General features: G+C 71.3%; 41 protein-coding genes and 5 pseudogenes (1 of these 46 only partly in view). 22 read left to right on the top strand and 24 right to left on the bottom strand.

Translation table 11 applies throughout. The features are described 5' to 3' along the window. Positions 1 to 425: 425 nt before the first annotated feature. The 3 genes and pseudogenes from ACWCPM_RS16790 to ACWCPM_RS16780 form a co-directional block, all read right to left on the bottom strand. Positions 426 to 686, bottom strand: a pseudogene (locus ACWCPM_RS16790) (DNA-3-methyladenine glycosylase); the annotation flags it as partial. An 18-nt stretch (positions 687 to 704) separates the two neighbouring features. Next, a complete protein-coding gene (locus ACWCPM_RS16785; RefSeq protein WP_450976918.1) occupies positions 705 to 1316 on the bottom strand; it encodes a DNA-3-methyladenine glycosylase in 612 nt (203 codons plus the stop codon). 14 nt (positions 1317 to 1330) lie between these two features. Beyond that, a pseudogene (locus tag ACWCPM_RS16780) lies at positions 1331 to 1588 on the bottom strand (DNA-3-methyladenine glycosylase); the annotation flags it as partial. Between the two features lie 141 nt (positions 1589 to 1729). Between ACWCPM_RS16780 and ACWCPM_RS16775 the strand changes: the two are divergent. The 3 genes from ACWCPM_RS16775 to ACWCPM_RS16765 all read left to right on the top strand — a co-directional run bounded on the left by ACWCPM_RS16775 (position 1730) and on the right by ACWCPM_RS16765 (position 3785). Further along, positions 1730 to 2512, top strand: coding sequence for a sporulation protein (locus ACWCPM_RS16775; RefSeq protein WP_450976917.1), 783 nt, complete (start codon positions 1730 to 1732; stop codon positions 2510 to 2512). A gap of 40 nt (positions 2513 to 2552) precedes the next feature. After that, complete coding sequence (locus ACWCPM_RS16770) at positions 2553 to 3092, top strand: YbhB/YbcL family Raf kinase inhibitor-like protein (protein ID WP_450976916.1); 540 nt, start codon at positions 2553 to 2555, stop codon at positions 3090 to 3092. A 186-nt stretch (positions 3093 to 3278) separates the two neighbouring features. Beyond that, positions 3279 to 3785, top strand: a complete 507-nt coding sequence (locus tag ACWCPM_RS16765) for an HNH endonuclease (RefSeq protein WP_450976915.1) — start codon at positions 3279 to 3281, stop codon at positions 3783 to 3785. A 55-nt stretch (positions 3786 to 3840) separates the two neighbouring features. Here ACWCPM_RS16765 and ACWCPM_RS16760 read toward each other — a convergent pair whose 3' ends face one another. The 3 genes from ACWCPM_RS16760 to ACWCPM_RS16750 all read right to left on the bottom strand — a co-directional run bounded on the left by ACWCPM_RS16760 (position 3841) and on the right by ACWCPM_RS16750 (position 6342). After that, positions 3841 to 4800 (bottom strand): SPFH domain-containing protein, encoded by a 960-nt coding sequence (locus tag ACWCPM_RS16760; protein WP_450976914.1) that lies wholly within the window; start codon positions 4798 to 4800, stop codon positions 3841 to 3843. A 205-nt stretch (positions 4801 to 5005) separates the two neighbouring features. After that, positions 5006 to 5437, bottom strand: coding sequence for an NfeD family protein (locus ACWCPM_RS16755; RefSeq protein WP_450976913.1), 432 nt, complete (start codon positions 5435 to 5437; stop codon positions 5006 to 5008). 107 nt (positions 5438 to 5544) lie between these two features. Next, positions 5545 to 6342, bottom strand: a complete 798-nt coding sequence (locus ACWCPM_RS16750; protein WP_450976912.1) for an ABC transporter ATP-binding protein — start codon at positions 6340 to 6342, stop codon at positions 5545 to 5547. Positions 6343 to 6492: 150 nt separating this feature from the next. Between ACWCPM_RS16750 and ACWCPM_RS16745 the strand changes: the two genes are divergently transcribed. After that, positions 6493 to 7275 carry a hypothetical protein gene (locus ACWCPM_RS16745; RefSeq protein ID WP_450976911.1) on the top strand — a complete coding sequence of 261 codons (783 nt, stop codon included), beginning with the start codon at positions 6493 to 6495 and terminating at the stop codon, positions 7273 to 7275. 438 nt (positions 7276 to 7713) lie between these two features. Here ACWCPM_RS16745 and chpE read toward each other — a convergent pair whose 3' ends face one another. From chpE to ACWCPM_RS16730, 3 genes are all read right to left on the bottom strand, one after another. Further along, a complete protein-coding gene (chpE, locus tag ACWCPM_RS16740) occupies positions 7714 to 7959 on the bottom strand; it encodes a chaplin ChpE (protein ID WP_450976910.1) in 246 nt (81 codons plus the stop codon). 170 nt (positions 7960 to 8129) lie between these two features. Continuing rightward, positions 8130 to 8771, bottom strand: coding sequence for a response regulator (locus tag ACWCPM_RS16735; protein WP_450976909.1), 642 nt, complete (start codon positions 8769 to 8771; stop codon positions 8130 to 8132). After that, complete coding sequence (locus tag ACWCPM_RS16730) at positions 8764 to 9909, bottom strand: GAF domain-containing sensor histidine kinase (protein WP_450976908.1); 1146 nt, start codon at positions 9907 to 9909, stop codon at positions 8764 to 8766. The genes ACWCPM_RS16735 and ACWCPM_RS16730 overlap by 8 nt, the downstream gene beginning before the upstream one ends. 214 nt (positions 9910 to 10123) lie before the next feature. Between ACWCPM_RS16730 and ACWCPM_RS16725 the strand changes: the two are divergent. The 3 genes and pseudogenes from ACWCPM_RS16725 to ACWCPM_RS16715 all read left to right on the top strand — a co-directional run bounded on the left by ACWCPM_RS16725 (position 10124) and on the right by ACWCPM_RS16715 (position 12895). Next, positions 10124 to 10808: pseudogene (locus ACWCPM_RS16725) on the top strand (SDR family NAD(P)-dependent oxidoreductase). Beyond that, positions 10805 to 11918 (top strand): annotated as a pseudogene (locus ACWCPM_RS16720) (S-adenosylmethionine:tRNA ribosyltransferase-isomerase). Before ACWCPM_RS16725 ends, ACWCPM_RS16720 begins: the two co-directional pseudogenes overlap by 4 nt. 296 nt (positions 11919 to 12214) lie before the next feature. Further along, a complete protein-coding gene (locus tag ACWCPM_RS16715) occupies positions 12215 to 12895 on the top strand; it encodes a transglycosylase SLT domain-containing protein (RefSeq protein WP_450976907.1) in 681 nt (226 codons plus the stop codon). 151 nt (positions 12896 to 13046) lie between these two features. Here the strand turns inward: ACWCPM_RS16715 and ACWCPM_RS16710 are convergent, their stop codons facing one another. Beyond that, positions 13047 to 15539, bottom strand: coding sequence for an FHA domain-containing protein (locus ACWCPM_RS16710; protein WP_450976906.1), 2493 nt, complete (start codon positions 15537 to 15539; stop codon positions 13047 to 13049). A gap of 200 nt (positions 15540 to 15739) precedes the next feature. Between ACWCPM_RS16710 and ACWCPM_RS16705 the strand changes: the two genes are divergently transcribed. Continuing rightward, positions 15740 to 17776, top strand: coding sequence for a streptophobe family protein (locus ACWCPM_RS16705; protein WP_450976905.1), 2037 nt, complete (start codon positions 15740 to 15742; stop codon positions 17774 to 17776). A gap of 140 nt (positions 17777 to 17916) precedes the next feature. Further along, on the top strand, positions 17917 to 19125 hold the full coding sequence (serB, locus tag ACWCPM_RS16700; RefSeq protein WP_450976904.1) for a phosphoserine phosphatase SerB: 1209 nt from the start codon (positions 17917 to 17919) through the stop codon (positions 19123 to 19125). 91 nt (positions 19126 to 19216) lie between these two features. On the opposite strand, the gene ACWCPM_RS16695 is transcribed toward serB, so the two are convergent. The 4 genes from ACWCPM_RS16695 to ACWCPM_RS16680 form a co-directional block, all read right to left on the bottom strand. Then, complete coding sequence (locus tag ACWCPM_RS16695; RefSeq protein ID WP_450976903.1) at positions 19217 to 19735, bottom strand: SixA phosphatase family protein; 519 nt, start codon at positions 19733 to 19735, stop codon at positions 19217 to 19219. Positions 19736 to 19800: 65 nt separating this feature from the next. Continuing rightward, the gene (locus ACWCPM_RS16690; RefSeq protein ID WP_450976902.1) at positions 19801 to 20007 is read right to left on the bottom strand and encodes a hypothetical protein; all 207 of its coding nucleotides are present in this window, start codon (positions 20005 to 20007) and stop codon (positions 19801 to 19803) included. Positions 20008 to 20324: 317 nt separating this feature from the next. Further along, entirely contained in the window at positions 20325 to 20441 is a 117-nt protein-coding gene (locus tag ACWCPM_RS16685; RefSeq protein ID WP_269066719.1) for an SGM_5486 family transporter-associated protein, read from the bottom strand. 43 nt (positions 20442 to 20484) lie between these two features. Then, positions 20485 to 21846, bottom strand: coding sequence for a CynX/NimT family MFS transporter (locus ACWCPM_RS16680; protein WP_450976901.1), 1362 nt, complete (start codon positions 21844 to 21846; stop codon positions 20485 to 20487). Between the two features lie 70 nt (positions 21847 to 21916). Between ACWCPM_RS16680 and ACWCPM_RS16675 the strand changes: the two genes are divergently transcribed. Next, positions 21917 to 22612: a FadR/GntR family transcriptional regulator gene (locus ACWCPM_RS16675; RefSeq protein ID WP_450976900.1), complete on the top strand. Its 696-nt coding sequence runs from the start codon at positions 21917 to 21919 to the stop codon at positions 22610 to 22612. Here ACWCPM_RS16675 and ACWCPM_RS16670 read toward each other — a convergent pair. From ACWCPM_RS16670 to fabG, 3 genes are all read right to left on the bottom strand, one after another. Continuing rightward, on the bottom strand, positions 22587 to 22940 hold the full coding sequence (locus ACWCPM_RS16670; RefSeq protein ID WP_450976899.1) for a hypothetical protein: 354 nt from the start codon (positions 22938 to 22940) through the stop codon (positions 22587 to 22589). The two genes, ACWCPM_RS16675 and ACWCPM_RS16670, sit on opposite strands and share 26 nt — an antisense overlap. A 193-nt stretch (positions 22941 to 23133) precedes the next feature. Next, the gene (gene fabI / locus ACWCPM_RS16665; RefSeq protein WP_450976898.1) at positions 23134 to 23901 is read right to left on the bottom strand and encodes an enoyl-ACP reductase FabI; all 768 of its coding nucleotides are present in this window, start codon (positions 23899 to 23901) and stop codon (positions 23134 to 23136) included. A 5-nt stretch (positions 23902 to 23906) separates the two neighbouring features. After that, entirely contained in the window at positions 23907 to 24611 is a 705-nt protein-coding gene (fabG, locus tag ACWCPM_RS16660) for a 3-oxoacyl-[acyl-carrier-protein] reductase (protein ID WP_450976897.1), read from the bottom strand. A 428-nt stretch (positions 24612 to 25039) separates the two neighbouring features. Here fabG and ACWCPM_RS16655 point away from each other — a divergent pair, with 428 nt between their 5' ends. The 3 genes from ACWCPM_RS16655 to tyrS all read left to right on the top strand — a co-directional run bounded on the left by ACWCPM_RS16655 (position 25040) and on the right by tyrS (position 29366). Then, complete coding sequence (locus tag ACWCPM_RS16655; protein ID WP_450976896.1) at positions 25040 to 26563, top strand: TldD/PmbA family protein; 1524 nt, start codon at positions 25040 to 25042, stop codon at positions 26561 to 26563. Positions 26564 to 26645: 82 nt separating this feature from the next. Next, positions 26646 to 28040, top strand: coding sequence for a metallopeptidase TldD-related protein (locus ACWCPM_RS16650; protein ID WP_450976895.1), 1395 nt, complete (start codon positions 26646 to 26648; stop codon positions 28038 to 28040). 57 nt (positions 28041 to 28097) lie between these two features. Next, on the top strand, positions 28098 to 29366 hold the full coding sequence (tyrS, locus tag ACWCPM_RS16645) for a tyrosine--tRNA ligase (protein ID WP_450976894.1): 1269 nt from the start codon (positions 28098 to 28100) through the stop codon (positions 29364 to 29366). A 67-nt stretch (positions 29367 to 29433) separates the two neighbouring features. On the opposite strand, the gene ACWCPM_RS16640 is transcribed toward tyrS, so the two are convergent. Beyond that, positions 29434 to 29709, bottom strand: a complete 276-nt coding sequence (locus ACWCPM_RS16640) for a GlsB/YeaQ/YmgE family stress response membrane protein (protein ID WP_450976893.1) — start codon at positions 29707 to 29709, stop codon at positions 29434 to 29436. A 244-nt stretch (positions 29710 to 29953) separates the two neighbouring features. Between ACWCPM_RS16640 and ACWCPM_RS16635 the strand changes: the two genes are divergently transcribed. Both ACWCPM_RS16635 and ACWCPM_RS16630 read left to right on the top strand, forming a co-directional pair. After that, positions 29954 to 30340, top strand: coding sequence for a DUF3099 domain-containing protein (locus ACWCPM_RS16635; protein ID WP_450976892.1), 387 nt, complete (start codon positions 29954 to 29956; stop codon positions 30338 to 30340). Positions 30341 to 30544: 204 nt separating this feature from the next. Beyond that, a complete protein-coding gene (locus ACWCPM_RS16630) occupies positions 30545 to 30760 on the top strand; it encodes a hypothetical protein (protein ID WP_450976891.1) in 216 nt (71 codons plus the stop codon). A 49-nt stretch (positions 30761 to 30809) separates the two neighbouring features. On the opposite strand, the gene moaA is transcribed toward ACWCPM_RS16630, so the two are convergent. The 3 genes from moaA to ACWCPM_RS16615 all read right to left on the bottom strand — a co-directional run bounded on the left by moaA (position 30810) and on the right by ACWCPM_RS16615 (position 33980). Further along, on the bottom strand, positions 30810 to 31799 hold the full coding sequence (gene moaA / locus ACWCPM_RS16625; RefSeq protein WP_450976890.1) for a GTP 3',8-cyclase MoaA: 990 nt from the start codon (positions 31797 to 31799) through the stop codon (positions 30810 to 30812). 175 nt (positions 31800 to 31974) lie between these two features. Then, positions 31975 to 33600, bottom strand: a complete 1626-nt coding sequence (locus tag ACWCPM_RS16620) for a solute symporter family protein (protein ID WP_450976889.1) — start codon at positions 33598 to 33600, stop codon at positions 31975 to 31977. Then, positions 33597 to 33980 (bottom strand): DUF485 domain-containing protein, encoded by a 384-nt coding sequence (locus ACWCPM_RS16615; protein ID WP_450976888.1) that lies wholly within the window; start codon positions 33978 to 33980, stop codon positions 33597 to 33599. The genes ACWCPM_RS16620 and ACWCPM_RS16615 overlap by 4 nt, the downstream gene beginning before the upstream one ends. A 336-nt stretch (positions 33981 to 34316) precedes the next feature. Between ACWCPM_RS16615 and ACWCPM_RS16610 the strand changes: the two genes are divergently transcribed. After that, a complete protein-coding gene (locus ACWCPM_RS16610) occupies positions 34317 to 35840 on the top strand; it encodes a S8 family serine peptidase (protein WP_450976887.1) in 1524 nt (507 codons plus the stop codon). A 112-nt stretch (positions 35841 to 35952) separates the two neighbouring features. Next, positions 35953 to 37467, top strand: a complete 1515-nt coding sequence (locus ACWCPM_RS16605) for a S8 family peptidase (protein ID WP_450976886.1) — start codon at positions 35953 to 35955, stop codon at positions 37465 to 37467. A 234-nt stretch (positions 37468 to 37701) separates the two neighbouring features. On the opposite strand, the gene ACWCPM_RS16600 is transcribed toward ACWCPM_RS16605, so the two are convergent. Next, on the bottom strand, positions 37702 to 38592 hold the full coding sequence (locus tag ACWCPM_RS16600; RefSeq protein ID WP_450976885.1) for a sterol desaturase family protein: 891 nt from the start codon (positions 38590 to 38592) through the stop codon (positions 37702 to 37704). Positions 38593 to 38802: 210 nt separating this feature from the next. On the opposite strand from ACWCPM_RS16600, the gene ACWCPM_RS16595 reads away from it, so the two are divergent. The 5 genes and pseudogenes from ACWCPM_RS16595 to ACWCPM_RS16575 all read left to right on the top strand — a co-directional run bounded on the left by ACWCPM_RS16595 (position 38803) and on the right by ACWCPM_RS16575 (position 43802). Beyond that, positions 38803 to 39801 carry a DEDDh family exonuclease gene (locus ACWCPM_RS16595; protein ID WP_450976884.1) on the top strand — a complete coding sequence of 333 codons (999 nt, stop codon included), beginning with the start codon at positions 38803 to 38805 and terminating at the stop codon, positions 39799 to 39801. A gap of 79 nt (positions 39802 to 39880) precedes the next feature. Next, positions 39881 to 40114 (top strand): hypothetical protein, encoded by a 234-nt coding sequence (locus ACWCPM_RS16590; RefSeq protein WP_365452796.1) that lies wholly within the window; start codon positions 39881 to 39883, stop codon positions 40112 to 40114. Between the two features lie 65 nt (positions 40115 to 40179). Next, on the top strand, positions 40180 to 40974 hold the full coding sequence (locus ACWCPM_RS16585; RefSeq protein WP_450976883.1) for an SURF1 family cytochrome oxidase biogenesis protein: 795 nt from the start codon (positions 40180 to 40182) through the stop codon (positions 40972 to 40974). Between the two features lie 166 nt (positions 40975 to 41140). Beyond that, a pseudogene (locus ACWCPM_RS16580) lies at positions 41141 to 43041 on the top strand (glycoside hydrolase family 15 protein). A gap of 5 nt (positions 43042 to 43046) precedes the next feature. Further along, positions 43047 to 43802 (top strand): SDR family oxidoreductase, encoded by a 756-nt coding sequence (locus tag ACWCPM_RS16575; protein WP_450976882.1) that lies wholly within the window; start codon positions 43047 to 43049, stop codon positions 43800 to 43802. An 82-nt stretch (positions 43803 to 43884) separates the two neighbouring features. On the opposite strand, the gene amaP is transcribed toward ACWCPM_RS16575, so the two are convergent. Both amaP and ACWCPM_RS16565 read right to left on the bottom strand, forming a co-directional pair. Beyond that, positions 43885 to 44472: an alkaline shock response membrane anchor protein AmaP gene (gene amaP, locus ACWCPM_RS16570; protein ID WP_450976881.1), complete on the bottom strand. Its 588-nt coding sequence runs from the start codon at positions 44470 to 44472 to the stop codon at positions 43885 to 43887. After that, on the bottom strand, positions 44469 to 45046 hold the 3' portion of the coding sequence (locus ACWCPM_RS16565) for a DUF6286 domain-containing protein (RefSeq protein ID WP_450976880.1). It continues 97 nt past the right edge of the window; only the last 578 of its 675 coding nucleotides appear in the window; its start codon lies off the right edge, out of view; it ends in the stop codon at positions 44469 to 44471. The genes amaP and ACWCPM_RS16565 overlap by 4 nt, the downstream gene beginning before the upstream one ends.

The following is a 45046-nucleotide window of genomic DNA, read 5'->3' as shown; positions in this document are numbered from 1 at the left end:
TCTCGCGGCTTTCCTCCGGGCGCTTCCCTTCGGTCTTGCGTTTCCGACTCTATCAGATCTTTTCTCGACCCGATTTCCTCGGTGCTTTCCAGGTCCGCGCTTCCGCACTTTCCTTTCCGGCGGTTCCGACTTTATCAGATCTTTTTCGGCCTGATCCCCAGTCAGCGGGGTTTGTCTTTCGGCCTCGCGGCCTTTCGACATTCACTACGTTAACCGATTCCCCCGCCCGATTCATAATCGGGGGTCGCGGTTTCGAATTCAGGCATGCGGATACGCCGGAAGGGACCCCGCTGAGGGTGCTCGTTAAGTAGTGGGTTGGCCGCTCCGGCTGCTGACGAACGCAGTACCCGGTTCAGCGGCTCGGGCTACATTACGCACCTTGCGAGGGCGCGTCAACTTGGGCGGCGCCTCGGTACAGGGGCCCGCTACGGGCCGACCGTCGGATCGTCGGCGATCCGGAAGCGCCGGCGGTGGACGTCGCCGCCGTCGCCGGCCGCCCCGGTGCGCGGGCCGTTGAGTACCTGGTCAGTGACCAGGTAGCCGGTCAGCAGGCGCAGGGACGTGGCGCCCGAAGCACAGGCGTCGGTGCAGTCCAAGGCGCGGTCCACCTCCGGTGCCGTGGCCGGACGAGCCGGTCCTTTGGCCAGTTCCTTGTCGTTCCGGGCCAAGAATCGACGCACCCGTGCCGGTGCGGCTACGGCGGCTCAGGCTCCGGCGGACGGATTGGCTCTCGGGCTCAGTCGGTACGCCGAGACCGTCGGATCACCGGCGAGGTAGAAGCGGTGTTGCCAGTCGTGGGCCTTGCTCACGCCCACGCGAGGGCCGACCTGGATGATCGCGGCAGGTACGGGCTCACCCTCGGACAACATGACCGAGGTACCTGTCAGGAGGTCTGCGCCGTTGTGCTCCGCCGTGATGCCGAGTGCCTGGCAGAAGTTCCCCGGACCTCGGGCGAGGCGTGGGCTCTCGACCTTCTCCCCTCGTCGCTCGTGTGCCAGGTCTTCCCCCTCGATGACCCTGCCTGCCCGGATGAGGACGGCCGAGGCGATGCCGTCGGTCCCGGTGACGACGTTGGCGCACCAGTGCAGACCGTGGGAACGGTAGACGTACAGGTGTCCCGCGGGTCCGAACATGACGGCGTTACGGGGAGTCCGGCCTCGGTAGGCATGGGAAGCCGGGTCAGCCGTACCGGAGTACGCCTCGGTCTCCGTGATGGCGATGCTCACGGTTCCCTCGGGGGTCTTGCAGGTGAGGACACTCCCGAGGAGTTTGGGGGCGACGTCTTCAGCAGGATGGGCGAGGAGGTCGACGTTCATGCTGTCTGCCTTGACATGCCGTAGGTGAAGTACACGTACACATGTCCGGGCGGACCGAACATCACGTCGTTGCGGGGGGTGCGGCCCAGGGAGGCACGGGAGCCGAAGTCGTTCGGGCCGTTGTAGGCCTTCACCTCTGCCAGGCGCAGCGCGACCGGGCCGTCCCGCGTCTTGCGTACGAGGACGCGGCCGAGGAGGTCGGGGGCTGCCTGCGGTACGGGCCGGTCGACGAACATTCGGGGCAGGGGCGTACGGTCGGAGGTCGCGATCACGCCGTCCGAGGGTAACGGAGACGGTGGGAGCGGGCGGGGTGGTCACCGGGCGTTCGTCTTGCCAGGGTGGGTCCCGGAACCGGCTGCGGCCGGATGGCGTTTGTAGTGATCAGAGACGTAGTGAACGAGGGAGAGAGCGATATGGCGTTCAAGAAGCTGCTCGCGAGTCTGGGGGCCGGTGGGGCCTCGGTCGAGACCGTACTGACCGAGGTCAACGTCGTTCCGGGCGGTGTCGTCCAGGGCGAGGTGCGCATCCAGGGCGGGTCGGTGAACCAGCAGATCGAGGCGCTCTCCGTGGGGCTGCAGGCCAAGGTCGAGGTCGAGGGCCAGGACACCGAGTACAAGCAGGACATCGAGTTCACGAAGGTGCGCCTCGGCGGTGCCTTCGAGCTTCAGGCGAACGCCGTGCACGCGGTGCCGTTCGGGCTGGACATCCCGTGGGAGACGCCGATCACGACGATCGACGGTCAGGCGCTGCGCGGGATGCACATCGGCGTGACCACCGAGCTGGCGATCGCGCGCGCCGTGGACTCCGGGGACCTGGACCCGATCAACGTGCACCCGCTGCCGGCGCAGAAGGCGATCCTGGACGCCTTCATCCAGCTGGGCTTCCGCTTCAAGAACGCGGACATGGAGCGTGGGCACATCCGGGGCACGCGGCAGAAGCTGCCGTTCTACCAGGAGATCGAGTTCCTGCCGCCGCAGCAGTACCGAGGGCTGAACCAGGTCGAGTTGAGCTTCGTGGCCGACGCGCAGGCGATGGACGTCGTGCTGGAGATGGACAAGAAGCCGGGTCTGTTCAGCGAGGGCAGCGACACGTTCCGCTCCTTCCAGGTCGGCCTGCACGACTACCAGGGCACCGACTGGGTGGCCTATCTCAACCAGTGGCTGTCCGAGGTCGGCAGCAAGCGCAACTGGTTCTAGGCTCGGAGCCCACTGAACCATCCGATCAGGAGGTACCGAGGTGACCGAGCTCAAGAGGCGGCCGCTCCCCCACGACTTCCATCCGCCCGTGCCGGAGTTCACGGTCACGAGCGAGGACGTGCTGGAGGGTGCGGCCCTCAAGGACGCTCAGGTCCACGCGGCCGGCAACATCTCACCGCAGCTGCGGTGGGCGGGCTTCCCGGCCGAGACCAGGAGTTTCGCCGTGACCTGCTACGACCCGGACGCTCCCACCGGGAGCGGGTTCTGGCACTGGGTCCTGTTCGACATCCCGGTCTCGGTGACGGAGTTGCCGGCCGGCGCGGGCAGCGGCAAGTTCGAGGGCCTGCCGGAGGGTGCCGTGCACGCGCGCAACGACTACGGCACGAAGGACTTCGGCGGTGCCGCGCCGCCGCCCGGGGACGGGCCGCACCGGTACGTGTTCACTGTGTACGCGGTGGACCAGGACAGGCTCGGTCCCGACGCGGACGCCAGCCCGGCGGTCGTGGGGTTCAATCTGCGGTTCCACACGCTGGGCCGCGCCCAGCTGATCGGTGAGTACGAGGTGCCCGCCGAAGCCTGACATTCACCGAACGTTCGCCCGCCTCTGGTTCTGAAGTGATCGGAGGCGGGCATTTTTGTGGCCAGGGGCCACGGGTTCACACCTCGTGGGCGCAGCGGATATTGCGTTGTCCATCTCGCCGTGCACGGCCAGAGTTGATCCCAGCCCGCCATGCGGTGGGCCGGTGCACACAGGAGGTGGGCTGGTATGCGGGACACGCTGGTACTGAACGCGAGCTTCGAGCCGCTGTCGACGGTGACGTTGAACCGCGCCGTCGTTCTGGTGCTCCAGGACAAGGCCGTCGTCGAGCAGGCCCACCCCGAACTGCGGATGCGTGGAGCCGCCGTCGACATACCGGCGCCCCGGGTCATCAGGTTGTGCAGATATGTACGGGTGCCGTTCCGAAGACAGGCTCCGTGGTCGCGGCGGGGTGTGCTGGTGCGGGACCGGCACAGATGCGCGTACTGCGGTCGTCGTGCGACGACCGTGGACCACGTGCAGCCGAGGTCCCAGGGGGGTCAGGACACCTGGTTGAACACGGTGGCCTCGTGTGCGGAGGACAACCACCGGAAGGCGAACCGGACGCCGCAGGAGGCGGGGATGCCGCTGCTCCGCGATCCGTTCGAGCCGACGCCGGCGAACGCGATGCTTCTGACTCTCGCGCCCGACGACTACGAGGCGTTGCCCGAGTGGCTGGCGTCCGCCGCGGCCTAGTGCACCACTCGCTGCCGGCGGGGGCGCGGGGTCGGCCCGCGCCCTTCCGGCGCCGTCAGTCGATCGACGGCTTCTCCCGGCGGTCCGGACCCGGGCCCGTGGCGTTGCCCGAACCGCCGCCGTTGCCCGAACCGCCCAGGCCCGCGCCGAAGTTGCCCATGGCGCCGGACAGGCCCTTGAGGGCGTCGCCGATCTCGCTGGGGACGATCCAGAGCTTGTTGGCGTTGCCCTCGGCGATCTTCGGCAGCATCTGGAGGTACTGGTAGCTGAGGAGTTTCTGGTCCGGGTCGCCGGCGTGGATGGCCTCGAAGACGGTGCGGACGGCCTGGGCCTCGCCCTCGGCGCGCAGGGCGGCGGCCTTGGCCTCACCTTCGGCGCGCAGGATCTGGGACTGCTTCTCACCCTCGGCGCGCAGGATCTCGGACTGCCGGACACCTTCGGCCTGGAGGATCGCGGCGCGCTTGTCGCGGTCGGCGCGCATCTGCTTCTCCATCGAGTCCTGGATGGAGGTGGGCGGTTCGATCGCCTTGAGCTCGACGCGGTTGACGCGGATGCCCCACTTGCCGGTGGCCTCGTCGAGGACGCCGCGCAGGGCCGCGTTGATCTCCTCGCGGGAGGTGAGGGTGCGCTCCAGGTCCATGCCACCGATGATGTTGCGCAGGGTGGTGACCGTCAGTTGCTCGATGGCCTGGATGTAGCTGGCGACTTCGTAGGTCGCGGCCCTGGCGTCGGTGACCTGGTAGTAGATGACCGTGTCGATGTTGACGACCAGGTTGTCCTGGGTGATCACCGGTTGGGGCGGAAACGGGACGACCTGTTCGCGCAGGTCGATGCGGTTGCGGATGGTGTCTATGAACGGGACGACGATGTTGAGGCCCGCGTTCAGCGTCCGTGTGTAGCGGCCGAAGCGCTCGACGATGGCGGCGCTGGCCTGTGGGATGACCTGGATCGTCTTGATCAGGGCGATGAAGACCAACACCACCAGAATGATCAGGACGATGATGACCGGTTCCACGTCGCTCCCCGTACCCTTCTCCGCCTCGGCGCGTTCGGTGGATCCGCGTTCCGCGGATCCTACTGGTGCAGATCTTATGGTTGTTGAAGATCTTGCTGGTCGAGTCTGACAGAACGTCGCACGGCAGGTGCGGTGTTCGGCCACCTTGGGGCCCTCGTTGAGGCCGTGGGGGCCGGCCGGCGGCCCGACTCGGGGGCGGGCGGGGTCACATGACGATCGCCGTGGCTCCTTCGATGTCCACGACGTCGACCTGCTGGCCCACTTCGAAGGCGTGGGTGGTGTCGAGTGCGCGGGCCGACCAGACCTCTCCGGCCAGTTTGATGCGGCCCCCGGATCCGTCGACGCGTTCCAGTACGACGGCCTGTCTGCCCTTCAAGGCGTCGACCCCGGTGGCGAGTCGGGGGCGCTGGGCGCGGTGCCGGTTGGCGATGGGGCGTACCACCGCGATGAGGGCGGTGGAGACGACGGTGAAGACCACGACCTGGTAGACGGCGTCACCGCCGAAGATGCCGGTGGTCGCCGCGGCCGCGACGGCTCCCACTCCGAGCATGCCGAGTTCGGGCATCACGGTGATGACGAGCCCGATGCCGAGCCCGGCCGCCGCGATCAACCACCACACCCACGCGTCGATTTCCACACGGTCATCGTAGGACCGCGGGACGTGCGCGGACAGGGCGCGATCCGGTTCGCGCGGGCTCCTTGTCCTCGACCTCGCGGGTGGTACGGGTACTTCTCGGCTCAGGCTCAGGCCATCGGCAGGCCCTGCGCGGTCCAGCGGTCGCCGACCTGCTCGACGACGAGCGGGAGGCCGAAGCAGAGGGAGAGGTTGCGGGAGGTGAGTTCGAGCTCCAGCGGTCCCGCGGCGAGCACCTTGCCCTGGCGGATCATGAGCACATGGGTGAAGCCGGGGGCGATCTCCTCGACATGGTGGGTGACCATGATCATCGAGGGGGCGATCGGGTCGCGGGCGAGGCGGCCGAGGCGTCGCACGAGGTCCTCGCGGCCGCCGAGGTCCAGGCCGGCGGCGGGCTCGTCGAGCAGGAGCAGCTCGGGGTCGGTCATCAGCGCGCGGGCGATCAGGGTGCGCTTGCGCTCGCCCTCGGAGAGGGTGCCGAACCTGCGGTCCAGGTAGTCGGACATGCCGAGGCGGTCGAGGAAGGCGCGGGCGCGCTGCTCGTCGATCTCCTCGTACTCCTCCTGCCAGCCCGCCGTCATGCCGTACGCGGCGGTCAGCACGGTCTCCAGTACCGTCTGGCGCTTGGGGAGCTTGTCGGCCATGGCGATGCCGGCGATGCCGATGCGGGGGCGCAGCTCGAAGACGTCGGTGCCGGGGGTGCCGAGGGTCTCGCCGAGGATGGTGGCGATGCCCTTGCTGGGGTAGAGGTAGCTGGACGCGACATTGAGGAGGGTGGTCTTGCCGGCGCCGTTGGGGCCGAGGATGACCCAGCGCTCCCCCTCCTTCACCGACCAGGAGACCTGGTCCACGAGAGCCCGGCCCTCACGGACCACGGATACGTCCTGAAGCTCCAGAACATCGCTCATGAGCGCGTTGTCTCCCCTTGCAGTTTCGCCGGTCTCGGCTGTCGCTTACGCCTGTGGCTCGGTCCGCCACGCCGGTGGGCGAGCCTTCAAGGAAATCTACGCCACCGGTCGGCCGGTCCATTCCCTCGGCCCGGTACTTAGGGTGAGAGCATGCTCTTGGAACCGCGCTGTGGACGCCTCGCCGCTTGGGGAAATGCCCTTCTCGCCGGACTTGTCTCGCCGGACGACGCCGTGCTCGCGATCGTCGGCGAGGACGCCGTGCACCGGGTGGAGGGGCTCCCTGGTGAGTCGGCGCCCGTCGGGCTCACGCTCGCGCTGGGGCGGCTACGGGCTCTCGGGGTGACCGGCCTGCGGGTCGCGCTGCCGGCGCCTGGGCATCCGCTGGGGCTGAGCGGACCGCCGGAGTTCAACGCGCGGGCGCTGGAGGCCGAGGAGGCGGTGGTCTGCCACGGGGGTGCGCTGGGGCTGGTCCCGGAGGTGCGCGAGGCCGGGCCCGACGGAGACGTCCATGTCGAGGTGGTGTGGCACTGCCTGCCGGTGCGGGAGGCGCCGCCGGCCGACGTGCCCTCGCTCGGTGAGGCCGAGCGGGAGCTGGCCGAGGCGCTCCGGGAGGCGACCGCGGTGCTGACGCGGCTGGACGTCGCCGCGTCGGGGCCGGTGGCCGAGGCGGCGATCGACGCGTACCGGGCACGGGCCGAGCGGGGGCGGGAGGTGCTCGCGCCGGGCTATCCGGGACGGGCGGTGCGGGTGCTGGAGCTGGCCCAGCGGATCGGGGTGCTGGTCTCCGTCGCGTACGAGAACGGGCACGGCGGTGCGGTGAGCGCCTCGGAGATGGCGGCACGGGCGGAGGTACTGCGCCCGGTGGAGCGGACGGCCCGGCGAGCGCAGGTCGCGGCGTACAACGCGGTGGTGGAGGAGCGCGAGCGAGGCTGAGGCGGGGCGAACGGCGGCGTCACCCGCGGCGACCGGGGGCGCGGCGACCGCCGTCGGGGAGGACACGGCTACCGAGGGCGCGCCGACCACCGCCGGGAAGGGCGCGGCGACCGGGCATGGTCAACCGGCGTCGCGGAAAGCGCGGCGCACCGGCGCCCGGGCAGGCGACGCCACTACGCACCGGGGCCGGCTCACCGGAACGAGCCGGGACGCGCGGCCTGGACCTGAGCCGAGGACCGGGGGCGGGCACGGGCGACGCTGATGTGACGTCCGGCGCGCGTATCGGCCGCCGCGGACGCCGCGCTGCTGCCGACGAAGGGCTCCGCGAGTTGTTGCCGGCTCGCGGAGCCCTCGGTGCCCGGTCGGCGTCAGGGGATGGGGACATGAGGTGGGAGCTTGCCCACGCCCTCGGGGCCCGACGGCCGAATCGGCACAAGCTCAGCGGTTGATGCCGAGGTTGCCGAAGGCGGGGTTCAGCACGCCGACGACGTTCACGCTGTTACCGACGGCGTTCACCGGGATGTGCACCGGGGCCTGGACGAGGTTGCCCGAGACGACGCCCGGCGAGCCCTCGGCCTTGCCGGTGGCCAGCGATCCGTCGGTGGCGGAGGCCATACCGGCGCCGGCGGCCACCAGACCCCCGGCCACCATCGTCACGGCCGCTGCCTTCTTCAGGTTCTTCACTTCGTAAGCCCTTCTGATGCGATTGCCACGGCCAGTCGCCGTTGCACGCACTGAAGAACGCCCGCACCCCGCGGAGGATGCGCCATCCGGGGGACATTCCCACGACGGTATGAATCTCAGCCCGGACGGCGACCTTCCGTATTGCCGTACCGAGTGCTTTTCTGCCTGTTTCAGCCCGTCACGCCATGGCGTACGGCCCACAGCGCGGCCTGGGTGCGGTCCGCGAGATCGAGTTTCATCAGGATGTTCGACACATGGGTCTTGACGGTCTTCTCGGAGAGCACCAGCGCGCGGGCGATCTCGCGGTTGGAGCGGCCGTCCGCTATCAGGCAGAGCACCTCGCGCTCCCGGTCGGTGAGCGCCCCGGCCCGCGCCTGGCCCGGACCGGTCTCCTCCTGGGACAGCAGGGCACCCGCCACCTCGGGCTGGAGCAGGATGTGCCCGGCGTGCACCGAGCGGATGGCGCCGGCCAGGGCCTCGGGATCGACGTCCTTGTAGACATATCCGGCGGCGCCGGCGCGCAGGGCCGGGACGACCGTGCGCTGCTCGGTGAAGCTGGTGACGATGAGCACGCGCGCGGGGTTGCCCAGCTCACGCAGTTTGCGCAACGCCTCGACGCCGTCCATGCCGGGCATCTTGATGTCCATCAGGACGACGTCCGGTCTGAGTTCCTCGGTCCGGGCGACGCCCTCGGCGCCGTCGGCGGCCTCGCCCACGACCTCGATGTCGTCCTGTACCTCGAGGAACGTGCGCAGTCCGCGGCGGACCACCTGGTGGTCGTCGACGAGCAGCACCCTGATTGCGTCAGCCACCGGGGACCTCCATCTCGATCATGGTGCCCTTGCCGGGCGCCGACTCCACGGTGAGCGTGCCGCCGACGCCGCCCGCGCGGTCCCGCATGGAGACCAGGCCGAGGTGGCGTCCGGCGCGGCGGATCGCGAGCGGGTCGAAGCCGCCGCCGTCGTCCGTGACGCGCAGGACCGCTCCGCCGCCGCGCTTGGACAGCGTCACGCCGACCCGGTCGGCACCGGAGTGCCGCAGCGCGTTGTGCAGGGCCTCCTGGGCGACGCGCAGCAGGGCCTCCTCCTGGGCGGCGGGCAGGGCGCGCACGCCCTGGGCGGTGAACGTCACCCGCGCGGTGTGGGCCCGGTCGAGCACCTGCACCTGGGTGCGCAGGGTGGCCGCGAGACCGTCCTCGTCGAGGGCCGCGGGACGCAGTTCCACGACGGCGGCGCGCAGCTCGTCGGCGGCCTCGGCGGCGAGTGCGGCCACCTGCTGCAGTTCGCCCTTGGCGCGGACCGGGTCCCGGTCGACCAGGGCGGCGGCGGCCTGGGCGGTCAGGCGCAAGGAGAACAGCTTCTGGCTGACGGCGTCGTGCAGCTCGTGCGCCAGCCGGGAGCGCTCCTCGGCGATGGTGAGCTCGCGGCTGCGTTCGTAGAGCCGGGCGTTGGTGAGGGCGATCGCGGCGTGCTGGGCGAGGATGGCCAGCAGTTCCTCGTCGTCGGCGTCGAAACCGCAGGTGCCCTCCGGTTTGGGGCAGTTCTTGTTCGCGAGGAAGAGGGCGCCGATCACCTCGTCGCCGTCGCGGATGGGCAGGCCGAGGAAGTCGGCGAGGTCGGGATGGGCGGAGGGCCAGCCTCCGAAGCGGGGGTCCGTGCGCACGTCGGCCAGGCGCTGCGGCTTCGCGTCGCTGAGCATCGCGGCGAGGACGCCGTGCTGGCGGGGCAGCGGGCCGATCCGCTTCCACTCGTCGTCGCTCACTCCGTCGACGACGAACTGGGCGAAGCCGCCGTGGTCGTCCGGAACGCCCAGTGCGGCGTACTGCGCGTCGAGCAGTTCGCGGGCCGAGGCGACGATCGTCTTGAGGACGTCGCGCACTTCGAGATGCCTGCTCATGGCCAGCAGCGCGGAACTCACCGCGGCGAGGCCGGACCGGGGACCTTGACTCATGCCTTCCACGCTACCGGCGGGCTGTGACAGCGCGGATCGGACCGGTGGCGGCGGCCGCCTGGGCCGCTGGGCCTAGTCCGGAGGTCCCGGCCGGGCGGCTCAGGCCGAAGGGCCCCGGCGTTCCGCGGCCCGCGTCCGAGGCGGTGCCCGGCCCCCCGTTCCTCCGTTGGGGGCACGCCGATCGAGCGGCGTCCAGGACGAGGGGAACGACGTCATGCCGGTAGCGATCATCACGGGGGCGTCGAAAGGGCTGGGGCGCGCGCTCGCCGAGGCCCTGGCCACGCGCGGCTGGGATCTCGTGCTGGACGCCAGGGGTGAGCGGACGCTGAAGGAGACGGCGGCGGTGCTCGCGACGTACGGGACGCGGGTGGAGGCGCTCGCCGGGGACGTCACGGGCCGGGCTCGTCGCGGCGGCCTGGAGACTGGGCGGCGTCGACCTGGTGGTGAGCAACGCGAGCGCGCTGGGCGCCGAGCCGCTGGTCCGGCTGGACCGGCTGCCCCTGGAGGGGCTGCGGCGGGCGCTGGAGGTGAACGTGGTGGCCGTGCTGGGCCTGGTCCAGGAGGCGATGCCCCTGCTGCGGGTCTCCCGGCAGGCCGCGGTCGTCACGGTCAGCTCGGACGCCGCGGCCGAGGCCCATGAGACATGGGGTGGCTACGGGGCGTCGAAGGCGGCGCTGGACCGGCTCGCGGCGGTGCTCGCCGTGGAGGAGCCCGGACTGCGGGTCTGGGCGGTGGACCCCGGGGACATGGCGACGGAGCTGTACACGGCGGCCGTCCCGGAGGACGACGGTCCGCGTCCGGAGCCGGCGAGGGTGGTGCCGGCGTTCCTGCGGCTGCTGGAGGAACGGCCGGCGAGCGGCCGCTACGGGGCGCCGGCGCTGCTGGAGGGGACGCGATGACGTCGGCGCCCTGGGTGGCACAGGCCGGACCCGCCCGCCGGTGGGGGCACGTGCCGCCGGAGCCGTCGGCGCGGGTGCCGGCGGAACAGCGCGGGCCGGGGAGGCAGCGGGATGCCGTACGGCTGCTGGTGTCTCGGGGCACGGAGGTGTCGCACCACGCGTTCGCGGAGCTTCCGCGGCTGCTGCGGGCGATCTGCTGGTCGTGAACACCTCATCGACGCCGGCCGCCGCGGTGGACGGGTGGACCGGGCGCGCGCGTGTGGTGGTGCACTTCTCGACGCTCGGCGACGACGGGCGGTGGGCCGTGGAGCTGCGGGATCCGGACGGGAGGGGCACCACGCGCGCGCGTGCGGGCGGTCCGGTGGGGACGCGGGGCGGCTGCCCGGGGTGCGCGGCTGGTGCTGGAGGAGCCGTCGAGTGCCCGGGGCGAGCGGTTGTGGTGGGCGCGGACGGCCGGAGCGGAGGTGTGCGCGCTGCTGCGTGAGCACGGGCGGCCCATCCGCTACTCCTACACGGACCGGGACCAGCCGTTGTCGGTGTACCGGACGGTGTTCGCGCTGCCCGATCCGTCGGCCCGCGGGTGGGGCAGCGCGGAGATGCCCAGCGCGGCGCGTCCCTTCACCGAGCGGAAGGTGACCGGTGAGCCGGGGTGTGCAGTTCGCGCCGGTCACGCTGCACACGGGGGTGGCCTCGGCGGAGGCGCACGAACCGCCGTGTCCGGAGCGGTTCGCGGTGCCGGAGTCGTCGGCGCGGCTGATCGACGCCGTGCGGGCCGGGGGCGGCCGGGTGGTGGCGGTCGGCACGACCGCGGTGCGCGCGGTGGAGTCGGCCGCGGGGCCGGACGGGGTGGTCCGGGCGGCCGAGGGGTGGACGGATCTCGTGGTGACGCCGGAGCGCGGGGTGCGGGTGGTGGACGGGCTGCTGACCGGGCTGCACGAGCCGGAGGCCTCGCATCTGCTGATGCCGGCGGCGGTGGCCGGAGCGGGGCGATCGAGCGCGGGTATGAAGAGGCGCTGCGCCGTCGTTACCTGTGGCACGAGTTCGGGGACGTGCATCTCCTGCTCCCGGAGAGACCGTGACGGTGGGCATTGCTCAAGCAACTCCCGGTGAGACCGTTTCCCCGCCGGTGTGAGGCCGCGCATAGGGCGCAAGTCACGTACGAAGGGCAATAGGAGATAAATGCACCCAGAGCGAGCGGGAAGGACGCTCTGGTCTGTCCGGATTTGCCCCTGCCTGATCCACTACTCGGCATCGTAGGTCACACCTTTGCCAGCGGTTTTTGCGGCCGCTAAGAATGGCTGCCATCGCTCAGCGCCGTGGGTTCTGCCCGCGGCCTTCACGCGGGAACCACCTGGCCCCGCACCGAAGTGAGCGACCTCCGCGCTATTCGAAGAGGTCCACCTGCCATGCCCAAGAACACCCTTCGCGACCGCAGTCGCGCCCTGACGAAGACGAACAAGATCGCCCTCGCCGGTGTCACCACCCTCGGAGCCGCTGCCCTCGCGCTCTCCGCGGTGCCCTCGGGCGGGCAGACCACCACCACCGCCGTCGCCACGCAGGCGAACGTCGCCTACAGCACCGAGCCGGTGAAGGGCGTCAAGATCGGCGTCACCGACGGGTTCTCCGACACCGGCGCCAAGGTCCAGGCCGCCGCCGCGAAGAAGGCGGAGCGTCAGCGCGTGGCGACGGCCGCGGCGAGCCGGTCCGTGGAGCGCGTCGCGCTCCGGACCGTCGCGTTCCAGACCGTCACCCCGAAGAAGGCCTACGCGAACAACCTCGACGGATGGATCCGCGAGGCCCTGTCGATCATGAAGGCCAAGGGCATCCCGGGCTCGTACCACGGCCTGCACAAGAACATCATGCGGGAGTCCTCGGGCAACCCGAACGCGATCAACAACTGGGACATCAACGCCAAGAACGGCATCCCGTCCAAGGGCCTGCTCCAGGTGATCCCGCCGACGTTCAAGACGTACCACGTACCCGGCACCTCCTGGAACATCTACGACCCGGTCGCCAACATCACCGCCGCCGCCAACTACGCGGCCGACCGTTACGGCTCGATCGACAACGTCAACAGCGCGTACTGACCGACGCACGGCGCGTGCAGAGGCAAGCGCGGGCCTCCCGCCCGCCGTACGACGCCGGCCATACGACGCGAAGGGCGGCACCCTCCTGACGGGGTGCCGCCCTTCGGCGTGTCCACGGGCCGGTCAGCCCTTCCACGTGCTCACGGACCGGCTACTTGCGCATGACCTCGGGCTCGTGGCGGCGCAGGAAGCGGGCCACGAAGAAGCCGCAGATCACGCCGATCGCGATCAGGGCGAGCATGTCCAGGGTCCAGGCGCCGACCGTGTGCTCCCACAGCGGATCGTCGCCGACGCCCTCCTCCGGCGGACTGATCTTGTTGAAGTCCAGGGTGGCACCCGCCGCCGCGACCGCCCAGCGGGACGGCATCAGATACGAGAACTGGTTGACGCCCACCGCGCCGTTCAGGGCGAACAGGCAGCCCGTGAAGACGACCTGGATGATCGCGAACATGACCAGCAGCGGCATGGTCTTCTCGGACGTCTTGACCAGCGACGAGATGATCAGGCCGAACATCATCGAGCTGAAGCCCAGCGCCATGATCGGCAGGGAGAGCTCGATCATCGTCGCGCTGCCCAGGACCAGGCCCTCCTCCGGCAGCTCCCGGCTGGAGAAGCCGATCACACCGACGAGCAGCCCCTGGAACACGGTGATCATGCCGAGCACGAACACCTTGGACATCAGATACGCCGACCGGGACAGGCCGGTCGCGCGCTCCCGCTCGTAGATCACCCGTTCCTTGATCAGCTCACGGACCGAGTTGGCGGCACCGGCGAAGCAGGCACCGACCGCGAGGATCAGCAGAACGGTGGTGGCCGTGCCGTTGGGGATGATCCGGCCGGTCTGGTTGGGCTCGTTGGGCAGCAGGCCGTTCTCCGGCTCGATGAGCAGGCTGACCGCGCCGAGGACGGCCGGCAGGATCACCATCAGGGCGAGGAAGCCCTTGTCGGAGACGATCACCGACACATAGCGGCGGACCAGGGTGACGAACTGCGACATCCAGCCCTGCGGCTTGGGCGGCTTCATCGCCTGCATGGCCGGCATCGCTACGGCCTGCGGGGCGACGGCGTCGATGTCCGCGGCGTACATCTGGTAGTGCTGCGAGCCCTTCCAGCGGCCCGCCCAGTCGTAGTCGCGGTAGTTCTCGAAGGCGGAGAAGACATCGGCCCAGGTGTCGTAGCCGAAGAAGTTCAGCGCCTCCTCGGGCGGGCCGAAGTAGGCGACCGAGCCGCCCGGGGCCATCACCAGGAGCTTGTCGCACAGTGCCAGCTCGGCCACGGAGTGGGTGACCACGAGGACCGTGCGGCCGTCGTCGGCGAGGCCGCGCAGCAGCTGCATGACGTCGCGGTCCATGCCCGGGTCGAGGCCGGAGGTCGGCTCGTCCAGGAAGATCAGCGACGGCTTGGTCAGCAGCTCCAGGGCGACGGACACGCGCTTGCGCTGGCCGCCGGACAGGGAGGTGACCTTCTTGTCCTTGTGGATGTCGAGCTTGAGCTCGCGCAGCACCTCGTCGATGCGGGCCTCGCGCTCGGCGGCCGTGGTGTCGGCCGGGAAGCGCAGCTTGGCCGCGTACTTGAGGGCCTTCTTGACGGTCAGCTCCTTGTGCAGGATGTCGTCCTGCGGGACCAGACCGATGCGCTGGCGCAGCTCGGCGAACTGCTTGTAGAGGTTGCGGTTGTCGTAGAGCACGTCGCCCTGGTTGGCGGGCCGGTAGCCGGTCAGCGCCTTCAGCAGCGTCGACTTGCCGGAGCCGGAGGGGCCGATCACCGCGATCAGCGACTTCTCCGGGACACCGAAGGAGACGTCCTTCAGGATCTGCTTGCCGCCGTCGACCGTGACGGTGAGGTGGCGGGCGGAGAAGGACACCTCGCCGGTGTCGACGAACTCCTCCAGCCGGTCGCCGACGATGCGGAACGTCGAGTGGCCGACGCCCACGATGTCGGTCGGGCCCAGCAGTTGGGAGCCGCCCTTGGCGATCGGCTGGCCGTTGACGTACGTGCCGTTGTGCGAGCCGAGGTCGCGGATCTCCATGCGACCGTCGGGCGTGGAGTGGAACTCGGCGTGGTTGCGCGAGACCTGGAGGTCGGAGACGACCAGGTCGTTCTCCAGGGCACGGCCGATGCGCATCACGCGGCCGAGCGAGAACTGGTGGAACGTGGTCGGACTGCGGTCGCCGTAGACCGGTGGTGCCCCCGCCGCACCGCCGGTGCCCTGCTGCTGCGGAATCTGCGGCGCCTGCTGCTGCGGCTGCTGCCAGCCGGCCTGCTGCTGAGGCGGCTGCTGCTGCGACCAGCCCGGGTTCGCGCCCTGCGCGGCGAACGGCTGTTGCTGCGGCTGGGCCTGCGGCGCGACGGCGGCGCCGGACAGGCTCAGCTGCGGTCCGTCGGTCGCGTTGCCGAGGTTGACGGCCGAACCGGGGCCGATGTCCACCTGGTGGACCCGATGGCCCTGCACGAACGTGCCGTTGGTGCTGCCGTGGTCCTCGATGACCCAACTACGCCCGTTGAAGCTGACCGTGGCGTGCCGCCAGGAGACCCTGGCGTCGTCGAACACGATGTCACCCTGAGGATCGCGTCCGAGTGTGTAAGCCCTGGACGGGTCGAGCGTCCAGGTCCGTCCATTGGTTTGCAGTACGAGTTCCGGCACTCCATGCCCCACTGAGTTGTCCCCCGAGTTTGCCCCCGTCGCGGGGAGTCTAGGGATGTCGAACATCGGGGGGAACTATTTCAGTAGCGGCCCTCGGACCGAAAGTCGGGCCTTGTGAAGACCGCGTACGCGCGTGTCACCGTGCGCCGTTGACGGGGTGGAAACCGGCCCGGAGAGTGGTAATCCCCCGCGAGGGGGGCATGAGCGGCGGTGACGCCGTGCCGCGGATCGGGGGGTCTGCCGTGAGTGTCGACAAGGCCGGGTACGGCGCGAGGCTGCCGTGGGCCGACATCCTGCTGTCCGCGATCGCCTCCGTGAGCTGGGCGCTGATCGGTATGGCCGGCACGGCGGCGCTCGGACTGCGGTTGTTGGAGGCGGACTCGGCCGGTTCGCTGGGACCGATGACCGCGGCGGTGGTGGCCCTCGGGGCAGGTGGTTCGGTGACACCCTCCGGTGACGTGTCCGCGTTCGGGCTGAGCGGCGCGGAGGCCACGACGGCCATCGAGATCACGCCGTTGGGCGTGAGCCTGGTGGGGGCGCTGCTCCTGTCCTGGTTCTTCCTACGGTCCCTGCGCGCGGCCGGAGTTGTGATCGCCCCGTCCGAACTCCTGGCGCGCGCCGGTGCGGTGGTCGCGCTGTTCGTCGCGACGATGGGCGGGCTGGCCTGGGCCGGGCACGACGTCATCACGATCGACGGGGGCTCCCTCGGCCTGGAGGACCTGCCCGGCGGCGCGGGATCCGGGGGCCTGGAGATTCCCGGGCTCGGTGACGTCGGGGACATCGGCGGACTGCTGCCGGACCGGGTGGGCGACCTGGTCGACGCGGAGGCCGCGGTGGGGTTCCGCGTCGACACGGCGCCGACCCTGCTCGGCGGGCTGTGCTGGGCCGCCGGCGTACTGCTGATCGCGCTGCTGGCCTCCCGCCGCACTCCCCTGCCGCGCGGCTGGGACGTGGTGCACCGGGTCGTGCGGCCGGCGGTGTCCGCGCTGGTCACGGTGGCGCTGCTGGCGGTCGCGGCGGGGCTCGCGGCGGCGGCGTACGCGGCGATCGGCGACGACCGTCCGCGGCGGATCGCCGGCGCGGCGCTGCTGGGCGCGCCGAACGGGGTGTGGCTGGGCATCCCGCTCGGCTTGTTCGTCCCGTGGCACGGGGAGGCGTCGGGCGCGCTCACCCGCTTCCTGCCCCATCCGCTGGACGACCTGCTCGTCGACTCGGACCGGCAGGTGACCCTGGCGCGACTGGCGGAGCTGGACGGACGGGTGTGGCTGCTGGGCGTGGCGGCGGCGGTCGTGATGCTGCTCGCGGGGGTCCTGCTGGCCGCGCGGACACCGCTGGGGCCAGGTGCCGGGGGTGTACGGGGCCCGGGTGTCGCCGGTCTCGCCGGGCGGTGTGCGCTGCGGCTCGGGTGTGTGACGGCGGTGGCGCTGCCCTTGCTGGGGTGGCTGACCGAGCTGTCGGTGGACGCCTCGCTGTCCGTGCTCGGCTTCGACGCGTTCGGGGCGGGAGCGGAGTTGCGCGGGAGTCCGGGCATGGCGCTGCTGCTCGGGGCGCTGTGGGGGGCCGGCGCGGGAGCTGCCGGGGCGCTGCTGGCGTACGCGAGCGGAGCCGCGGGGCGGCGGGCCGCGCCGCTGGCACTGGGTGACACGGCAGGGCGGGCAGCGGGGGACGGGGCGGCCTCGGGACCGTACGCGGTCAGTGCGCCGTACCGGCCGCCGAACCCTGACACGAACCCGTATCTGCGGCTTCCGGAGGGGTTGCGGGAACGGGAACGAGAAGGGCTGCGGGAACAGGAAGGGCCGTGGGTACAGGAGCGGCCGCGAGGACGGGAACGGCCGCGGGGACGGGAAGCGTTGCCGGAACCGGAGCAGCGGGAACTGGAAGACGCACGGCCGCCCGAACCGGAGCCGCTGGAACTGGAAGACGCACGGCCGCCGGGTGCGGTGGCGGGGGGCGACGGCGACCGGGGGTCAGGGAAGGGTGGCGACAGCGCCGTCGACGACCGGGTGGGCGAGGGCGTCCACGCGTACGAGGAGGACGTGTCCGGGGCGCCGACCGTGGCCCGGCCGTTCGATCCGCCGCCTCCTCGCCCGCCTCGGGGTGCGGCGGGAACGCCCTGGCCGGACGGCCCCCCGCCACCCGGCCCCCCGCCACCCGGCCCTCCGCCGGACGGTCCACCACCGCCCGGCCGCCCGTCCCCGGGTCCGCCCCCGCCGGGGCGGCCCGAGCGTGGCCGGTGAGGCGGGTCGTCGGGCCGGGCCGTGGGCGGCCCGTCAGGCGGGCGCCACCGGGACGCCATCCAGGGTTATCGAGTGTTCCGTGTCCGGCAGGCGGACCACGCGGGCGATCGGCACTCCGTGCCGGTTACGGTGGGAACACCATGAGCGCTTCGCAGACCTCTGACGTCCCGACCCTCCTCGTCAAGATCTTCGGCAAGGACAGGCCGGGCATCACGGCCGGACTCTTCGACACCCTCGCCGCCTTCTCCGTCGACGTGGTCGACATCGAGCAGGTCGTGACGCGAGGCCGGATCGTGCTGTGCGCACTCGTGACCGAGCCGCCCCAGGGCCTGGAGGGCGAGCTGCGGTCGACGGTCCACAGCTGGGCCGACTCGATGAGGATGCAGGCCGAGATCATCTCCGGCCTCGGCGACAACCGGCCGCGCGGCCACGGACGCTCCCTGGTGACGGTGCTCGGGCATCCCCTGACCGCCGAGGCCACGGCAGCGATCGCCGCGCGGATCACCGAGGCCGGCGGCAACATCGACCGCATCTTCCGGCTCGCCAAGTACCCGGTGACGGCGGTCGAGTTCGCGGTGTCCGGCGTGGAGACCGCACCGCTGCGCACCGCCCTGGCGATCGAGGCGGCGGCGCTCGGCGTGGACGTGGCCGTGGTGGCGGCGGGCCTGCACCGGCGCGCCCAGCGGCTGGTCGTGATGGACGTGGACTCGACCCTGATCCAGGACGAGGTGATCGAACTCTTCGCCGCGCACGCCGGCTGCGAGGCCGAGGTCGCCGAGGTGACGGCGGCCGCGATGCGCGGGGAGCTGGACTTCGAGCAGTCGCTGCACGCGCGCGTGGCGCTCCTGAAGGGGCTGGACGCGTCGGTCGTGGACAAGGTGCGCAGCGAGGTGCGGCTGACGCCGGGCGCGCGCACGCTGATCCGGACCCTGAAGCGGCTCGGCTACCAAGTGGGCGTCGTCTCCGGCGGCTTCACCCAGGTCACCGACGACCTCAAGGAGCGCCTCGGCCTCGACTTCGCGCAGGCCAACACGCTGGAGATCGTCGACGGCAGGCTGACCGGACGGGTCACCGGCGAGATCGTGGACCGGGCGGGCAAGGCGCGGCTGCTGCGCCGGTTCGCCGCGGAGGCGGGCGTGCCGCTGTCGCAGACGGTGGCGATCGGGGACGGCGCCAACGACCTCGACATGCTGAACTCGGCCGGCCTCGGGGTCGCCTTCAACGCCAAGCCGGTGGTGCGCGAGGCGGCGCACACCGCGGTGAACGTGCCTTTCCTGGACACGGTCCTCTATCTGCTCGGGGTCACCCGCGAGGAGGTCGAGGCGGCGGACGCGCACGAGGAGGACTGAGGCCCCCCGCAGGGGAGGGCCTGGCCCCCTCGACGTCCTCGTCCGAGAGGCCCGGCACCGGGGGTGCCGGGCCTGTGCCGTGCCCGGTGGGTCACTCGGACGGGGCCCAGTAGTCCTCGAGCGTGGCCACGCCCGGCTCCAGCGACTTCCAGGAGCCCGTGAAGGAGAGCACGGCGAAGGCGGCGGCCGGGAACCCGCGGTGGCTCATTCGCTCGCGCGCCTCGGTATCGGCCGCGCCGGAGAGCACCTCGGCAAGTCCCTGGACGCCGGGGTTGTGGCCGATCAGGACGACGTTCTGCGCGTCGTCGGGGGTCTCGTTGAGGACCGCGATCAGCTCGCCGGGCGAGGCGTCGTAGATGCGCTCCTCGTAGACCGTCTTAGGGCGGTGCGGGAACTCGTGGACGGCGAGCTTCCAGGTCTCGCGGGTCCGGGTCGCCGTGGAGCAGAGGGCCAGGTCGAAGGAGATGCCGGAGTCGGCCAGCTTGCGTCCGGCGACAGGGGCGTCCTTGCGGCCGCGCTCCGCGAGCGGCCGCTCGTGATCGTTCACCTGTGGCCAGTCGGCTTTCGCATGCCGGAAGAGGACAATCCTGCGGGGTTCAGCGACGCTCATGAGATCCAGCTTCGCATGAAACAGGCCATGGGGCGCCAGGAGTTGACGGGCGACTCGGGGCGTGCTCAGCGCGATATGAGCTGATGGGCGCGTTCCAGGAGATGGCTGATCGCCGGCTCGCCGCTCGCCGCATGGGCCTCGGAGGGGTTCAGGAGCAGCGTCAGGAGGGCGACGAAGGCGAGTGTCGGCAGGGCCAGCGCCCACCAGGGCAGCCGGGTGTCGGCACGCCCCGTGGTCGCCGGGCGGGGCCGGGTGCGCGTGCTGGCCGACATGCTGCCTCCGTGGTCCGTCCTCGACGCGAGGTGGCACGGGTCCCCCGGCCACACTTCCAAGCTACGGAATGAAGAGCCGCCGACCCATCCGGTGATCCACCCACTTGACCCTGAGCCTTGCCCCCTAGGGGATGGGGGGTTACCCCCATCCCTCCCCTTCGGGGAGATGCGACGACCGTCGCTGTCGGTCGACCGCCGTCACAGAGAGCCGAGCGCCGTCACACGGAGACAAGCCCGTCACTGTCGGTCGACCGCCGTCACAGTGAGACGACCGCCGTCACGGAGAGCCGAGCCCCATCACTGTCGGACGACCGCCGTCACGGAGAGGCGATCGACGCGATCACGGCGATGATCACGAAGATGGCGAGGAACGAGCCGAAGACGAGCAGCATCTTCTTCTGGCCGTTACGGGGATTCGGGTCGAGGACTGGCATGCGGCCAGTCTCGCACCCCGCTGCCGGGCCGGACCCTCGGGGGTCAGCGAGCCGCCTCGTCCTCGACCGTGCGGTCGCGGCCCGCCAGGACACCCACCGCCATCTGCGGGATCATCAGCGCGGCCATGAGCGCGAGCGGCACGCCCCAGCCCCCGCTGTGCTGATAGAGGACGCCCACCAGCAGCGGCCCGGGGATGGAGATCAGATAGCCGGTGCTCTGCGCGAAGGCCGACAGCTGGGCGACGCCCGCGCCCGTACGGGCCCGCATCCCGACCATGGTGAGGGCCAGCGGGAAGGCGCAGTTGGAGACGCCGAGCAGCAGCGCCCAGGCCCAGGCGCCCTCGGCGGGCGCGAGGTAGAGCCCGGTGTACCCGGCGAGTCCGCAGACGCCCAGCGCCAGTACGATCGGGCCCTGCTGGGGCATCCGGGTGGCGAGGCGCGGGATGACGAAGGCCAGCGGCACGCCCATCACCATCGTGACGGCAAGAAGCAGTCCGGCGGTCCCGGCGGCGACACCCGCGTCGCGGAAGATCTGCGCCATCCAGCCCATCGTGATGTACGCGGCGGTGGCCTGGAGTCCGAAGAAGGCCGCGAGCGCCCAGGCGGTACGGCTCCGGGTGATCCGCAGGGCGGGGGCCGGGGCGGCCTCCACGCGCGCGTGCGTCGCACGTCCGGGTGCCCGGGCGGCGGACGCCGTCCCCCCGGTCCGTTCGCCCTCCCGGTTCCGTACGAACGGAATCCACGGCAGCACGGCCGCGGCGGCGAGCGCCGCCCACACGGCGAGCCCCGTCTGCCAGCCGCCTCCCAGGGCCTCCGTCACCGGCACGGTCACCGCGGCCGCGAGGGAGGTCCCGAGGGCCAGCGCCATCGAGTACAGGCCGGTCATGGAGCCGACCCGTTCCGGGAACCAGCGCTTGACGATGACCGGCATCAGGACGTTGCTGACCGCGATGCCCATCAGGGCGAGCGCGCTGCCGGCGAGGAACCCGGCCGTGCCGCCCGCGTACGGCCGGAGGAGCAGCCCCGCGGTGATGGCCGCCATGCCGGCGCACACGACCGCGCCCAGCCCGAACCGGCGGGCAAGCCTGGGCGCCATGACACCGAAGACGGCGAAGCAGAGCGGCGGCACGGAGGTGAGCAGACCGGCCACGCTGCCGCTCATGCCCAGCCCGTCGCGGACCTCCTCGAGGAGCGCGCCGAGGCTGGTGATGGCGGGGCGGAGGTTCAGGGCGGACAGCACGATGGCGACGACGACCAGCCGCATGGCCCACGCACGTGGTCCGGGCGGTACGACGGCAGGGACGTCACCCGCCGAAGTACATATCTCGGGAGTACGTATCTCGGGAGTACGTATCTCGGGGTGGTCCTGCGTCCGGGTCTCCTCGCTCGCCATGCGACCCATCATAGAATCATGGGATGATTGGTTGTCCATCCCGGTGCGGTCCGCAACCGTCGTTCCCGTGCGAAGGTGTGCCATGCCCCTGAGCCATCCCCGCCGTTCGGCGCTGTCCGAGCAGGTCATCGCCGAACTGCGCAACCAGATCACGTCGGGCGAGTGGCCGGTCGGCTCACGCATCCCGACGGAGCCCGAGCTGGTGGAACAGCTCGGGGTCGCCCGCAACACGGTCCGCGAGGCCGTCCGGGCGCTGGCGCACAACGGCCTGCTGGACATCCGCCAGGGCTCGGGCACCTACGTCGTCGCGACCAGTGAGCTGGCCGGCGTCATGCACCGCCGGTTCGCCGCCGCCGACCCCCGGGACATCGCCGAGGTGCGGTCCACGCTGGAGTCGGCCGCCGCGAAGCTGGCCGCCGAGCGGCGCACGGAGAAGGACCTCAAGCAGCTCGACGCGCTGCTGCGGCGGCGCGAGGAGGCATGGGAGTCGGGGGACGCGGAGGCGTTCGTCGCGGCGGACGCCACGTTCCACCTGGCCGTGATGGCCGCCTCGCACAACGACGTGATGACCGCGATGTACGCCGACCTCGGCGAGGTGATGCGGGACTGGCTGCGCGAGGACGTCGGCGAGGAGCTGACCCCGGAGACGTACATGGACCACGGCCGGCTGCTGGACGCCATCCGTGTGGGCGACGCCGCGACGGCGGCCTCGGAGGCGGCGGGCTATCCGTTCCAGTGCCGCCCGGGCCTGCTCAGCTCCCCCGGTTCTGGTGGCTGACCCAGGCCGAGCGGACTTCCTTCCAGCAGCGGCCGGTCAGGCGCACGGTCATCGCGGGCTCGGCGTCCACGGGCGCGCTGTCCGTGTCGAGGTCCCACCATCGGTCGCACTCGATGTGCAGACGGACCCGGTCGACGTCCACGTAGGGGTTGTGGCAGTGGGCGACCACCTGGGAGCCCTCGATGCCGGTGCGGCACGTGGCCCCGAACGGCGTCGGCTCCCGGTCTGCCGCGCCCGCCACGCGCGCGTGCGGCACCGCGTGGTACGGCGTGAACAGGACGAGGGCCGCCGCGACGGTCACTGAGGCCAGGCTGCGGTACAGGCGCACAAGGGAAACCTCCTCGGCCGGGCTGGGGAGGGTGCGTGGTGAACGGTCCCTCCAGAGTGCCCGGCAGCCCGAGGCTCCCGCCCGGCCGGATGGGCCGAACGGGTTATGCGCCGAGGGCCCGCACCCGGACCGGATGCGAGCCCTGACCAGCGACGATCAGCGATGTTCGGCGGATCACCAGGCGGTCGACCGATCAGGCGCCGATGGCGTGCAGACCGCCGTCCACGTGGACGATCTCGCCCGTGGTCTTCGGGAACCAGTCGCTCAGCAGCGCGACGACACCACGGCCGGCCGGCTCCGGGTCCTTGAGGTCCCACTCCAGCGGGGAGCGGTTGTCCCAGACGGACGCCAGCTCGTCGAAGCCGGGGATGGACTTGGCGGCCATGGAGCCGAGGGGGCCGGCCGAGACCAGGTTGCAGCGGATGTTCTGCTTGCCGAGGTCACGGGCCATGTAGCGGCTGGTGGCCTCCAGGGCGGCCTTGGCGGGGCCCATCCAGTCGTACTGCGGCCAGGCGAACTGCGCGTCGAACGTGAGGCCCACGACCGAGCCGCCGTTCTGCATCAGCGGCAGGCAGGCCATGGTCAGCGACTTCAGGGAGTACGCCGAGACGTGCATGGCGGTGGCCACGGACTCGAACGGCGTGTTCAGGAAGTTGCCGCCGAGGGCGTCCTGCGGCGCGAAGCCGATGGAGTGCACGACGCCGTCCAGACCGCCCAGCTCCTCGCCGACCACGTCGGCGAGGCGGCCGAGGTGCTCGCCGTTGGTCACGTCGAGCTCGATGACCTTGGTGGGCTTCGGGAGCTTCTTGGCGATGCGCTCGGTCAGCGTCGGCCGCGGGAACGCGGTCAGGATGATCTCGGCACCCTGCTCCTGGGCCAGCTTCGCCGTGTGGAAGGCGATGGAGGACTCCGTCAGCACACCGGTGATCAGGACGCGCTTGCCTTCGAGAATTCCGCTCATGGTGATCAGTGACCCATTCCCAGTCCGCCGTCCACGGGGATGACGGCTCCAGTGATGTACGAGGCGTCGTCGGAGGCGAGGAACCGCACGGCCGCGGCGATCTCCTCCGGCTGCGCGTACCGGCGCAGCGGCACCTGCGCCACGTACTCGGCGCGCTGCTCGTCGGAGAGCACCCGGGTCATGTCGGTGTCGACGAAACCGGGGGCGACGACGTTGAAGGTGATGTTGCGCGAGCCCAGCTCGCGCGCGAGGGACCGCGCGAAGCCGACCAGCGCGGCCTTGGAGGCGGCGTAGTTCGCCTGGCCCGCCGAGCCGAGCAGCCCGACCACCGACGAGATCAGGACGACACGGCCCTTCTTCGCGCGGAGCATGCCGCGGTTGGCACGCTTGACGACCCGGAAGGTACCGGTGAGGTTGGTGTCGATGACCGAGGTGAAGTCCTCCTCGGACATCCGCATGAGGAGCTGGTCCTTGGTGACGCCGGCGTTGGCGACCAGGATCTCCACCGGGCCGTGCTCGGCCTCGATCTCCTTGTAGGCCTGCTCCACCTGTTCGGTGTCGGTGATGTCGCACTTGACGGCGAGGAAACCCGCCGGCGGCTCACCCGAGCGGTACGTGATCGCGACCTTGTCGCCGGCGTCGGCGAAAGCGCGGGCGATGGCGAGGCCGATGCCCCGGTTGCCTCCGGTGACGAGAACCGAGCGGCTCAACGGATCACCCTTTCGATAGCGGTCTGGTACGCCCGCCCGAACACCGGTTGACAGGCGGCGATGACAGGCGGCTTCCCCGAAAACCTATCGGCCCGGCGGCTCCCCGGGACATTCGGGCACCGACAGTGGCGCACGGGGCTCGCTGTCGGGTTTCTACAGTCGGGCACCGGTCGGTCCGTCATTCCGGGAGCGTGGACGGGCAGGCCCCCTTGCCCGCCGCGTCGGACTTCCGGCGGCCGTAGGTCATGAACGCCGGCGGCTCGCTCTCCACCGGGAGAGTGCTCGCCACGTGGAGGGCGTCCAGGGCGCACGGCCCGGAGTCGCGGCGCCGCGCGGTCGTGGACGGACGCTGCCGGGAAATGTGGTCCGAGGACCGCCCGTCGCGACATGATCGGACCCGACAGGCGACGACAGCAGGGAGACCCTCGGTGCCTCATACCATCGACGAAGCCTTCACGGCGCTTCCGCTACGCGCCCTCGCCGACGCCGCTCTCGCACGCGCGCGTGCGCTGGGTGCGGCGCATGCCGACTTCCGGCTGGAGAGGGTGCGCAGCGCGTCCTGGCGGCTCAGGGACGGCAAGCCGTCCGGGTCGTCGGACACCACCGACCTCGGGTACGCGGTACGGGTCGTGCACGGCGGGACGTGGGGGTTCGCGTCCGGTGTGGACCTCACCATGGACGCCGCCGCCCGGGTGGCGGGCCAGGCCGTGGCGATGGCGAAGCTCTCCGCGCAGGTGATCAAGGCCGCCGGGTCGGACGAGAGGGTGGAGCTCGCCGCCGAGCCCGTGCACGCCGACCGGACGTGGATCTCGTCGTACGAGATCGACCCGTTCACCGTGCCCGACGAGGAGAAGTCGGGGCTGCTGGCCGAGTGGAGCGGGCGGCTGCTCGCCGCCGACGGGGTCGACCACGTCGACGCCTCGCTGCTCACCGTGCACGAGAACAAGTTCTACGCCGACACGGCCGGGACCGTGACCACACAGCAGCGCGTCCGGCTGCATCCGCAGCTGACGGCGGTGTCGGTCGACGAGTCGACCGGCGAGTTCGACTCCATGCGCACCCTCGCGCCGCCCGTGGGACGCGGCTGGGAGTACCTCCGCGGCACCGGCTGGGACTGGGACGCCGAACTCGACCAGCTGCCCGGGCTGCTCGCCGAGAAGATGCGCGCGCCGAGCGTGCGGGCCGGCCTGTACGACCTCGTCGTCGACCCGTCCAACCTGTGGCTGACCATCCACGAGTCCATCGGGCACGCCACCGAACTGGACCGCGCGCTCGGCTACGAGGCCGCCTACGCCGGCACCTCCTTCGCCACCTTCGACCAGCTCGGCAAGCTGAGGTACGGCTCGGAGCTGATGAACGTCACCGGCGACCGCACCGCCGAGCACGGCCTGGCCACCATCGGGTACGACGACGAGGGCGTCGAGGCGCAGTCCTGGGACCTCGTCAAGGACGGCACCCTCGTCGGCTACCAGCTCGACCGCCGGATCGCACGGCTGACCGGGTTCGAACGCTCCAACGGATGTGCCTACGCCGACTCCCCCGCGCACGTGCCGGTGCAGCGGATGGCCAACGTGTCGCTGCGGCCGGATCCGGCGGGGATGTCGACCGAGGACCTCATCGGCGGTGTGGAGCGGGGCATCTACGTCGTCGGCGACCGGTCGTGGTCGATCGACATGCAGCGCTACAACTTCCAGTTCACGGGCCAGCGCTTCTTCCGGATCGAGAACGGGCGGCTCGCGGGCCAGCTGCGGGACGTCGCCTACCAGGCGACGACGACGGACTTCTGGGGCTCGATGGCGGCCGTGGGCGGTCCTCAGACCTACGTCCTGGGCGGCGCCTTCAACTGCGGAAAGGCCCAGCCGGGCCAGGTCGCGGCCGTGTCGCACGGCTGCCCCTCCGCCCTCTTCCGGGGCGTCAACATTCTGAACACCACGCAGGAGGCGGGTCGATGAGCGCCGGCAACAGCAGCGGCTGGGGGCCCGGGGGTCGTCCCCCGGGAAAGCACAGCCTGAACACCACGCAGGAGGCCGGTCGATGAGCGCCCCGACGAACAAGCCGCACGAGATCGTCGAGCGTGCCCTGGAGCTGTCCCGGGCCGACGGCTGTGTAGTGATCGCCGACGAGCACTCGACCGCGAACCTGCGCTGGGCGGGCAACACGCTCACCACGAACGGCGTCACGCGCGGGCGCACGCTCACCGTCGTCGCCACCGTCGACGGCGCTCAGGGCACGGCGTCCGGGGTCGTGTCCCGTTCCGCGGTGACCGTCGCCGAGCTGGAGCCGCTGGTGCGGGCCGCGGAAGCCGCCGCACGTGGCGCCGGTCCGGCCGAGGACGCCCAGCCGCTGGTGTCGGACGTGCCCGGGTCGCCCGACTTCACGGACGCGCCTGCCGAGACGTCGTCCGCCGTCTTCGCCGAGTTCGCGCCGGCCCTGGGCGAGGCGTTCGCACGCGCGCGTGCGGGCGGCCGCGAGCTGTACGGCTTCGCCAACCACGAACTGACGTCCAGCTATCTGGGCACGTCGACGGGGCTGCGGCTGCGCCACGACCAGCCGAACGGCACGCTGGAGCTGAACGCGAAGTCCCCCGACCGGACCCGCTCGGCGTGGGCCGGTCGCTCCACGCGGGACTTCAAGGACGTCGACCCGGCCGCGCTCGACGCGGAACTGGCCGTACGCCTCGGCTGGGCCGAGCGGCGCGTGGAGCTGCCCGCCGGACGGTACGAGACGCTGCTGCCGCCGACCGCCGTCGCGGACCTGCTGATCTACCAGATGTGGTCGGCGTCGGGCCGGGACGCGGCGGAGGGCCGGACGGTGTTCTCCAAGCCGGGCGGCGGCACGCGCCTGGGCGAGCGGCTGACCGACCTGCCGCTGACCCTGCGCAGCGACCCGAACGAGCCGGGCGTGGAGTCCGCCCCCTTCGTGCTCGCGCACTCCTCGGGCGGCGACTCGTCGGTGTTCGACAACGGTCTGCCGCTGACGCCCACCGAGTGGGTGGCCGAGGGCGAGCTCCGGCGTCTGCTCACCAGCCGGCACAGCGCGGCGGTGACCGGGCTGCCGGTGGCACCGCACATCGACAACCTGATCCTCGACGGCGGCGAGGACCGCTCCCTGGAGGAGATGGTGGCGAACACGGAGCGCGGGCTCCTGCTGACCTGCCTGTGGTACATCCGCGAGGTCGACCCGGCCACCCTGCTGCTGACCGGCCTGACCCGGGACGGCGTCTACCTCGTCGAGAACGGCGAGGTGACCGGTGAGGTGAACAACTTCCGCTTCAACGAGTCACCGGTGGGGCTGCTGGGCCGGGCGGTGGAGGCCGGGCGGACGGAGAAGACCCTGCCGCGGGAGTGGAGCGACTGGTTCACCAGGGCCGCGATGCCGCCGCTGCGGATCCCGGATTTCAACATGAGCTCTGTCAGCCGGGGCGTATAACCTCGTAGGCGGCGGTCACCCGACTGCCCGAAGATCATCCGAGGAGACAAGAGAACCGTGACGGACATCGTCGACGAGCTCAAGTGGCGGGGGCTGTTCGCCCTCTCCACCGACGAGGAAGCACTGCGCAAGGCGCTCGCGGACGGTCCCGTCACGTTCTATTGCGGCTTCGACCCGACCGCGCCGTCCCTGCACGTGGGACACCTCGTGCAGGTGCTCACCGTGCGCCGGCTCCAGCAGGCCGGTCACCGGCCGCTGGCGCTGGTCGGCGGCGCGACGGGCCTGATCGGCGACCCGCGCCCCACGGCCGAGCGCACGCTGAACGACCCGGAGACGGTCTCCGGGTGGGTGCAGCGGCTGCGCGGCCAGATCGAGCCGTTCCTGTCCTTCGAGGGCGAGAACGCGGCCGTGATGGTCAACAACCTCGACTGGACGCAGAACCTCTCCGCGATCGAGTTCCTCCGGGACATCGGCAAGCACTTCCGCGTCAACAAGATGCTGACGAAGGACTCCGTCGCCCGGCGCCTGGAGTCCTCGGAGGGCATCAGCTACACCGAGTTCAGCTACCAGCTCCTGCAGGGCATGGACTTCCTCCAGCTCTACCGCCGGTACGGCTGCACCCTCCAGCAGGGCGGCAGCGACCAGTGGGGCAACCTCACGGCCGGCCTGGACCTGATCCACCGGCTGGAGCCGGACGCCGACGCGCACGCGCTGGCGACGCCGCTGATGACCAAGGCGGACGGCACCAAGTTCGGCAAGACCGAGGGCGGCGCCGTCTGGCTCGACCCGGAGATGACGACGCCGTACGCCTTCTACCAGTTCTGGCTGAACGTCGACGACCGGGACGTCTCGACGTACCTGCGCATCCTGTCCTTCAGGTCCCGTGCGGAGCTGGAGGAGCTGGAGGAGCAGACGCGGGAGCGTCCGCAGGCGCGGGCGGCGCAGCGCGCGCTGGCCGAGGAGCTGACGACCCTGGTGCACGGCGCCGACCAGACGGCAGCCGTGATCGCGGCGTCCAAGGCGCTGTTCGGTCAGGGCGAGCTGGCCGGGCTGGACGAGCGGACGCTGGCGGCGGCGCTGTCCGAGGTCCCGCACATCCGGGTCGCGGAGCCCGCGTCGGTGGTGGATCTGTTCGCCGAGGTCGGCCTGGTGCCCAGCAAGTCGGCCGCGCGCCGCACGGTCAAGGAGGGCGGCGCCTACGTGAACAACACGAAGGTCGACTCCGAGGACGCGGTTCCGGCCCGGGAGGAGCTGCTGCACGGGCGCTGGCTGGTGCTGCGGCGAGGGAAGAAGAACCTGGCGGCCGTCGAGGTCACGGGCGTCTGAGACCCGGCGTGCGCGGGTGGACGGGGCGGCACCGCCGAAAGCGCGGAGCCGCCCCGTCCACCGTGCGTCAGGCGCGTCGTCTGCGGCTCTTGAGCTGCGTGTACCCCATCTCGCCCAGGAAGACGAGGACGATCGCGGCCACCAGCTGGAAGATGTGGCGGCTCCAGTCGATGCCGGGTGTCTCGGCGACACCGAGGCTCTGGGCGATGGCGTTGCCCGCGATCGCGCCGAGGATGCCCATGATGGTGGTCAGCCAAAGAGGCATGTGCTGCTTGCCGGGGATGATCGCCTTGGCGATCAGACCCAGCACGAATCCCACGATGATCGCCCACAACCAGCCCATGACTGCCTCCTCGTACGGCTCGACGTGAGCACTACGCCCAGTGTCGGGTCGTACCCCCTACGGCGCATGTCGGGTGCCTCCGTACGCGTCGCGTCCGACGGCGTTCGCCCAGGCGGGAGAGGGACCCGGTCTCGTGGGCGGCGCGGCGGCGGCGTACCGTGGACGCTGTGCGGACCCGGTTTCGGCCGGGTGCGGAGCTGGGACGGGCCGGAAGAGGCCCGAAGCGGGCGGACGGTGGAATGCGATGCGGAACAGCCAGGGTGACGGCAAAGGCCAGGTTTTCCGGATCACCGGAGCCCGTCAGGGGCTCCAGGACGACGTCCGTGGCCGGCAGCGCCGATATGTCATCTCGATGTCGATCCGTACGCTCTCGGTGATCCTCGCGGCGACCCTGTGGAACGTGGAACGGCACGTCGCCGCCGTGGCGTTGGTGCTGGGCATCCTCCTTCCCTACGTCGCGGTGGTGATCGCCAACGCCGGCCGGGAGAATGTGCCGTCGCTGCCGTCGACCTTCGTCGTCGCCCAGCCCCCGGTGCGCGAGATCGCGCCGCCGCGCGCGGACGGCGGCCGATTCGCGGAATCCGTAGCGGAGGACGCGCAAGGCGATTCCTCGAGGACACGGCCCGAATAAGGGACGAAAGGCCTCCGTATCAATGCCTTGTACGGACTCCGGAAAAGCCCGGACAATCATGTTGTTCCAGTGCCCGGCGACGGGTTACGCGTGACATACTTCGTAGGCGCTCCGCATCCCCCGTCGGAGCGACAGACCGACGCCGGGCAGCTCCCCCCGTGGCTGCTCGGCGTCGCCTTTTCCGTGCCGTGGTGAGACGAACCTGTGAGTGACGAGACCCCGATCTGTTCCGCCAAGGGCTGCCGCGCCGACGCCGTGTGGGTGCTGGCGTGGAACAACCCGAAGATCCATACGCCGGAGCGTCGCAAGACATGGCTCGCGTGCGAGGAGCACCGGGAGCATCTGTCGCAGTTCCTCGGGGTGCGCGGGTTCCTGAAGGACGTCGTCCTCCTCGGGGAATGGCACGAGCAGGGGGCCTGATCCCCCCTCACTCGGGCCGTCCGCGCTCCGGCCGTGCGTCCTGCGGGCGTCAGCCGCCTATGGCGGACATGGGGCGGTCGGGCTGGACGAACGTGGGGTCGTCGAGGCCCGCGCCGGCCTTCTTGCCCCACATCGCCAGGCGCCAGATCCGGGCGATCTCCTCGTCCGGGGCGCCCGAGCGCAGGGCGGCGCGCAGGTCGGTCTCCTCACGGGCGAACAGGCAGGTGCGGACCTGTCCGTCGGCGGTGAGGCGGGTGCGGTCGCAGGCCCCGCAGAACGGGCGGGTGACCGAGGCGATGACACCGACGCGGTGCGGGCCGCCGTCGACCAGCCAGCGCTCCGCGGGGGCCGAGCCGCGTGCCTCGCCGCCCTCGGGCGTGAGGGCGAAACGGGTGCGCAGGGAGGCCAGGATGTCGCCCGCGGTGATCATGCCGTCGCGCTTCCAGCCGTGCTGGGCGTCCAGCGGCATCTGCTCGATGAACCGCAGTTCGTAGTCGTGCTCGACGGCCCAGGCCAGCAGGTCGGGGGCCTCGTCGTCGTTGAGCCCGGGCATCAGCACCGAGTTGACCTTCACCGGTGTCAGGCCCACCTCGCGGGCGGCGTCCAGGCCCGCTGTGACGTCGTGGTGGCGGTCGCGGCGGGTGAGGGTCTTGAACACGTCGGGGCGCAGGGTGTCCAGCGAGACATTGACCCGGTCCAGGCCCGCGGCCTTCAGGGCCGCGGCGGTGCGCTTGAGGCCGATGCCGTTGGTGGTCAGGGACATCTGCGGGCGCGGCTCCAGTTCCGCGACGCGCTCCACGATGCCCACCAGGCCCGGACGCAGCAGGGGCTCACCGCCGGTGAAACGGACCTCCTCGATACCGAGGGAGGTGACCGCGATCCGGATGAGCCGCACGATCTCGTCGTCCGTGAGCAGATCCGGTTTGGCCAGCCACTGCAGGCCCTCTTCCGGCATGCAGTACGTGCACCGCAGATTGCACCGGTCCGTCAGCGAGACCCTCAGGTCGGTGGCGACCCGGCCGTAGGTGTCGATGAGCACGTCGGCCCCTCCCTCGTGGTGGATCACACGCAGCGGAACACAACTTTCTCCGACACCTGCGAGCCTACGTGACCTCACGGACAACGACTAAGCCCTGATCCCACGACGTGGGAAGCGGCCGCGTCGTGGGGACCCGCAGGAGTCCCGACGACGCGGCCGCCGTCAGGGGGCGTGCTCAGTGGGCGCCGGTGCCGGTCAGGGACCTGACCTCCAGCTCCGCGTACTTGCCCGAGTCCGCCGGCTCCTTCGACAGGACGGTGCCGAGCCAGCCCATCAGGAAGCCGAACGGGATCGAGATGATGCCCGGGTTCTTCAGCGGGAACCAGGCGAAGTCGACGCCGGGGAACATCGCCTTGGGGTCACCCGAGACCACGGGCGAGAACAGCACCAGGCCGACGGCGACGATCAGACCGCCGTAGATCGACCACAGCGCGCCCTGGGTGGTGAAGCGCTTCCAGAACAGGCTGTAGAGGATGGTCGGCAGGTTGGCGGAGGCGGCGACCGCGAAGGCGAGGGCGACCAGACCGGCGACGTTCAGGTCGCGGGCGAGGGCGCCGAGGCCGATGGAGACGATGCCGATGAAGACGGTCGCCCAACGGGCGGCCCGCACCTCTTCCGCACCGGTGGCCTTGCCCTTGCGGATGACGTTGGCGTAGATGTCGTGCGCGAAGGACGACGAGGACGCCAGGGTCAGACCGGCGACCACGGCGAGGATCGTCGCGAAGGCCACCGCCGAGATGGTGGCCAGCAGGATCGCGCCCCAGGCCGAGTCGACGCCGCCCAGGTGCAGGGCGAGCAGCGGGGCCGCCGTGTTGCCGGAGGGGTTGGACGCGATGATCTCGTCCTGGGAGATCAGCGCGGCGGCGCCGAAGCCGAGCGCGATGGTCATCAGGTAGAAGCCGCCGATGATGCCGATCGCCCAGTTCACGGACTTACGGGCGGCCTTGGCGTTCGGGACGGTGTAGAAGCGGATCAGGATGTGCGGCAGGCCGGCGGTGCCCAGGACCAGCGCGATGCCGAGCGAGATGAAGTCCAGCTTGGAGGTGCCGGTGGCGCCGTACTGGAGGCCCGGCTCCAGGAAGGCCGCTCCCTTGCCGCTGTTCTCGGCGGCCGATCCGAGCAGGTCGGAGATGTTGAAGTTGAACTTCAGCAGCACCAGGAAGGTGATCAGGAGCGTGCCGCCGATCAGCAGCACGGCCTTGATCATCTGGACCCAGGTGGTGCCCTTCATGCCGCCGATGGAGACGTAGACGATCATCAGGATGCCGACCAGCGCCACGATGGCGATCTTGCCCGCGTCCGAGGTGATGCCGAGGAGCAGCGAGACGAGGACGCCGGCGCCCGCCATCTGGGCCAGCAGGTAGAAGATCGACACGACGATCGTCGAGGTGCCGGCCGCGGTGCGGACCGGGCGCTGGCGCATGCGGTACGCGAGCACGTCACCCATGGTGTAGCGGCCGGAGTTCCGCAGCGGCTCGGCCACCAGGAGCAGGGCGACCAGCCAGGCGACCAGGAAGCCGATGGAGTACAGGAAGCCGTCGTAGCCGAAGAGGGCGATCGCGCCGGCGATGCCGAGGAACGACGCGGCGGACATGTAGTCGCCGGAGACGGCGAGGCCGTTCTGGAAGGCGCTGAACTGGCGGCCGCCCGCGTAGAAGTCGGCCGCGTCCTTGGTCTGGCGGCCCGCCCAGATGGTGATGACGAGGGTCGCGACGACGAACAGCCCGAACAGCGTGATGATGAGCGGGCGGTGCTCGCCGGCCTCGTTGGCGGCGAGAACGGTGTGCTGAACGGGGCTCATGCGCCGCCCTCCATACGGGTCTTGATGGCCTCGGCCTTGGGGTCGAGCTTCGCGGCGGCGTGCCGCGAGTACCACCAGGCGATGAGGAACGTGGTGACGAACTGGGCGATGCCGAACACGAAGGCGACGTTGATGTTGCCGAAGAGCTTGGTGCCCATGAAGCCGCCCGCGTAGTTGGACAGCAGGACGTACAGCAGGTACCAGGCGATGAAGCCGACGGTCAGCGGGAAGGCGAAGGAACGGTAGGAACGACGCAGTTCACCGAACTCCGCGCTGTTCTGCACCTCGACGAACTCCTCGGTCGAGGGGAGTCGGTGTTCTGTGTCCTTCGAGGGTGGCGGTGCTTCGTCCTTCGGGGGCGGCGGTGCTTCGGTGGACACGGAGTCTCCTCGTGTTGCGGCTGCTGTGGTGTTGCCGGTGATGTGGATCACGTGCACCGGGCGGCGATGTCGGTGGCCGGGCGCGTGATCCGACAGGGGGCCGCCTCGATCGTGCTCGGGCTCCCTGCTCAACGTCACGGCGCCACGCGAGAACCGGTTCAACCGCCCCGCGTTCTTTCGGAAGCCATCGGCGGAAAACTCCGAAGTCATCCCCGGAAGTGATTGCTGGCCGGCGAGCCCGGGAGATAGCTTCGCCCTGCACCACTCGTCATGTACCTGCCCGAGCGCCACCTGTGTCTCGGGCAGTTTTCTTTTTCCGGATGATGTGGAGACCCCATGGCTCATCTGCGTTCCAGACGCCGGCTCGCCCTCGCCGTGCCCGTCGTGCTGTCGCTGACCGCCTCGCTCGGCTTCCTCCCCGCGTCCGCCACGGCCGCCCCGTACACGGAGCCCGCCGCCCGGACCGCGGACTCGCCCCAGCTGGCGTATGTCGTCAACACCAAGACGGACCGTCACACGCTCGCGTCGGTTCGCAAAGCCATCGCCACGGCCGGCGGGACCGTCGTGACGACGTACGACAGGATCGGCGTGATCGTCGCGCACTCGGCGAACCCGGACTTCGGCGCGCAGATACGCGAGGCCCGCGGCGTGCAGTCCGCGGGTGCCACCCGCACCGCCCCGCTGGTGTCGGCGGGCACCACCGACGAGGGCGCCGCCGACTACCTCACCGACGCGGAGGCCGCGAAGGTGGAGGCCGCCGCCACGGCCGGCAGCGAGCCACTTGAGGCCGACCAGTGGGACCTGCGCGCGATAGGCGCCGACAAGGCCGCGCGGATCAACCCGGGCAGCCGCAAGGTCACCGTCGCCGTGATCGACACCGGCGTCGACGACACCCACCCCGACCTCGCCCCGAACTTCTCGGCGAGCCAGTCCGCCAACTGCGTAGGCGGCGTCGCGGACACCGGCGAGGGCGCCTGGCGGCCCTACACCGCGGACGACTACCACGGCACGCATGTCGCCGGTGAGATCGCGGCGGCCCGCAACGGCATCGGTGTCGCCGGGGTGGCGCCCGGGGTGAAGGTGTCCAGCATCAAGGTGAGCGACCCGCACAACGGCCTGTTCTACCCGGAGAGCGTCGTGTGCGCGTTCGTGTTCGCGGCCGACCGGGGCGTCGAGATCACGAACAACAGCTACTACGTGGACCCGTGGCTCTACAACTGCATGGACGACCCGGACCAGCGCGCGATCGTCGACGCGGTCAACCGGGCCCAGCTCTACGCCCAGAAGAAGGGCACCCTGCACCTCGCCGCGGCGGGCAACTCCAACCACGACCTGGACTCGGACGCCATCGTCGACGACTCGAGCCCCGACGACTCCACCCCGGTCGAGCGCACCATCGACCCGCACGAGTGCTTCGACGTCCCGACGCAGCTCCCCGGGATCGTCACGGTCAGCGCCACGGGCGTGCGGAACCTCAAGTCGTACTACTCCTCGTACGGCAAGGGCGTCGTCGACGTCGCGGCACCCGGCGGTGACCGGCTCTACCAGATCCCGGACACGCCGTCGAAGAACGGCCGCATCCTGTCGACCATGCCGAACAACGAGTACGGCTTCCTCCAGGGCACCTCGATGGCCTCGCCGCACGCCGCCGGCGTCGCCGCCCTGCTGAAGTCGAAGCACCCCTGGGCGAGCCCGGAGCAGCTGCAGTGGATGCTCAAGGCGCAGGCGGACAGCACGGCCTGCCCCGAGTCGTACGACCAGAACGGTGACGGCACGCAGGACGCGGTGTGCGAGGGCGGGGCCCGCGTCAACGGTTTCTACGGACACGGCATCGTCGACGCGCTGCGCGCGGTCGAGTAGCCGCCCGGTCCGCGGCGCGGCCGGACCACCGGCCGCGCCGCGTGCGCCAGGAACCTCCCGCACGATCGCCCGTACCGCCCGAAGCCGCGAACGAACAGGAGACATGCCCCCCATGACAGTGCCTCACCCCCGCCACCGCCGTGCCCTGGTGATCCCGGTCGGGATGGCCATGGCGACCTCTCTCGCCTTCCTGCCGGGCGCCACCGCGTCCGCGGCGCCGGCCCCCGCCCCTGTGACGGCCGACGCGACCTCCCTCAGCTATGTCGTCAACGTCCGCCCCGGAAGCGACACGGGGCAGGTGAAGAAGGCGATCGCCAAGGCGGGCGGCACGGTCGTCATGTCGTACCGGCAGATCGGCGTGATCGTCGTGCACTCGGCGAACGCCGACTTCGCCCGGACGATCCGCGAGGCGCGGGGGGTGCAGTCGGCCGGCTCCACCCGGACCGCGCCGCTGCCCGCGCAGTCGACCACCGACGTCGGCACACCGAAGGTGCTCACCGCCGACGACCTGGCCGATGTGGCGGCCGTCGAGGGCCAGGACCCGCTCCAGCCGCTCCAGTGGGACCTGCCGGCCATCAAGGCGGACAAGGCGCACGAGAAGTCGCTCGGCAGCGACCGGGTGACCGTCGCCGTGATCGACACCGGCGTGGACGACACCCACCCGGACATCGCGCCGAACTTCGACCGCGAGGCATCCGTCAACTGCGTCACGGGCAAGCCGGACACCACCGACGGTGCCTGGCGGCCCGGCGCGGCGGAGAGCCCGCACGGCACGCATGTGGCCGGGGAGATCGCGGCCGCCAAGAACGGCGTCGGCATGACAGGCGTGGCGCCGGGCGTGAAGGTGTCCGGCATCAAGGTGTCCACCCCCGCCGGGTACTTCTACACCGAGGCCGTCGTCTGCGGCTTCGTCTGGGCCGCCGAACACGGCGTGGACGTCACGAACAACAGCTATTACACCGACCCCTGGTACTTCAACTGCAAGAACGACCCGGACCAGAAGGCCCTCGTCGAGGCCGTCACCCGGGCGTCGAAGTACGCGGAGCGCAAGGGCGCGGTCAACGTCGCCGCGGCCGGCAACGAGAACTACGACCTCGCGGCCGACGAGATCACCGACCCGGTCTCCCCCAACGACTCCACGCCCGCCGAGCGGGTGATCGACCCGTCCGAGTGCTACGACATACCGACGCAGCTGCCGGGCGTCGTGACGGTCGCGTCGACCGGCGCGAAGGGCCTGAAGTCGTCCTTCTCCAACCATGGTCTGGGCGTCGTCGACATCGCCGCGCCCGGCGGCGACTCGACGGCCTACCAGACGCCGGCGCCGCCCGCGACCAGCGGTCTGATCCTGGGCACCCTGCCCGGCGGCAGGTGGGGCTACATGGCCGGAACGTCGATGGCCTCGCCGCACGTCGCGGGCGTCGCCGCCCTGATCAAGTCCACGCACCCGTACGCCCCGCCGGCACTGGTGAAGGCGCTGCTGTACGCCGAGGCGGACGGCACGGCGTGCACGGACCCGTACGACATCAACGGCGACGGCAAGGTCGACGCGGTGTGCGAGGGGCCGAAGAACTACAACGGCTTCTACGGCTGGGGCACCGCGGACGCGCTGGACGCGGTGACCAGGTAGGGCTCGGGCACGGCCGAGGACGACTGAGGTGCGGGTTCCCCACGAGGGGCGCCCGCACCTCCCGGCGGGCTCACGGAGTCCGCGTCCGACGAGCGTGCCCCGCGTCAGGAGGAACTGCGCCGCGAGGTACGTGAGCATGGTCCAAAAGTCCGGGCGGGGCAGCCGCGGCCACTCGGCGACGCCGGTGGCCCAGAGAGGCCGGGACGGGAGAGGCGCGGCGGATGCGAGATGCGCTCACGCGGCCGCGCTGTCCCCGGCCGGCTCCGCTGCCGGTGCGGCGGGCGCCGTGGGTGCGTGGGCCGGCTGCCAGCCCGGTCCGCGCAGCAGCCGTCCGGCGCGCTCGCTCCAACTGCGCGCCGCCCTCAGGTCCCTGGCGATGGCGACGTACTCGTGGGTGGCGACCCTCAGCGGGTTGTATGTGCCGATGTTCTTGGTCAGCCCGTACACCGGCCGCTCGGTCTCGGCGGCGAAGGAGCCGAAGACGCGGTCCCAGACGATGAGGATCCCGCCGAAGTTGCGGTCCAGGTAGCCGCCCTGGGAGGCGTGGTGCACCCGGTGGTGGGACGGCGTGTTGAACGCGAACTCGAACCAGCGGGGCATCCTGTCGATCCGCTCGGTGTGGATCCAGAACTGGTAGACGAGGTTGACGGACGAGCAGAAGGCCAGCGCGGCCGGATGCACTCCGAGGACGATCAGGGGGACGTAGAACGGCCAGCCGGTCAAGGACGTCCACGGCTGGCGCAGCGCCGTGGTCAGGTTGAACTTCTCACTCGAGTGGTGCACCACGTGACAGGCCCACAGGACGCGGACGACATGGTGGCCGCGGTGCGACCAGTAGTAGAAGAAGTCCTGCGCGAACAGCATCAGGACGACGGTCCACCACAGCACGGGCACCCGAAGCGGCGTCAGCTCGTACAGCGCCGTGTAGACGGCGACGACAGGGATCTTCCAGAGCAGATCGAAGAAGAGACTGCCGAATCCCATGGTGACGCTCGTGGCGGCGTCCTTGGTCCCGTAACCGGCCGCGTCCTCGTCGGGATGCAGACGGACACTGACCATCTCGATGACGGCGAGCAGCACGAAAGCCGGTATGGACCAGAACACGACATTGGGCAGGTTCGGCATGGGTGCACCGTAGGACCCCTGGTCGGCCACGGCTAGGGGTTGTTACCGACAGGTATTACCAGGGGTGGGCGTCGGCCCCGCAGGCTGACCTCATCCGCGGCGCGTCCCTGACCGGCCGTCATCCCGCGGACGTACGCCTCTCGAACAGGCGGTGGGGCCGGGAGGCCTGACGGACGGCGATGTCCGTGGCGGCCCGTATCCTCAATGACCATGCTCGAAGACCTTGCGACCGCGGCGTCCTCCCCGACGGCCTGGCCGACCGCGTATCCCCGGGGATACGCGGTCGTTGACGTGGAGACCACCGGCCTGGCCCGGGACGACCGGATAGTCTCCGCGGCCGTCTACCGGCTGGACGGACGCGGCGAGGTCGAGGACCACTGGTACACGACGGTCAACCCGGAGCGGGACCCGGGCCCCGTGTGGATCCACGGCCTGACGAGCGAGGCCCTCGAAGGGGCGCCGCTCTTCGGGGACATCGCCGAGGAGTTCGCGACCCGGCTGGAGGGCCGGGTGCTCGTCGCGCACAACGCCGTGTTCGACTGGCAGATGATCGCCCGTGAGTACGCGCGCGCCCGGCGCGAGGCGCCGGTGCGTCAGCGGCTGTGCACCATCGCCCTGTCCAAGGCCCTGGAGCTGCCGCTGCCCAACCACAAGCTGGAGTCGCTCGCCGCGCACTTCGGCGTCGTGCAGCAGCGGGCGCACCACGCGCTGGACGACGCGCGCGTGCTGGCGGAGGCGTTCCGGCCGAGTCTGCGGGCCGCGGCCGAGGGAGGCGTGCGGCTGCCGTTGCACGAGTGCCGGCCGCTGACGGAGTGGGTCGAGCGGCCCACGGCCCGTATCGGGCAGCAGGCGGGCGGTGGCGGCTACGGCGGTCACCGGCCGAGCGGTTGGCGCCCGTCCCGCAAGCGGCCCGTCTGCCCGTATCCCAACCCGGGGCGGTACGAGGAGGGCGGGCGCCTCAAGCAGGGCATGCGGATCGCCTTCTCCGGGGACACCTCGGTCGAACGCGAGCTGCTGGAGGACCGCGCCGTGGACGCCGGGCTGCATGTCGCCACGAGCCTGTCCCGCCTCACCAGCCTGCTCGTCACCAACGACCCGGACTCGGGCACGTCGAAGGTCGTCAAGGCCCGGCAGTACGGCACCCCGGTGGTCGACGAGGCGGCGTTCGGGCAGCTCCTCGGGGACGTGGAGGCGGCGTCGGAAGGGTGACCGTACGGACGGGTGATTGGTGCGCGACTCGCCCGGCGCCCCCTCGCCCGTGTCCCGGGGACGGCTCACCCTGTGGCGCATGGCGAATTGCGAGGTTTGCGGCAACAACTACGGAATGACCTTCGAGGTCCACGCGCAGGGCGCGGTACACGTCTTCGACTGCTTCGCCTGCGCGATCCACCGCATGGCACCCATCTGCGAGCACTGCCGGGTCCAGATCATCGGCCAGGGCGTCGAGGTCGAGGGCCACTGGTACTGCGGCGCCCACTGCGCCCGCGCGGAGGGGAGGGTGGGCATCGTCGACCGCGTCTGAGCCCCGGGAGCCCTCCCCCGCACCCCACGCACCGCACCCCACGGCCCGAGATGTACGGTCGTGGGGTGTACCGCTTCCTGTTGTCCCGGCAGTGGGTGATCCTCACCCTTGTCGCCCTCGCCCTCATCCCGACGATGATCGAGCTGGGCTTCTGGCAGCTGCACCGACACGAGCGCAGGGTCGCGCTGAACGCGGTGATCGCCGAGTCGCTGGCCGCCGCGCCGGTCCCCGTCGAGTCACTCACCGCGCCCGGGGCCGAGGTCGAGGACGCCGACCTCTACCGGCGCGTCACCGCGCGGGGACGTTTCGACACCGCGCGCGAGGTCGTCGTACGCCGCCGCACCAACGCGGACGACGAGGTCGGCTACCACGTACTGACCCCGTTCGTCCTCGACGACGGCAAGGTACTGCTCGTCAACCGGGGCTGGGTGCCCTCGGGAGGGCTGAGCCAGACCGCGTTCCCGAAGCTCCCCGCCCCGCCGCGCGGCGAGACCACCGTCACCGGGCGGCTGATGCCCGACCAGACCACCGCCGAGAGCGGCATCAAGAACGTCCAGGGCCTGCCGGACCGCCAGATCATGCTGATCAACAGCGCGCACGAGGCCGAACGCCTCGGCGAGCAGGTCCTCGGCGGCTACGTCGAACTGACGGCGCCCGGGCCGAAGGGCGACACACCCGAGCTGATCGCCGCTCCGGACCACGACGGCATCGGCAACCACATGGCGTACGCCGTCCAGTGGTGGCTGTTCTCGTCGGGCGTCCCCGTCGGCTGGGTGATCCTGGCCCGCCGCGAGGCCCGGGACCGCGCGCGGGCGGCGGCGGACGGACAGCGGGAGGAGACGGCGCCGGCGCCGGTGTAGCCGACGCGCCGGTGCGGCTCCCGCCCGGCCCCCGCCCGGCTCTCTCCCCCCGCCCGGCCCGCGCCCGGTCCTCCCCGGACCTCACCCAACCCTCGCGCCCTCGTCGCCCAACCCTCGCGCCCTCGTCGCCCGGCCCTCGCGCCCTCGTCGCGCGCAGGAACCGGGAATGCCCTGGCGGTCCTCCGGGAACCCGCACTGCGTGCACCCGCCCACCAGGAACTCCGCCGAGGACGACACCGCGAGCCGCATCGAGGACTACGCCCTCATCGGCGACGAACAGACCGCCGCGCTTGTCGGCAGGGACGGCTCCGTCGACTGGCTGTGCCTGCCCCGCTTCGATTCCGCCGCATGTTTCGCCAGGCTGCTCGGCGACGAGAACAACGGCCACTGGCGCATAGCCCCCAGTTCCGCCGCGGCGCCCGACGGCGGCAACGGCACCGACGGCACCGCAAGCACCCCGCCGACCTGCACGCGCCGCGCCTACCGCCCCGGCACCCTGGTCCTGGACACCGAGTGGGACACCCCCGAGGGCTCGATCCGGGTCACCGACCTGATGCCGCAGCGCGACCGCGCCCCCGACGTCGTGCGGATCGTGGAGGGACTCAGCGGGCGCGTGACCGTCCGCAGCACGCTGCGGCTGCGCTTCGACTACGGCTCGATCGTGCCGTGGATGCGCCGGTCCGACGGGCACCGGGTGGCCGTCGCGGGCCCGGACTCGGCCTGGCTGCGCAGCGAGCCGCAGGCGCCGACCTGGGGCGAGAACCTCGGTACGCACTCGGAGTTCACCCTCGGCGAGGGCGACAAGGTCGCGTTCGTGCTCACCTGGCACCCCTCCCACGAGCCGCGCCCGCCCCTCGTCGACCCGTACGAGTCGTTGCGCCACAGCGTCGCCGACTGGGAGGCGTGGTCGGCCCGCTGCCGCTACCGGGGTCCGCACCGGGACACCGTGCTCCGCTCGCTGATCACGCTGAAGGCCCTCACCTACGCCCCGACCGGCGGTATCGTCGCCGCCCCCACCACCTCGCTCCCCGAGGAGCTGGGCGGCGTACGCAACTGGGACTACCGCTACTGCTGGCTGCGTGACGCCACCCTCACCCTGGGCGCGCTGCTGGCCGCCGGCTACCACGAGGAGGCCGAGGCCTGGCGTGACTGGCTGGTGCGCGCGGTCGCGGGCGCCCCGGCGGACATGCAGATCATGTACGGGCTGGCCGGTGAGCGGCGGCTGCCCGAGGCCGAGCTGCCGTGGCTGGCCGGGTTCGCCGGTTCCGCGCCGGTCCGGATCGGCAACGACGCCGTACGTCAGTTGCAACTGGACGTGTACGGACAGGTGATGGACTCGCTGTCACTGGCACGGATCTCGGGCATGACGGTCAAGCCGCACATGTGGCGACTGGAGCGCTCCCTGATGGAGTTCCTGCGCTCCGCGTGGCGGGAGCCGGACGAGGGGTTGTGGGAGGTGCGCGGCGGGCGCCGGCAGTTCGTGCACTCCAAGGTGATGGTGTGGGTGGCCGCCGACCGCGCGGTGCGCGCCATGGAGCGCGATCCGGACCTCAAGGGCGATCTGGAGGGCTGGCGGGAGTTCCGCGACGAGGTGCACCGGGAGGTCTGCGAGCGGGGCTACGACCCGGAACGCAACACCTTCACGCAGTACTACGGCTCCCGCGAACTGGACGCCGCCACGCTGCTCATCCCGCGCGTGGGCTTCCTGCCGCCCGACGACCCGCGTGTGACGGGCCCATCGAGGCGGTCCGCGCCGAGCTCTGCCAGGGCGGCTTCCTGCACCGCTACAGCGCCGAGCGCACGGCCGTCGACGGGCTGCCCGGCGGTGAGGGCACCTTCCTGGTGTGCTCGTTCTGGCTCGCGGACGCCCTGCACATGACGGGACGCACACGGGAGGCCCGCGAGCTGTTCGAGCGGCTGGTGGCGCTGACGAACGACGTGGGGCTGCTCGCCGAGGAGTACGACCCGGTGGCCGGCCGGCAGCTCGGCAACTTCCCGCAGGCGTTCAGCCACATCGGTCTGGTGAACACGGCCCTCGCCCTGTTCGGGGACGAGGAGGCAGGATAGGTGACATGGATCTTGGACTGAAGGACCGGGTGTACGTCGTCACCGGGGCCACCCGCGGGCTGGGAAACGCCTCCGCGCGGGCACTGGTGGCGGACGGGGCGAAGGTCGTCGTCACGGGACGGGACGAGAAGCGCGTCGCCGACGCGGCGGCCGAGCTGGGGCCGGACGCGCACGGCGTGGCCGTGGACAACGCCGCCCCGGACGCGGCGGCCCTGCTGATCACCGCGGCGCGGGAGCGCTTCGGCCGGTTCGACGGGGTTCTCGTCAGCGTGGGCGGCCCGCCGGCGGGGTTCGTCGCCGACGTCACCGACGAACAGTGGCAGGCCGCGTTCGAGTCGGTGTTCCTGGGGGCGGTGCGGCTGGCCCGGGCGGCGGCCGCTGAGCTGGAGGCCGGGGGTGTGATCGGGTTCGTGCTGTCGGGGTCGGTGTACGAGCCGATTCCGGCGCTGACCATCTCGAACGGCCTGCGGCCGGGGCTGGCCGGGTTCGCCAAGTCGCTGTCGGACGAGCTGGGTCCGCGCGGCGTGCGGGTGGTGGGCGTGCTGCCGGGGCGGATCGACACGGACCGGGTACGCGAGCTGGACTCGCTGTCGGCGGACCCGGAGGCCACCCGGGCGGCGAGCGAGTCACGGATTCCGCTGCGGCGCTACGGGACAACGGAGGAGTTCGGGCGGACGGCGGCCTTCCTGCTGTCACCGGCCGCGTCCTACGTGACCGGGGTGATGGTGCCGGTGGACGGCGGGGCCCGGCACGGCTTCTGAGGCCTCCGGCTGAGGAGTCCGGGTGAGGCCTGAGCGGCTTCCAGGCTCGCGCGGCTTCCAGGCTTGCAGGCTCCCGAGGCCGTCAACTCACCCTTTCCGCACGGTGCCTGACGCCCCTCAGCCGCACCTTCGCCGGCAGTGCCGCGAGCCCCGCCGAGTTGCGGGCGTGGGTGAGCGCGCCGGTCGTCAGACGGTTCAGCGCCTCCCCCGGGTCCGCGCCGGGTTCCAGCTGGAGCCGGGCGCGGGCCTCGGGGGAGGTGCGGCGGCCTCCGAGGCGGACCCGGGCGCGGGCCACACCGTCCATGGCGTTCACATCGGCGGCGAGGACGTCCTCCAGGGCCCGGCCGCGCAGCAGCGCTCCCTCCCCGTCACCGGTGTCGACCAGCACCTCGGCGAGCCGGCGCCGGCGCACCGCCGCCACCAGCCACCACAGGGCGAGCAGGAACAGCACCGCGAGCGCCGCGAGGACGGCCGGCCACCACCAACCCGCGTCCCGCCACCGGGTCCGCTCGGCGTCGGCCAGCAGGACGTCATCGCGTCCGGCGTGGATCCACCAGGACGGAGCCTCCACTCCGAGCCCGACGGCGAGCACCGCACCGCCCAGCACGAGCAGCACGAGTCCCGTGAGGCCGAGCAGCACCCGGTTGACAGTCCTGAGCACAGCGGTCACCCCTTCCGGCCGAGCCGGCGGACGTGCACCGACAGCGCGGGACCGCGGGACAGGCCCAGTGCCCGGATCGCGTCGGCGAGCACGTCGTCCAGGTCGGCGCGTACGTCGTCGAGTTCACGGAAATGCGACACCGCGCGCACGTCGGCCCGCCGGCGGCCCATCCGCACCCGCGCCGACCGCACCCCGGACACCTCCATGGCCCGGTCGCGCAGCACGGTCGCGGCGGCGCGGCGGTCCAGTCCGGCCCGGACGTCGGGGTGGGTGCGCCGCATGGGCAGGACGGCACGCAGGCCGGGTGTCGCGGCCAGCGCGATCAGCCAGAGGCCGAGGGCCGCGGCGACACCCGCGCCGACCAGGACCCAGACGTCGTCGAGCGGGCGTGCGGCGAGTTGCCGGGCCAGTTCGCGGCGCCAGAGCATGGCCTGCCGGCCGGCACGCACGGCCGCGATGTCGTAGAGGAAGAAACCGGCCAGTACGAGGAGCAGCGTGGCGGTGACGGCCGCGGGAACGCGGCGGGCCGACCAGAAGCGGTGCGTCCTCGCGCCCTCGCCGTCGGCGCCGGGCCGGGGCTCGT

This window comes from Streptomyces sp. NPDC002309, assembly GCF_053593375.1.
Note: the sequence above shows the minus strand (reverse complement) of the source record. Positions and strands in the feature narration are given on the sequence as shown.

What these genes read in the sequence shown, in the direction of transcription:
- ACWCPM_RS16635 (WP_450976892.1), top strand. Translation starts at nt 29,954, where the DNA reads ATGCGGAACAGCCAGGGTGACGGCAAAGGCCAGGTTTTCCGGATCACC.
- ACWCPM_RS16730 (WP_450976908.1), bottom strand. Translation starts at nt 9,909, where the DNA reads ATGAGTCAAGGTCCCCGGTCCGGCCTCGCCGCGGTGAGTTCCGCGCTG.
- ACWCPM_RS16600 (WP_450976885.1), bottom strand. Translation starts at nt 38,592, where the DNA reads ATGCCGAACCTGCCCAATGTCGTGTTCTGGTCCATACCGGCTTTCGTG.
- ACWCPM_RS16605 (WP_450976886.1), top strand. Translation starts at nt 35,953, where the DNA reads ATGACAGTGCCTCACCCCCGCCACCGCCGTGCCCTGGTGATCCCGGTC.
- ACWCPM_RS16685 (WP_269066719.1), bottom strand. Translation starts at nt 20,441, where the DNA reads ATGCCAGTCCTCGACCCGAATCCCCGTAACGGCCAGAAGAAGATGCTG.
- ACWCPM_RS16705 (WP_450976905.1), top strand. Translation starts at nt 15,740, where the DNA reads ATGAGCGGCGGTGACGCCGTGCCGCGGATCGGGGGGTCTGCCGTGAGT.
- ACWCPM_RS16590 (WP_365452796.1), top strand. Translation starts at nt 39,881, where the DNA reads ATGGCGAATTGCGAGGTTTGCGGCAACAACTACGGAATGACCTTCGAG.
- ACWCPM_RS16675 (WP_450976900.1), top strand. Translation starts at nt 21,917, where the DNA reads ATGCCCCTGAGCCATCCCCGCCGTTCGGCGCTGTCCGAGCAGGTCATC.
- ACWCPM_RS16640 (WP_450976893.1), bottom strand. Translation starts at nt 29,709, where the DNA reads ATGGGCTGGTTGTGGGCGATCATCGTGGGATTCGTGCTGGGTCTGATC.
- fabI (WP_450976898.1), bottom strand. Translation starts at nt 23,901, where the DNA reads ATGAGCGGAATTCTCGAAGGCAAGCGCGTCCTGATCACCGGTGTGCTG.
- ACWCPM_RS16595 (WP_450976884.1), top strand. Translation starts at nt 38,803, where the DNA reads ATGCTCGAAGACCTTGCGACCGCGGCGTCCTCCCCGACGGCCTGGCCG.
- ACWCPM_RS16745 (WP_450976911.1), top strand. Translation starts at nt 6,493, where the DNA reads ATGCTCTTGGAACCGCGCTGTGGACGCCTCGCCGCTTGGGGAAATGCC.
- ACWCPM_RS16785 (WP_450976918.1), bottom strand. Translation starts at nt 1,316, where the DNA reads ATGAACGTCGACCTCCTCGCCCATCCTGCTGAAGACGTCGCCCCCAAA.
- ACWCPM_RS16765 (WP_450976915.1), top strand. Translation starts at nt 3,279, where the DNA reads ATGCGGGACACGCTGGTACTGAACGCGAGCTTCGAGCCGCTGTCGACG.
- ACWCPM_RS16715 (WP_450976907.1), top strand. Translation starts at nt 12,215, where the DNA reads ATGCCCAAGAACACCCTTCGCGACCGCAGTCGCGCCCTGACGAAGACG.
- ACWCPM_RS16650 (WP_450976895.1), top strand. Translation starts at nt 26,646, where the DNA reads ATGAGCGCCCCGACGAACAAGCCGCACGAGATCGTCGAGCGTGCCCTG.
- serB (WP_450976904.1), top strand. Translation starts at nt 17,917, where the DNA reads ATGAGCGCTTCGCAGACCTCTGACGTCCCGACCCTCCTCGTCAAGATC.
- ACWCPM_RS16750 (WP_450976912.1), bottom strand. Translation starts at nt 6,342, where the DNA reads ATGAGCGATGTTCTGGAGCTTCAGGACGTATCCGTGGTCCGTGAGGGC.
- ACWCPM_RS16610 (WP_450976887.1), top strand. Translation starts at nt 34,317, where the DNA reads ATGGCTCATCTGCGTTCCAGACGCCGGCTCGCCCTCGCCGTGCCCGTC.
- ACWCPM_RS16680 (WP_450976901.1), bottom strand. Translation starts at nt 21,846, where the DNA reads ATGATGGGTCGCATGGCGAGCGAGGAGACCCGGACGCAGGACCACCCC.
- ACWCPM_RS16620 (WP_450976889.1), bottom strand. Translation starts at nt 33,600, where the DNA reads ATGAGCCCCGTTCAGCACACCGTTCTCGCCGCCAACGAGGCCGGCGAG.
- ACWCPM_RS16775 (WP_450976917.1), top strand. Translation starts at nt 1,730, where the DNA reads ATGGCGTTCAAGAAGCTGCTCGCGAGTCTGGGGGCCGGTGGGGCCTCG.
- ACWCPM_RS16690 (WP_450976902.1), bottom strand. Translation starts at nt 20,007, where the DNA reads ATGTCGGCCAGCACGCGCACCCGGCCCCGCCCGGCGACCACGGGGCGT.
- ACWCPM_RS16575 (WP_450976882.1), top strand. Translation starts at nt 43,047, where the DNA reads ATGGATCTTGGACTGAAGGACCGGGTGTACGTCGTCACCGGGGCCACC.
- ACWCPM_RS16695 (WP_450976903.1), bottom strand. Translation starts at nt 19,735, where the DNA reads ATGAGCGTCGCTGAACCCCGCAGGATTGTCCTCTTCCGGCATGCGAAA.